The following is a 57,671-nucleotide window of genomic DNA, read 5'->3' as shown; positions in this document are numbered from 1 at the left end:
TTTTTATACTCATCTTTAATTTCTTGCATTGTCATTTTAAGTTGTTTGTTATGGTTGTAACTTTGAAATGGTGCATCAATGGCGGCAATAACAATTAAAGTGCACGAAAGGCCTAAAAACATCCACCCTAAAATCTCTAAGGCATGAATAATATTACCCGGCGCACTTTCTAAACTTAAATGCAGTATTTCATCAAAATAAGTATTAATTAAAAACACTGCAAAACTTGCTACTAAACCAAATTTTAAAAGTGACTTTACAAGCTCAATAGCCGCTTGTGGGCCAAACATCCGCTTAAAGCCTTTCATTGGCGACATTTTACTTGCTTTAGGTGCAGCAGCTTCCCAGCTAAAGTTAAAACCACCGAGTAACGTATTACCAATAAATGCAGCCAAAACGATAATTAACACAAACATAGCCATAGGAAACATCAACGCGTCTGCAACCTCTCCCCACACGGCAAACATTTTAGTGGTATCAAAGGCTTCGTTGCGGTTTAAGCTAAGGGTTCGGCCCATTACATTGTATAAACCTTTACCAATTTCAGGACCATACATCAAAAGCGATATAGCCGAAAAAATAAGTACAAACATGGTACCTAACTCTTTTGAGCGTGCTATTTGGCCTTTCTTTTTAGATTCTTCAAGCTTTTTGGATGTGGGTTCTTCTGTTTTTTCTTGTCCTGAGTCTTCAGACATGACTTTCTCCTAAGGTGAGCAACCAACTAAAGTACACATTAGCTCAACCATTTTTAACCATTGAAACTCAAACTGAGTAACAAAGTTACCTAGTGTTGCCCAAATAATAATAAGTCCCGCTACCAAGGTAAACGGAAAACCAATAGAGAAAATATTTAATTGCGGCGCTGCACGCGTCATAATCCCAAACGACATATTAATAACGAGCATTGCGGTAAGCGGTGCAAGTGAGAGTACCAGTGCTGTAGTAAACATCCAGCCGCCCCAAGTCACTATGTCCCAGTAATGATCTACAGACCACCATGTGCCATCAATGGGTAGCACTTGAAAGCTATGCACCACCATTTGAATCATCATTAAATGACCGTTAAAAGCAAAAAATAACAAGGTGGCCAAAATAAGGAAAAACTGGCCAACCGCTGGGACGCTTGCGCCATTAGAGGGGTCAATAACCGAAGCAAAACCTAAACCGGTTTGCATCGCAAGTATTTGCCCTGCTAAAACAAAGGTATTTAATAAAAGTATAGATGCAAAACCAATAGCAACACCAATCAGCATTTGTTGAATAACGACTAAAATCATCTCAAACGAAAATAAATTAGTGAATGTAGCTGGCGGCAGAACAGGAACAACAAGAAAAGTTACGACAACTGATAAACCCATTTTTATACGCGTAGGGACATTTTTAGCCCCTAAACCAGCCATAATCATAATCATTGAGCTAATGCGTACCAGGGGCAGCAAAAAATCGCTCAACCATTGAATAACGACAGCAAAGGGGTATTCCACGTTTAACCTGCAATTTCAGGAATAAGTAATACTAGGCGAGTAAAAAAATCCATCAGTTCTTGAGTAAGCCAGTGCCCACCTACAATTAGCGCACTAATGGTAATTAATAAACGAGGTAAAAAGCTCAACGTTTGTTCATTGATTGATGTTGCCGCCTGAAACACAGCAACCACTAAACCAATAATTAGGCCTGGGACAACGATTGCAGACACCAATTTAATAACTAAAAACAGCGCGTCACTTAGAATATCAACAAAAATTTCCGGTTCCATGTTGTACTCCTATTGTTGGGTCATGTTAATGCTTTGCATACTAAGTCCCTAAACCAAAGCTTTTAGCTAGAGTCCCCATCACTAAGCTCCAACCATCAACAAGTACAAACAGCATAATTTTAAACGGTAAGGACACTATCATGGGGGAAAGCATCATCATACCCATCGCCATTAATACCGAAGCGACCACTAAATCAACAATTAAAAATGGGATAAAAAACATAAACCCAATTATAAATGCCGTTTGCAGTTCGCTGGTTACAAAGGCCGGTATTAACACTATTAATGGCGTATCTTGTGGCGAATTTAGCTGATCGTAACCAGCAATTTTAGCGAACGTTTCTAAATCTTTTAAACGCACCTGTGAAAGCATAAATGCTTTCATTGGCTCTTTAGCAAGCTCTAAAGCCTCTACTGATGTAACCTGCTCATTTAAGTAAGGCTCTATAGCTCGCTCGTTTACCTGCTGATAAATAGGCGCCATTATAAAAATACTTAAAAAAAGTGACATACCTAATAACACTTGATTTGACGGTGTTTGCTGTAAGCCAATTGCTTGGCGCAAAATGGCGAGTACAACAATAATTCGTGTAAAAGAGGTCATCATAATTATGGCGGCCGGTATAAAACTCAGCGCCGTCATAATTGCTAAAACTTGTAACGTTACTGAGTAATCTTGTGTGCCATCAGCGTTTGTTGTAATGGTAAGGGCATCAATTCCTTCTGCACTTACATTTGGTACAAACACCATGGCAAAAATAATAAGCAGCCACTTTGTCATAGGTTTAATTCTTTTTATTTTGGTTTGATTGCGGGTTTAAAAGTTTACCAAATCGTTTAGCGAGTTCAGGCAGTTCTTTTTCACTTAATGGGGTTTCTAACTTGTGTAAATAATTAATACTGTGGGGAGTTACACCAAGTAAATGCTGAGCATTATCTATCTCAACAACCATTAAACGCTCGCGAGAACCTAAAGGTAGACTTCTAACTACTTTAAACTCATCACTATTTGCTAAATTAGGGTTAAGCTTTTTAACAAAAAATGCCAGTACAATAATCAGTACTAGCACCATTACAAGCGACAGCACCATAGAGAGTATATCCCCAGTGGGTGTTGCCACATCTGCTTTTGAAAAAACGGTAGTCGTTAAAGCAACTAATAAGCTCATCGTAATTTTTTGATCCGCTCTACTTGGCTTATCACGTCAGTTAAGCGAATACCAAATTTGTCGTTTACTACAACTACTTCGCCATGAGCGATTAAAGTACCATTAACTAGCACGTCTAGCGGCTCACCCGCAACACGGTCAAGCTCAACAACAGAGCCTTGATTAAGTTGCAGTAAGTTACGAATGTTGATTTTAGAGCGCCCTACTTCCATTGAAATAGTAACGGGGATATCTAAAATAGTGTCGAGTTTTCGTTTTTCATCACCACTCATTTCATGTTTTGAATCACTTAACTCATCAAGCTCTGCAACATGTGCTTCGCCACTATCATCTGGGCCTTCGGCTTCTGCTAATGCTGCTGCCCATTCATCCATTGTGTCTTGATCATCGCTCATACTTTTAACCTTTTAATCAATTACCAGTCTAAGTCTACACCGTCAGAGAGGTGTAAATCATCTTCTAGTTCTGCTAATTCTGCATCTGAGTCAATTTTCTTGCCGCCTTTGGTAAATACATGCAGCTCAGATTTAACTGAATCAGGTCGTTTAATTTTTTCACTAATTTGAAGCGCAACATTATCGCGAGAGCGACCCATCTTGGCTCTAAATGTAGGGAGTTCCTCAACAAATACGGTTATATGCTCAGGCATTTCAACCGGAATAATATCACCTGCTTTTAATTCCATAATTTGCTTTAAGGTCAAATCAACTTCAAGTAACTGAGTCGACATATCAACCTCAACATCCATTATTTCATCGCGAAGTGCTTTGCTCCAACGTAAGTCGGTATCCTCTGTATCAGATTGAACACCCGCATCTAAAAGCTCTCGGATTGGCTCAAGCATCGAATACGGAAGTGCAATATGAAAATCGCCGCCACCGCCATCAAGCTCAATATGAAAAGAGCTAATAACCACAACCTCTGTTGGACTTACAATATTCGCCATAGCTGGGTTTACTTCTGAATCGAGATATTCAAACGATACATCCATAACCGGTGCCCATGCTTCTTTATAATCTTCAAAGATTATTTTAAGGAGCATTTGTACAATCCGGCGCTCTGTTGGGGTAAATTCTCGGCCCTCTATTTTCGCATGATAACGCCCGTCACCACCAAAAAAGTTATCTACCAAAATAAACACAAGTCGTGCTTCCATGGTAATCAGGCCAGTGCCTTTTAAAGGCCTAAAACGGACCATATTTAAACTGGTTGGAACAAATAAAGTATGAATATACTCGCCAAACTTAATCATTTGCACGCCGTTAATAGACACCTCTGCGGTGCGACGCATCATATTAAATAGGCTAATTCGCATATGACGAGCAAAGCGTTCGTTAACAATTTCCAGCGTCGGCATACGACCACGTACGATCCGATCTTGCGAAGAAAAATCGTACTGAAGCGTACTTCCCCCGCCATCTTCACCTTCGTGTATATCTTCCTCTTCAACGTCATCAACGCCATGTAATAGCGCATCAATTTCGTCTTGGGATAATAAATCGCTCACGCTAACCCCTTATTGCATCACAAAGCCGGTAAACAATACCCGCTCAATTACTTTACTGCCTTCAACATCCATTAAGGCTTTTTGTACCTTTTCAAGTGCAGAAAAACGAAGTGTTTCTTTACCAGAGCTCGTACTTAATTCATCAGCTGTTGTAGTAGAAAACACGCTTAATAGCGTCCCTTCTATTAGTGGAATATGTTTTTTGGCTGTTTCTTCATTTACTTCGCCACGTACTAATAATTGTACTTTAATTTGTACAATTCTATCGCGACTTGAGCCAGGCACGTTAAATACAAATGGGCGTGGCATAGCAACATATAAAGCACTACCAACTTCTGCTGATGAACCAGAAGCTGCAGGAGCAGCATCAGTCGACATCGCAGTCTCTTCATCTAAGGTTTCAACTGGCGCATCCGAACCTGACATAAAAAAGTAACCCGCAGCACCACCTGCAATAAGTAGTACAGCTACTATGATTATTATTAGTTTCTTTTTACTTTTACCGGTTTCTTCGATTTCTAAACTTGCTTCTTCAGCCATCATGATTCCTTTAATCGCAAAGGTACTTGCTTGTTTTAACTATTATAATAGCAGTACTTAGGCATAGTAATCTATTGATGATGAAGTTTGTTGTCGAGAACTTTGTGCAGTGTTATTTGCTTGCTCGTCATTTTCATCATTAACTGACTTATTATTAGCCAAATTACCTTGGGCTCCACTCTCACTTTGCTCAGCTGTTTCACCACCTGATTGCCCATAAGAAATAGTGCTTTCACCAAGCTCTAGCCCTTGTTGCGCTAACATTTCACGTAAGCGCGGCATTGATTGTTCAAGCGCTTCTTTGGCTTGCTGGTTTTGTACAACAAAGTTTATATGTGCTTGTTCTGCATCGCTACGAATACGTATTTGCATGCTGCCCATTTCTGGAGGATCGAGGCGAATTTCTGCTTCTTTATTATTAATGCTCAACATTGAGCTAACGCGCTCTTGCAGTAATTTAGCTGCATCACTTTTAACAATATTAATTGCCTGCATTACACCTGGATCAATACTTACTTGCTTAACTTGTGATGTACTTTGTAATTGTTGAGTTTGAATTATTTGGGTATCAAGTAAGCTCTGCTCGTAACTTAATGAGTCGTATTGGCTTAATGTGCTCGTTTGCTGAGTATTTAAAGCGGCTGTAATTTGCGTAAATACTTGTGCTACGCGTCCAGGAGTTTGTTCTGCCGTTATTTTTCTAAGCCCATCTTTTTGTAACTCTTCAAATGATTTTAATAAATCATCACGCTTAGCTGAGGTTGCTACGGCTTTATTAATATCCGCGCCTTCGTTTGTAGATGCCTTTAAGCTTAACTTTTGTGGATCATATACTGTATTAGGAGTCTCTGAGGCCACAAACGTTTTTGAGTCTGATTTAGCGGTATCAGCAAGCCCAATTTCAATAGAAGCTTTTAACTCATTAACTGTTTGCTTAAGCACTGACAACTGCTCGCCTTTAGGCTGCTCTGTTTTAATATATGCGTTTAATTGCGTTAATAAACTTTGTTTTTCAGTTGTATTAAGTGAATTTATTTCTGCGCTAAAAGAGTGTTTTGTTACCGTGCTTTGCGCTTTTTCGTTATCAGTAATAAATTGTGCAAGCATTTGCTTAAGATTTGAAGTGTTACTAGTTGCGCTATTTGTTGAATCAGCGTTCTCTAATACCTTAACTTGCGCGTTAAGTTGTGAGCGCTGCTCAGACGTTAAACTAGCAATAACGCTATTAGCTTTAATTAAGCTCGCATCTTTAGTCATTAACGTATCTATTGCTGCATTATTATCACCTTCAGTTGTGGCTAAAGGAGACTGAGTAACGCTCGCTTTGTCGGCGGGTGTTGGCAAAACTGTATAATTTTTATCAGCAGACTTATTTTGTCCTAGCTGCTCTTTAGAACTCATTAATGCAAATTCAGGTTTTTCTACTGTAGAGCCAGGGCTGTCATCTGGCTTTTTATTTATAGAATTTAATGGCCCTTCAATAGCTTCAGCAACACCACTTTTCCGATGCTTGCCTTCATTTAATGGTAAAGAGTTCAAAGGTAGTGAGCTTAAGTTATCGCTTTTTGAATCAATTAATTTAGCCGTTTTAGAGTCTACATTAGTGGCAATTGGATTTTGCACTACACTCGCTGTATTCGCTTCTTCAGTCGTTACTTCATCACTTGTATTAGCAGATAAAATTACTGAGGTGGTTTCTAACTCTGCATCTTCTGATTCTATACTTTTAGTTGCATCGAACGGCTTATTAATCGAGGTGCTCATTGCTTGTGCTGAATTAATTTGATCAAGCATCTCAACAGATAAAAAAGTAACTTCGTCTGTTGTTATTTCATCTAGCTTTACGCTCAGATTTTCATTTTCTTCTGGCTGTTTATGCTTAGGTATGGCAATCGAGTTTTCGGCATCGGGATTTTTATTGCCCTTAAGCAAAGGCCCCATAGAGTTATGCGCTTCGTTTAGCTGGCTTAAAAATTCCTCGCCTAAATTTCCTTCGCCATTAGCTAAGCTATTGTCTTTAAAAGCTAACAGTGAATCTTTTTCAGAAGAAACTAAAAACGAAATGTTATTCATCGCCATAAATCACCTAATACCATTACGGCAATATGCCACCGCATACCGCCAAAAGTTAAATACCACTAAGTAACAAAGCAATTAACGTGCCTGAATTACAAAGCTTTCCGACGTTGAAAAAACTGATTAGCTGAAAACTCATCTAACATTTTTTGCTCGTTTTTAGCCATTAATGCATTTGCTTTGAGTTTTTGATTCTCGATTAATTTGGCAACTGCTTTAGCTTTAATTTGCTGCTTAAGCCATAGCGTTTTACGTTGAGTAACAACTTGCTTAGCGGTATTTACTGTACTTGCTTGTTGGCGAATTGCCTCTTCAATTTTAGCTATAAAAGCATGGTACTGACCAAACCCTGCACTAGATAAACCCGACTTACCTTTTAGGTGTAACTGTTGAGAATATTCAAGTCTAAAGTTATTTAAACCTTGCAGCTTTTGTTGATTTGCTTGCAAATTTTGATTGGCTTGTAAGTAACTCATGCGCAAATTTTCTTCTTTATCATTTTCAATTTTGAGCAATAAATCGAGTTTATTTTTAGCCATTATGCTTGTCCTAGTAACTGAGCAAGACCTTGCAGACCATCATCGTAACTAATGACATCTCGCATACCTTGTTGTAAAAATGCATTTACTCTTGGCATCATATTTATGGCTTGGTCGAGCATTTGATCGGTCCCTTTTTGATAAGCACCTAAAGTAATCATATCTTTGTTTTGTTGATACATTGAATAAACTTGCTTAAGTACACGGGCTTGTTGCATGTGTGGTTCAGAAACGACTTGAGGCATAACACGCGAAATCGATTTTTCTATATCTATAGCGGGATAGTGCCCGCTGTCGGCTAAATCACGCGATAATACAATGTGGCCATCTAAAATAGCTCGCGCTGCATCAGCAATAGGGTCTTGCATATCATCGCCTTCACTCAACACAGTAAAAAAGGCGGTAATTGAACCTTGCCCTTCACCGCCATTACCAGCACGTTCCACCAGCGCAGGTAATTTAGCAAACACCGAAGGCGGATAACCCTTTGTCGCAGGCGGCTCGCCTACAGCAAGTGCAATTTCACGTTGCGCCATTGCATAACGCGTTACCGAATCGAGTAACAATAATACGTTTAAACCCTGATCTCTAAAATACTCTGCAATAGTTACAGCGCTCTCACAGCCTTTTAAACGCATAAGCGGTGATGAATCAGCGGGCGCTGCGACAACAACTGAACGTTTGCGCCCCTCTACACCGAGTATTTCTTCAATAAATTCTTTTACTTCGCGACCACGCTCCCCCACTAAGCCAACAACAATTACATCGGCTTCGCTACCTCGGGTCATCATACCGAGAAGTACTGATTTACCCACACCAGAGCCTGCAAACAAGCCCATGCGCTGGCCTTGCCCTACTGTAATAACCGAGTTAATAGCACGCACACCTACATCCATAGGCTTAGTGATTGGTCTTCTTGAAAGCGGGTTTATAGTATTTTGTGCAAACTTTAAATGATGCTCAGCATTAATTTTACCAAGGCCATCTAGCGGTCGCCCTAAGCCATCAACCACGCGCCCTAGTAAACTCATCCCTACAGGTAAACCTAAGTTATTAACTTGAGGAATTACACGCGCACCAGGAAGTACACCAGAGATATGATCATTAGGCATTAAGTACAAAGTTTGATCGTTAAAACCGACTATTTCGGCGTCTACAAAGCCGTTCATAGTTTCTATTTTACATTGGCTACCAACGGGAGCACTTAAACCTCTAGCCTCAAGGGTAAGGCCAACAACACGCGTTAAAATACCTGCCACAGCAGGCGCTGGGGTTTTAATATGTTGTTGATATTGAGATAAGCGTTCGCTTAAAGGTGCACGTTGAGTTGACATAACACGCCAATAAAATAGTTAGATACCACTATTATGCAAAAAACTATCCAACGTTTCTTTGACACGTGTTTTAAGGGTCATATCGAGTGATGATTGCGCTGTTTTAACTTCACAGCCACCGCGCTCAAGAGTGGGCTCTGCCATTAATTGCCAGTTATTATCAATAATGGTTTGTTCACCGTAACTCTCTTTTATGAGCTCTAAATCTTCGGGGTTTAAATGAATTCGTACTTTTTCTTGCTCGGCATTAAGAGAATCTATACTTTGCTTTAACGTATGTAAAATCACATCAGGCGATGTTTTTACTTCTTGATAAATAACAGCTTCCGCTAACATACTAGCAAGTTGTACTAATTGCTTTTCAGCTTGTTCATCTACTTTATCTAGCGGTGCAGTAAGTCCCTCTAAAATAGTTTTTAAACTTGTTAACTGCTCTTCAATTAATGGTTTTACGTCATCAAGGCCTTTTGTTTTACCTTGCTCTAAGCCTTCTTTGTAGCCTGCCTCTTTGCCTTCGCCAACGCCTTTTTCAAAACCGTCTATGTAGCCTTGCTCATGTCCTTGCTTGAGGCCTTCTTCGTAGGCGTCTTGCCTAATGCGTTCAAGCTCAACCATAGTAAGCGCAGGCAATTCTGGTTCTTGTGGCTCATCAATTGGCATTTCTTCAGCTAATTCTTTTTTATACAGATCACTAAGCGGTGTGCCGTAAGCCGTAGAGCGATTGCCAAAGCTGCTCTCATCTGGTGCTACATCTGGAATAGCCCAGTTTTTCAATAATTCATCTGCTTCATCAGCCCGAAGTGTGCGCCCTTTGAGTTTGCTCATGGCTTACAAGAACTCCTCGCCACCGCCGCCGCCCAGCTGAATTTCACCTGAGTCAGATAAACGACGCGCTGTTGATAAAATCTCTTTTTGCGCCGCTTCTACTTCACTTATACGAACAGGTGCCATAGCTTCTAAATCATCAGCAAGCATTTCGGCTGCACGCTTAGACATATTGCCCAGTATTTTATCTTTAAGGGCATCGTCGGTGCCTTTAATTGCTTTCATTAATACGTCTTGTTGTACTTCTCGTAGGATTGCTTGAATACCACGGTCTTCAACATCCATTAAGTTTTCAAACACAAACATTAAGTCTTGAATTTGCTGCGACATCTCTTCGTCATGCTCACGAATAGAGTCCATTAACTGCCCTTCTACATTGGTATCTAGGTAGTTCATTATATCTGCAGCTGCTTTTAAGCCACCCATTTTAGCGGCTTGTGCACCTGCTTGGCCGGCAAATTGTTTTTCCATAATTTCGTTTAGCTCTTGCAGTGCTGCTGGCTGAACTTCTTCAAGGTTTGCAATACGCATTGTTAGATCTAAACGCACTTTTTCAGGGAACTGAGCAATAATCTCAGCTGACTGTTCTGGCTCTAAATACGATAATACAATGGTTTGAATTTGCGGATGCTCATTACGAATAATATTTGCTACCTGCTTAGAGTCCATCCATTTTAATGAATCCAAGCCTTTAGCACCTGAGCCCATAACAATTTGGTCAATAAGGCTAGCGGCTTTGTCTTCACCAAGTGCTGCTGTAAGCGCTTTTTTAATAAAGTCTTCTGACTGAAAACCAATGGTACTAAAGCTTTGAATTTGTTCTATAAACAAGTTGTGTACAGCGCTAATTTTAGCTTGCGATAAATCCTGTAGCCCAGCCATCGCCATACCCACTTTTTGTACCTGTTTAGGTTCTAAGTGTTTAAGGATTTGCGCGGCATCTTCTTCTGATAAACTCAAAAGTAATATAGCAGCTTTATCTACCCCATCTAGCTTATCAACATCAAAGGCTGGCGGGAGTTGTTTTTGTTCTTGATCAGTCATCTTCTGTTAACCACGCTTTCACTACTTGTGATGATAGTTCTGGTTCGTTAGCTACAAGGGCACGAATTGCTTTGAGTAAATCTTCGTCGCCATGTAAATCCGGTAACTGCAGTGTACCATCACTTGAGAAACCAACCGAAGCAGAATCAAAGTCTTTATTTAGCATATCAAGTGTATTGTCGCCAATATCTACGCCTGAACTTAATGCATCTTCGTCGTATTCTTCTAGTGTATCGTCTGGGTAAATTAAGCGCTTAAGCATTGGTTTTACTACTGCCATTATCAATACAATGATAACTAAGGCTCCTAGTACAAGGCGGGCTATTTTCATAAACCAGTCTTGTTCCCACAGTGGCACTTCTATTGCTAAATTTGTTGCTTCACGTACAAACGGCACTGTTACTACTTCAAGTGCATCACCACGTTGCATATCAAAACCTACACCACCTTGTAATAAGCGACGAATATTTGACAATGCCTCTACCGAGCGCGGGGCCATAGTTGTTTCGCCGTTTTCTCCCACTTTAGGGACATAGTCAACAGCAACTGACACACTTATTCTGCGTATTACACCACTTTGCTGGCGCTTGTGAGAAATAGTTGTATCGAGTTCATAATTACGTGTTGCTTCTTTGTGGCTACGTGTTGGTGACGTAGCTGTGCCTGCGCCGCCTTGTCCTGCAACTTCAGGGATGTTTGAGTTTAGCGGTGGTTGATTTGTAAGCGCACCAGGAATACCAACAGCTAAACCACCAATGTTATTTTCTTCAAATGTGGTTTCGCTTCTAACCGCTGGTAGGTCTGGGTTATAACGCTTTTGAGTTTCCTCAACTGAGCTAAAGTCCATGCTCAAATCAACTTGAGCTGTATAGTTTGCAAGCCCAACAACCGGTATTAAAATACTGTCTATTTTTTCAAGATACTCTTGTTCGCGCTTACGTTCTAAATCGTATTCTTTACGAGAGCGTGCTGCTAATGAGCTTTGCGAACCTGAATTTAATAATCGACCATTTTGGTCAGTAACCGTAACACGTGCAGGCTCTAAGCCTTGTACTGCTGAAGCAATCATATCAACAACAGAGTCTACTTCTTCACGGTCAAGTGAGCGGCCACGCTTAAGTGTTAATACAACAGTAGCGGATGGTTTTTTCTCTCTGCGGGCAAATACGTTTTCTTTAGGGATGGCTAACAATACTTTGGCGCGAGTAATGTTATTTAGCTCTTCAATGGTGCGTGCTAATTGCTGTTCACGACCATGTTTTAAGCGTTCACGCTCCAAGCGTTGGCTTACACCAAAGCCCATATCTTGCATAATTATGTCAGAGCCAGATGCAGGGCCTTGCTCTAACCCTTCGCGGGTCATTAGCAATTTAATGTTTTGGTATTCGCTTTCATCAACCGATACAACATTGCCATCTAGTTGGTATTCAATTTTTTGCGCATCTAAAAAGTCTAATGTTTGAATAAGCTCTTCTGTTTGCATTTTGCCTAACGGGCGCATATCTGGCTGACGAGCCCAAATAATAATAAAAATCGCGATAGCTAAACAAATAGCCAATGCTATAACCAATGTTACTTGGCGCAATACATCAACACCATTTAAAGCACTTAAGTAGCCTGACTTTTGTTCTTGTTGATCATCACCACCACTTTGGTCAATACCGCCACCAGCAAGTGCTAGGTCTGTAGATTGGTTAGATTGCGCCACAATAATTCTCCACTACCTAATTAAACAGGCATGTTCATGATTTCTTTATAAGCTTCAACAAGTTTATTACGAACCTGTACTGTAGCCTCAAAAGCAACTGACGATTTTTGAGAAGCAATCATCGCCTCAGCAAGGGATACACTTCGATCCCCCATCTCAACTGCTGTTACTTTTTGCGCGGCATCTTGTTGTAATCCGTGCACTGAATTTATTGCATCACTTAGCATGTCGCCAAATTGTGCTGTAGAAGTAGACTGCACCTGAGTTGGCAGTTTATTAGTTTGATTATTACGGCCGGCTTCTAAAGCCATTGATTGCATTTCTTGAAATACAGCACTGTTTTGAATTTTCATAATTTATCTCTGACACGCAGTGAACTCTTACAAGTAATAAAGCACAAAGCATGCCAAATAATTAAGCATTAAAATACAATGGGTTACCTTTAATTTGTATTAGTCAGAGTTTTGACAACCCTAAGCTCGCAGCGCAAACTTAGGGTTTATAGGAGGTTATGCAGGAAGTGAAATACCTAAATCGCGCATTTGCGCTAGTTTATAACGTAAAGTTCGTGGGCTTATACCCAACGTTTCAGCAACGTCTTTACGCTTACCTTGGCAACGTGCAAGGGTTTCTAAAATAATACGATGCTCTTTGTCTTTAAGCTCATCTTTATAGCTACCGGTATCTGCCGCTAGCAAACCTTGATTAGGCTCATCCTCAGCATGCAATTTTTCATCATAATATGCAGAGCTTAACGTGCTTTTATCAACACCTTTATCTGCATGAGCTAATTCTGTTGGCGATACGGTTTGCGCCGGTGCCAATGAAGGCTCCATAACAAAGTTATTAGATACTAAGTTTTCGATAAAAATAGCATGCTCGTTTATTGTATCGCCACTTCGCAGTATAAGTGCACGCTGTATAACGTTATCAAGTTCGCGCACATTACCAGGCCACGCGTGAGCCAGTAACTTTTGCTCGGCAGCTTTATCTAAATACGCCATAGGCTCCTTGCTTTTACTTATATGGCGCTCAATTAAATGCTTAGCCAATACAATAATATCGCCAGGGCGTTGGCACAATGGACGCCACATAAGTGGAAAAACATTAAGCCTGTAATATAAATCTTCTCTAAACTGATTTTCAGACACGGCTTCTTTTAAATCACGATTACTGGTTGCCAAAATACGTACATCGAGCTGAATTGTTTTACGCCCCCCTAAACGCTCTACTTCACGTTCTTGCAGTACGCGTAAAAGTTTAGCTTGTAGTCCTAAGTCCATTTCAGTAATTTCATCAAGTAAAATAGTACCGCCTTGTGCTTGCTCAAACTTACCCGGACATGCTTGAATCGCCCCCGTAAAAGCCCCTTTTTCGTAACCAAATAACGTGGCTTCGAGCATATTTTCAGGAATAGCCGCGCAGTTAATCGCTACAAATGGCTCATTACATCGGCTCGACTTATCATGAATATAACGCGCAAGTACTTCCTTACCCGAACCACTTGGGCCAAGTACCATTACACTTGCATCAGAGCGTGCTACTTTACTTGCAAGCTCCAATAATTGAATACTAGTTGGATCAGCAACAACGGGGCCGTCGGTTTCTTTTGCTTTTTCAGGCAAATAACGGCTCACCATATTTAACAGCACTTCAGGTGCAAATGGTTTTGCCATGTAGTCAATTGCACCTAGGCGCATGGCCTCTACCGCATCGTCAATTGTGGCATACGCCGTCATCATCAATACAGGTAAATCAGGGTGGTTTAATTTAATACTGCGTAGTAAATCAAGTCCACTCATTGCGCCCATTTGCACGTCGCTTACAACAAGCGAAAATTGATCTTTTTTAAGCAGTAACATTGCTTGCTCAGCACTGCTCGCTGCAACACATTCAATACCCGACATTTCAAGGGTATCTATTAAGGCTTCACGAAGCCCTGCGTCATCTTCGACAACTAAAATAGTGTTACTCATAATGACCCCTCTAATTTAGATGTTGCCTTAATAGGCAGTAACAAGCTAAAGCAGGCACCACCATGCGTATTATTAGTCACATCAACACGGCCTTGGTGCGCACTAGCCACCGAACTCACTACAGCAAGCCCTAAACCTGTGCCCTGACTTTTTGTAGTAAAAAATGGTTCAAAAATTTTATCGCTTTGGCTTAAATCAACACCTGGGCCATTGTCGCTCACACTAATACGAACCATATCTAAATCTTTTAAATCTCTTTGTGCGCTAATTTTTACTTTTGCGCCGCCGCCAATAACTTGAATACTATTGTGCACTAGATTTTGAATAGCACTGGCCAATGCCGTTTTATTACCAACTATTTGTATATCGGGTTCTGGTAAGCTTACATCCAGTTCACTTTCATTAAGTGCGACCATCGCATCAGCACCTGCTTTAACTTCGGTTAAAAGCTGCTGCATTGAAACTTGCTCAACAACTTGCTGATCGCCACTTTTAGCAAATAACAGCATGTCGTTTACTTGAGTTTCTAAATCTTTTAAACGCGACATTAACTTTGTTTGAAAGTTATCGCGAGATGCTTCGGGTAAGCGCTTAGACCCTAAATTAGCTGCGTACAGCATAGCGGCTGAAAGCGGCGTACGTACTTGATGCGCTAATGATGCAACCATTTTACCCAGCGCGCTTAATCGCTGCATATGTGCAACACGTTTTTGTAAGCGGCGAGTTTCGGTTAAATCCGTCATTAAAATAAGTTGCCCAGGCTCTGGTGCTAAAGCGGTAATATCAAGTTTTATTAAACGCCCATCTTTTAAAGACACTTCGTGACCATCATCTTGATGCGGCCTAAAAGAGCGCTGAATAACATTAAACCAGCGTTCACCTTCAAGTGGCTCGCCAAGCATATCAATCGCTATTTGATTCGCTTTTGCAATCAACCCTTTGCCATCGAGTACAACCACGCCTGCTGGCATGGTATCAACCAAATGCGAAAGCCAACTTGCTTGCTTGCGCAGATCGCTTAATTCACCAATGTACTCCTCTTGAAGTAAACATGGGTTATACTGATTTGCAGAAAAAAACTGTGGTTTTAGCACGCTTGCAAGAGCCATAATCAAATCTCATTTAAATAATACATGAGATTAAATGCACAAAACGTACCAAAAATTAACACCTAACAATCAAGAGCTTACAATAAATTTTCCTGTCGTAAAAATGACACTCATTTTGAAATCAGTAATAACTGCTGGGGAAAAGCGAAAAAAATCTAACAAAGCTTTAGTATCAATGGCTTTTTTTGCAATTTTAAAACTGGTTTTAAGTCAATATGTGAAGAGGTAAGTCTAAATATGTTCCGTTATAAAACTCGACTGCTGTTAAACTGGATTAATTGATGCCCCTCTAACTTATCAATAATGGGCATTAAGTGAACTAAATCGATTCCTATCTTTTCTGCAATATCTAGCATATCCACATCACCAGTGGCTTCACTTAAAATGGTTAAAATACTGTTTAGCTCTTGGCGAGAGTCTAATGCATTATCACTTGAACCTTGAGTATGCTGGTAGGAGTTCATCGTTGGATAAAGCCCCCTTTTTCCTAATTGTGGCTCCCCATAAGGGCATAAATTAATCACTTTAGTACCATACTCAGCTTTAACTAATAGCTTTTCTATTTCATCAATTGAGCGAATAAGAGAGTCAATAGACATATACTCTTTTGTATCTAAAGAATTATGATAACCTTCATATTCACCATAACTATTACGACTTGCTTGGCCCATAGGTAAATTAAATCCTGGTGCGCAAAACTGCCTTTCATCTGAACCACTTAAGGGCGTAAAATCAATAAAGTCCCACTCCTCGTTTGAGGCGCCACTTACTAACTTATCGAATAAACTGTCATTTCGTTTACTTTTTTTGTAACGTAGTTTTGATTTTGGTCCACCTAAACAGGTCAAAATTAAACCGGCTTCTAAGTTTTCTTTTAAAGCATCGCCATATTTATATAAATAACACAATGAACCGATGGTTTCTGGGTTCAGTAAGAAACGGTATGTAAAACGTCTTTTTGGCCAGTGTTTTATACGATTATATAATCCCAATAAAACCAAAGGTCCACTGAGTTCATTATTTGCCATAGATGGATGACATAAGTAACTGGTTAAAAGTATTTCTTTTTTACTCTGACCTGCTAACGAACATTGTCCAAATGGGACACCTCCTTCGTCATCAAAGGAACTTTCAATACGCACTTTATATTTACCTTGCGGCAAGCTTTTCAATATATTATGCGCCAAACAAAAACCCCAAGTTCGTTTGTAATAGCTGGTTACATAGGGGATTGCATCAGGTAAGTGAGGGATGGAATATAAATGAGGTCTTAAATCAGCAAAGTCAATTTCTCTATCTACTGGCTCAGAATAATTTATAACATGTAAATTATTAACCTCAGTATCACAGATTAAGTTACCGTTAGGGCCCCACAAGCGAGCGCGTTTAAAGAGCCAAGATGCCGGTGTGACCCAATCAAATACAGTAGTCCCAGATTTTACTTGTTCAATAGTTAGTGGCATTAAATTTTTAAAGTAATTTAACGAAGACTCGATACCCAACCCGGTAATTGATCTGCAGATAGGAAATAGATCATCAAAAGCCCGGTTTAATAATTTATATTCTGCGTCTTTCTCTGCTTTTTCTATTTGATATTCATGCACAAATACCACTTCCTTTTACATAAAATAATTTAACAAAACTATAAATTATTTTATGTCTGAATTATAGTATTGATAGAGTTAATTAAAGAAAGTAACACAATGAAACAACGCTGCTCTTGGCTTGATGAAACCAAACCAGACTATGTAACATACCACGATGAAGAATGGGGAGTACCTGTGTGTGACGATCAAACTCTGTTTGAATTTATTACCTTAGAGTCAGCACAAGCAGGGCTGAGCTGGTATACCATTTTAAAAAAAAGAGCTGGGTACCGTGAGGCATTTTATCAGTTTGATGTTAACCAAGTCGCATCGATGGATGAGCACGATATCGATCGCCTAATGCACTTCGTGGGGATAGTTCGCAACCGCTTAAAAATTGCTGCCACCATCAATAATGCTAAACGGTTTTTAGAGATACAAAAAGAGTTCGGTAGTTTTTCAAATTATCAATGGCAGTTTGTTGGCGGTCAGCCTGTTATAAGTAATTTAAATAATAAACAAGGCTCCCCTGCAATTACAGAGGCATCGACTGCGTTTGCAAAAGATCTGAAAAAACGTGGTTTTAAATTTTTAGGCCCAACCACCGTCTATGCATATATGCAGGCGTGTGGCATGGTAAACGATCACAATAATGACTGCTTTAGAAAGGCAGAAATAATTAACACCTACATTAAAAAATAACACTAAAAAACAACTATCAAATATTTAGCCTTTTGATAAGTTATATTTTTTCATTTTTTCTACTAATGTTGTTCTACGTACCCCAAGTACTTCTGCTGCGCGAGCAACAACGTAATCAAATCGCTCCAACGCTTGGGTTATTAAATTAATTTCAAGCTCAGCTAAATACTCTTTTAGCTTAATACCGTCATCGGGTAAGATACTCGCATCTGTAGCCCTAGAGTCTATCTCAGGCTCATCATAATCACTAAAATCGGTGCTAAAAATATCATTAAATGCATCGCGCTCTAGTAATTCCTCTGGATATTGAGGTTCATATGCATCAACTTCAATATAACGGTATTTATCGGGTAAATCGGGAACATCGACCACTTTATCTGGAAACATAATCACCATACGCTCAACTAGGTTAGCCAGTTCACGAATATTGCCAGGCCAAGTGTGTGCTTTTAAACTTTCAACCGCTCGTTCTGTAAATTTAGCAACCGTTCCACTTTGCTCATTAACTCGACGCATTAATTCTTTTAACAATAATGGAATATCATCAGCACGTGCACTAAGTGACGGATTTTCGATAGGGAATACATTCAACCGATAGTATAAATCTTCCCTAAAACTCCCCTCTTCAATCATGTGCTCTAAATTTCGATGCGTTGCCGCAATAACCCTTACATTCGCTTGTATTGCTTTATTGCCACCTACACGCTCATAAATGCGTTCTTGTAATACACGTAACAGCTTAACTTGCATTTGCAACGGCATATCACCAATTTCATCTAAAAATAAGGTGCCTTCTTGGGCTAATTCAAAGCGCCCTTTACGTGCAGAAATTGCCCCCGTAAAAGCCCCCTTTTCATGGCCAAATAATTCACTTTCGAGTAATTCAGCAGGGATAGCGCCACAGTTTACCGGTACAAATGGACCTTTATTTCGTTTAGACAATAAATGAACATTTCGAGCAACCACCTCTTTACCCGTCCCCGACTCACCTAAAATTAACACATTGGCATCGGTTTTAGAAACTTGCTCAATTAAAAATCGAACGCCTTTAACCGCCTCAGTCTCACCGACTAATCCATCAAAGACTTTATGTGGCTTAGTGTGCTTGTGCTCATGGGGTAGCATTCTTTGATATTGTTGGCAATCATGTAATAGCTGCGTGGTTACTTCATGATTAAATGGCTCACAAATCAAACCCACCACATTAGCAACCGCTAGCAACGGTTTGAGTGTTTCACCAATTAATAAAAAAGGGATAGTAGGATTTTGTTTTATGACTTCTTCGTGATCAAGTTGCTGAAGTGCGCCTAAAATTACAATACATTCTTGAGCTTGCTTTTTAACACACTCATCAATTAATTGAGTTTCATTAATTTGTAATGTTGTTTCGCCTATAAAATTTAACGCCGCGCACAATCCAAATGAGCGATTATTATTATTATCTAAAATCAGAACCATGAGCAGCTAGCCAAAATGTAATAAATGTAATTGTTTAGTTAAATTGTAAGCGACTGTTCCCAAGATGCAAGTAATAGTGGCATTTTTTTGACATTCACGCCAAAAAACAGACACTCCCATTATTTTGGATTAAAACTAAAATACTAATTTAAAACAATAGCTCAAAATATTTTTTATAAAACAAAAATCAAACAGATTATAAAATAACTTACCACTCCTATTGTTACTTGACTGATTTAAGATCTAAAAAGCGGTATTTAGTACTATAATGCTAACTTTATCTAAATTACTTGGCATCTTGCTTGCTAACATACTAAATTAATAGGTAAAGTAGCGAATTATGAAACTACTCCAAATGGTTTTACTTTTTAGCCAATGAAAACAACTCAGGAAACTTTATGTTTAATAATAAGACCATTCTAATCACCGGTGGTACCGGTTCATTTGGTAAAAAATATGTCAAAACCTTGCTTGATAGATATAACCCTAAAAAGATAATCATTTATTCAAGAGACGAACTTAAGCAATTCGAAATGCAGCAAGAATTCGAGCAACCTTGTATGCGCTACTTCATCGGTGATGTACGTGATAAGGATAGACTTAAACGAGCAATGCGTGGTGTGAACTATGTTATTCATGCCGCGGCACTTAAGCAAGTGCCGGCTGCTGAATACAACCCGATGGAATGTATTAAAACAAATATCAATGGCGCTGAAAACGTGATTGACGCGGCCCTTGATAATGATGTTGAAAAAGTCATTGCTTTATCTACCGATAAAGCAGCAAATCCGATTAATTTATACGGCGCTACAAAGCTCGCATCAGATAAACTCTTTGTTGCAGCAAACAATATAGCAGGAGGAAATCAAACAACTTTTTCTGTTGTTCGTTACGGTAATGTAGTGTGCTCACGCGGCTCTGTCGTCCCTTTATTTGAAAAATTTATTGCTGAAGGTCGCGATCACATTCCGATTACTCATAAAGAGATGACGCGCTTTTGGATAAGTCTACAACAGGGTGTCGATTTTGTTCTGACTAACTTTGAGCGCATGTTAGGAGGAGAAATTTTCGTACCCAAGATTCCATCTATTCGCATTACCGATTTAGCTAAAGCTATGGCACCCAATTTACCAATAAAAATAGTAGGTATTCGCCCAGGAGAAAAGTTGCACGAAGTTATGTGTCCTGCTGATTTATGTTTTGATACCTACGAGTATAATGATCATTTTGTAATTGCTCCGGGTATCAAATTTAGCAGTCGCAGTAATGACTTTACTATAAATGCAATTGGCGAAAAAGGTACACAAGTAGCCCAAGGTTTTGAATATAATTCGCTCGATAATGTACATTACATAAGCCAAAAGCAAATAAAAGACTTTAATGACAAGGCTGTCGTGTGAACTCCTATGGTAAACAAACAATAGGGCAAACTGATATTGATGCAGTTGTAAATTGTTTAACCTCAGACTATTTAACACAAGGTCCTAAAGTAGCTGAATTTGAACAAGCAATTTGCCATTATACACAAGCCAATCATGCTGTAGCCGTAAATAGTGCCACCTCAGCCTTGCACATCGCATGTTTAGCATTAAATTTAACCGTTCACGATATTGCTTGGACTGTATCAAATACCTTTGTTGCTTCGGCTAATTGCGCAAAAATGTGTGGGGCCAGTATTGATTTTGTTGATATTAATCCTGATACAGGAAATATATCTATTGAGGCATTGACTGAAAAATTAGTCTATGCCAAGCAAATACAACAATTGCCAAAACTTATAGTAGTGGTGCACTTTGCAGGCCAACCTTGTGATCTTGAAGCAATTTATATCTTAGGTCAGCATTATGGTTTTGCCATTATTGAAGATGCCTCACATGCACTTGGCGCTAGCTATAAGAATAGGAAAATAGGATCATGTCATTTTTCAGATATTACTATATTTAGTTTTCATCCAGTAAAAATGATCACCACAGCAGAAGGTGGTATGGCCTTAACTAATAATGCCAAGCTGGCCAAAAAACTTACTTTACTTAGCTCACATGGTATAGAACCATCACCAAAGACTGATACACCATGGCATTATACTCAGCAATGTCTTGGTTTTAATTATCGCCTTTCCGATATCCATGCAGCATTGGGCTGTAGCCAAATCCAATATTTAGATGAATGGGTACAAACACGAAATAAACTTGCCCGCTACTACGATAAAAAATTCACGGGCTCACTTATAACACCACTCAAACAAAGCTTAGATAGTGTAAACAGTTATCATCTTTACGTGGTATTACTTCCACAAGGTACACAACGAGATCTATATCTGTACTTAAAGAGTAAAAATATAGGAGTGCAAATTCATTATATTCCTGTGCATACTCAGCCATATTATAACGATCCCATAAGAAAATTAAAAAACACTGAGCAATACTATAGTTGTTGTATTACATTACCACTTTACCCACGTCTTAGTAGAACTGAACAAGATACTATTGTCTCTGAAATATTTAACTTTTATAGTGGGTTAAAGTCACTATGAATATAGCTGTAATACCCGCCCGTGGCGGGAGTAAACGGATCCCCAAAAAAAACATTAAACTTTTTAATGGTAAGCCTATTATTGCTTATTCAATTGAAGCAGCGCTTACAAGCGAGTGCTTTGATACTGTGATTGTTTCAACTGATGACAATGAAATAGCTGAAATTGCAACGAAATATGGGGCACAAGTACCTTTTATGCGCCCTGATGAAATTAGCGATGACCATGCCACTACACTCGATGTTATGAAGCACGCTATAGATTGGTGTAATAAAAATCATTGGCAAGTCAAAAAATTGTGCTGTATTTACGCTACGGCCCCTTTTATTTTACCCGAAGATATTCGCCAAGGACTCAGTATTTTAGAGCAAGAACAAGCCAGTTATGTGTTCAGTGCCACCAGCTTTGCTTTTCCGATCCAGCGTGCATTTTCAATCGACAAAAAAAATAATATTAATATGTTTTTGCCGGAAAATCTAAATGTGCGCTCACAAGATCTCCCGACAATATATCATGATGCTGGGCAATTTTATTGGGGCACCGCACACTCCTTTCAAACAAAGCAGCCGGTATTTAGCGTACATTCTAAAATTGTCCGCTTGCCTCGTAAGCGTGTACAAGACATAGATACACTTGAAGATTGGGAAATAGCCGAAGCCTTATTTAAAGTGATAGGGTAATACAATGAAGGTCTTTATTCGTACAGACGCATCAGTTTATATTGGTACAGGTCATGTTATGCGCTGTTTAGTTTTAGCGCGAGCACTACAACAACATCACTTTAGCGTTACCTTTGTGTGTCGTCCACAGAACGGGGATCTTATTAAGTACATAAAAAGACAGGGAATACATGTTCAATCTTTACCTCAGGTTGCTGTTGTCACGCCACAACACAGCGCAGATTATGCAGCTTGGCTACAGCGTAGTTGGCAACACGATGCGATTGATTTTATCGCAGCGGTTAAGCACGCAGATGTTGTCATTACTGATCACTATGCTATTGATTATCAATGGCAAAAATATGTGAAAGAGCAACTTGGCTGTACTCTGCTAGCGATTGATGATCTAAATAGAATACATTTTAGTGACTTAATTATCGATCAAAATCTTTGGCCTGATTTGCCTCAGCGCTACTCCGATTGCTCACAAAAAAAATTACTTGGCCCGCAATATGCCTTATTAGATAAACCCTTTTCAGATTTAATAAATAAGAATATTAAGAAAAAGAATCAAGTACTTGCATTTTTTGGCGGCAATGACTTAAGCAAAGAGTGTATAAAGTTATTTCACGCAGCTTGTACATACAACAGCCTACCTTTTCAGTTAAAAATTGTCACAGGTCAAACCAACCAAGCTTACCAACAGCTGATAAACTTACCCAGTCCACCACATGTGAGTGTCGTTAAATTTATTGATAAGTTTGCCCTAGAATTAAAGCAAACAAATTATGTGATAGGCGCCTCAGGGGTCAGCAACTGGGAAAGGTTTTGTTTAAATATTCCAGCCACAATAGTTTCGGTGGCTGAAAACCAGTTGAAACTTTCACAGTACTTAGCGCAACTTGAAGTGGTGCGATACCTAGGTGAGAGTCAATATACCGATATACAAACGTATGTTAATGAATTGCAGTTTTTAATCTCATGTTGGCCCGGAATCCGCTTTAATTCATCACTCAATATTGATGGCCATGGTACAGAACGTATCGTATCAGAGCTTAAGGAGCAGCTTAAAAATGAATAAAAAATGTGTTTTACAACCACTTATTGATGAGCATTTCCAGGACATCTTACTGTGGCGCAATGCCCCTGAGGTAAGAAAAAATATGTATACTAGCCGCATTATTAGCAAAGACGAACATCAAGTTTGGTTTAACACACTTAAAACCGATCAATCAAAAGCCTATTTTGTTGCCATTATTGATCAAATTAAATCTGGGGTGATTGGTTTTACAGCAATCGATGAAACCAAAGCACATGCCAGTTGGGCTTTTTATACCTCACCACAGGCAAAACCTGGCAGTGGCTCAATAATGGAGTTTAATGCCTTAAACTACGCTTTCGATACGTTAAAGCTGCAGCAGCTCAACTGTGAAGTATTGGGTTTTAATACCAAGGTGATTAAAATGCATGGCAAATTTGGTTTTCATATTGAACACACCGATAAGCATGCTTTTTTCGATGGTAAAACACATCACGATATTGTAAAACTCAGCCTTTGCAAGTCGAGATGGCAGATTATAAAACCCGAAATTAAAAATAAAATACGCAGATTCCTATGACTGAAAACACAACAGAAATAGCCATTGCCGGTACAAAAATAGGGCCCAACCAGCGACCTTATATTATTGCCGAACTGTCGGCTAATCATAATGGCGATCTTAATAGAGCAATGCAAATTTTAGAAATGGCCAAACGCAGTGGTGCAAATGCAATAAAGCTGCAGACTTACACACAAGATACAATCACTATTGAATGCAATAAGCCAGAATTTAAAATACAAGGTGGGCTTTGGGATCAACGTACTCTTTATGATTTATATACCCAAGCCCATATGCCTTGGCATTGGCATAAACCCTTATTTGAAAAAGCCAAACAACTCGGGCTCACTATATTTAGCTCACCGTTTGATACAACTGCAGTCGATTTATTAGAAGAGTTGGGAGCCCCAGCATATAAAATAGCCTCATTTGAGGCCATAGATTTACCATTAATTGAATATGTTGCTAAAACAGGGAAACCTATGATTATCTCAACTGGTATGGCCAGTTACAATGAGATAAAACAAGCTATAGCGACAGCACAAAACGCTGGCTGTCGTGAACTTGTGATCTTGCATTGTGTCAGTAGCTATCCAGCCCAACCTTGTGATTATAATTTAAAGACATTGCACAATATTGCTGAAGAGTTTAATGTTCTGACAGGGCTATCTGATCACACTATAGATAACACAACAGCAATTGCCGCCGTAGCCTTAGGCGCTTGTATGATTGAAAAACACGTCACATTAGATCGCAATGGCCAAGGCCCAGACGATAGTTTTTCTCTTGAAGAGCCCGAACTTACCTCGCTTTGCCATAATAGCTATGTAGCCTGGCAAGCACTTGGCAATATAAACTATCAAAGGTCGCAAGCAGAACGAGACAATATCGTGTTCCGTCGCTCACTTTACGTTGTTGCTGACATTCAAGCCGGTGAAGTAATAACTGAAAATAATGTAAGAAGCATCCGACCTGGCTATGGCTTAGCACCAAAACACTACCCGCAAGTGCTTTCGCAACGAGCCAAAAAATTTATTGCAAAAGGTACTGCATTACAATGGGATATGATACAGAGCGATAAATAAAGTCGGTGTTCTTGTATGCTTAAACAGTGGGCTGACGCCAATTTATTTCAAAATATAATTGAGCCTGCCCGCCTATACTGTGCTTAAAATAGCCTCGCTTCGGTGAATTTGCCCCATTAAAATCTATCTGTTTATAACCCAGTTTAGAAGCATGATCCATAATCTTAAAATAAAGAAATGTGCCAGCATATTGACTGGCTCCAATCCCCACTACCGGTAAATGCACCAGTTGATTATAATCATAAAATAATAACCCCGCAGCCACAGCTATATTATTCTCATTTTTAACTACGCCAATATTTCCCATGCCATTATTTAATATAAGCGCTGCAAAATCAGCTGTAGCTTGTTTGATTTTTGGTGCTAAAGTGATTGCTTGTTTCTCTAAGGTTTCGCTGTATAAATCAATCAGCTCACCAACCTCGCCCTCGATACTAAATGATAACCTCTCTCGAGATATGGCATATTTTTCTTCTCTGCGGCGCGATCCTCGAGCTGCAGCACGAATAGCAGCACAGGAATTCAGCTCTGCACACGCTGTATAACGGGGAGCAATAACCGCTCTGCCTTTTTCTGGCTCATGATAATTAAACCAATCTATCCCTCTTACGTCTTGTAACGAAGGGTGTAAACTCAATTTAAACTCGCTATAACGCAAAGATAATGCCTGCATGACAAATTCGCTGATCGCTAATTCACACTCAGTCCGACGATTCGCTTTACTATTAAATATATCTTGGTGGTACATTAAGCCGATATAATAAGAGTGAATAGGTAGGTTCTGGCCTGCCTTATTGTGGATAATAATAGGTACCCCTGCTACCACTCTTGTTTTACTTACCACAAACCAATATTCAACGTCACAGCCCAGCGCAGCAATAACTTCTGGTAAAGCGTAACGCGTTCCTTGCATAGAATGCGCAACAAATTCGTTCCACTGCTCAGCACTTTGGCACGCGATTAGATTTAAATTAGTGATCAATAGTCTAAAACTCCAATTTCATGTAAATCATGCATAATCGATGAACGTGTAAGTAAATTGGGATTTATTATAACGAGCTCATTACCATACTTATCTTGTACTTGCTTAAACAAGCGCTCAAGCTCTTGCTCGTAACCTAGCCTCAATGCACGATATGTACTAGGAATTTTAAACGCTTTAAATTCAGTTGCACCTGTAATCCCCATTTCACGTAATTCGTGTTGTACAGTTTCGAAATGTTGCTCTGGATTTAGCCAAATAGCAGAACCAACGGGGGTGGGCACCTCTATACATAATACCGGTTTATGATTTTGCGTATCACTAGCGAAATCGCTAAAATAGGTAACTCTGGCAATCGAATCTGCGCTGTAATTCATAGTGTAAAAAGGCAATGCCAAGTGCTGTGCTAATTCAACATAGTAAAAAACCTGCGACACTGGTTTTATAAAGGATGCAATGGTATTTTTTCCCAACAATAATTGCTGCGAAGATTCAATGGTGGCGGTTAAGTAAACTTTTTCGGTATACAGTTGCATACTCGATTGAGCTGTTTTAATGGTGCATAAGTAGCCGTTATGCTGTTTAGTTATTGCTACACATTCACTGTTTAACCAACACTTAACGCCAAGCGCTTTGAGCTTATGATTAAAAGCATCTTTAAACGCCCCCATGCTTTGCCCTTTAGGGTAAAGATTAAAGGTATCATGAGCAATAAACTTTTTCTCTGCTGCCAATAAGTTATCTAATGCAGGTAATTGCTTTAACCTTACACTTAAAGCTTCATCAAGTAACAGCTTACGGCCATAAAAGGTTATAAAGTTTCGATTTAGCGCTGACAGCTCTTGTGCACCTTGTAACAAAAATTTTTTACACCATTGTGTGATATAACCAACGCTGTGCTCATCAAATTCATCGGCTAATGCGCCGCCTTTATTTGGTTGCTCAATTAAAACACTTTGATTAAGCGTTTCATAAAGCAGCATAGCTTTAGCCGGTTCGGCTAATGTACGGTAATCAGGAATAGCAAAGTTTTTTGTAGTTTGATTATTCCAGTAACTGGCATAAGAAAATTCGAGCTCAGTTAATGGCGCATCGGGAGGCATAATGTCATCTAATAATCTTTTTTGCGCTTGACTCATTCCATCAAGAAACTGAGGACCTTTATCAAGTGCTGCGCCTTTGTACTTTATTGGTGACATAAATCCACCGAGTTCATTAGCCGACTCAACAATTGCAACTGATTTACCACTTTTTAACAACCCAAATGCAGTCATCATCCCTTTAAAACCACCGCCTACGACAATAGCATCAACCGTACTTACTTTTGCGCAATTATTTTCCATATTTCCATACACCCGTTATTATCAATTAGCTCTTGATCTGTTTCTCGTTTCAAACTGTTGAGCTTATAACGAGAAAAAACATCACGAATTTGCGCTTCATTATAAAAATTGGCTGATAACAAATCCTCAAATACCCCATCTTTAAAGTCGAGCCAAATATCTTGTTGCGCATCGTAACGACCAAAATCTTTATGAGTATGGCCCATTGAAAACAGACAACTTAAAATAATTGCACCATCATTTAATTGATCAAACAAACGATTATAAATTGTTCTCACATGAAAACCTGAGGTGTGTGTTGTACTGAGCCTATCAATTACTAAATCAATTTTAATATCGAGTGGTAACTTAAAGTCTTCAAAATCAACTTGGTACGTCGAAATTAAATCGTTAAATCCTTTTTCTTTCGCCCGTTGTTCCACCACCTTTAAAGCTGCGGTTGAGTAATCTACAGCTATAACCTCAGCACCGTTTTCAGCACAAAAAACACTATGGTTTCCCCCGCCACAACCTAAATCGAGTACCGTGATTGGCTTATTTTTAAAATGCGATCTGAATTGAAAAAAGTGCGAAACAATAAAGTCATAGGGGTATAGATTTAGCTGTAAACCTTGTTGATATATTTTTTGCCAATTATCTTTACTCATTTAATCACCTAATTAATATTAAATAACACAGGTACACCTGATTAACACTAAGCCCAATAATATTCTTAAATCTTAGCCGGTTTATTGTAGTTTTCGGCAAACTCTATATAGATATCATTTAAATGATTATGAAAAGCATCTATACAAATGTTGATGAATTCTGCACGGGAATCTAAATCACTATAGTAATACGTATTTGCCATAATATATGTTTGAAAGTATCTAAAAGTGCCTTGAATCAACCAGTACACATCTTCATTATTATTATGAATGTTAATTAACAGCTGGTTCTGTTGATAAAAAGCATCGGCAAGCTGCTCTCTCGTCTCAAAATAAAATGAAGTAATCTTAATTAATTGCTCTAATATATGCTTTGATTTATGTTTTAATTCAAAGCTTGCGGCATTAATATTTTTCTCAGATAAGCCTTCTAAAGATGAAGCCGAATCTAATAGCTGTTTAATTTTTTTATGTTTATCTACAAATGTATTTTTAATTTTTATATCTGAAATTTTTTTTGGCTCAGTGAACTTTATATACGCACCATCTGTTGTATTATATACTTTTAGTTTAGGTTGATGTTTTAATAATAATTCCATATTAAATTTTGACATATCAAAAATTGAAGTAGAATAAACTTCTTCTCTAAAATTTCCTTTTACACGCATTTCACCTTGCATCATATCTTTTGTTTGCTCTTTGTATTTAAAATCTTTGTCGTAATAAATACTATCTTTTGCATGATGCGTATCAGTAGAAACAAAACCAAAGTCTGTACCAATCAAATACATTGTTTTAAAGTCAAGTTCAGCAGCAATAGCTAAAGCCGTATTCGATACCGTTGGATTAGTAAACATAGGGCATGCATACTGCTTTTTTCTATCTAAAGACTTAATTAATCCCCCGCCGGCATCGTTGAGTTTATTAAGTAAAAAAGCAGATTTAAAGCGTTTCAATATCTGATCAAAAACAGTATTAACAGCGATAATATTTAAATCACTTAACTTAATATTAACTTCCTTTGTTCGCTCAACAACTTCAACCCAATCTAATAACCGGGCAACTCGTTCCATTTCAACATGTATATCGGGTTTAATATTATTCACCAGCAGGGCTTTTAATGCCGTTCCGCACGATATAATAATGATATTCTTTTGATTTTCTCTTAAAAAATCAATCGCTAAATCTAATGACGGTCCATTGGCCGCAATAAATACAGGCGCATTTTTTAATTTATTTTTAAAACTACCTGCTTTTTTTATCACAGGGAATTGTGCAGATAAATTAGCTATTGTATGAGAAACGCCGATGATTTCATCTTCAAAAAATCCCCAGCCCCCATGCCAGCGGTGTCCGACCTCTTTGATTTTATTTATTGCTTTATTTATTGAATCACTGTCATAGTGCTTAAAATAATGAATCACACTGGTATTAAAAAAGCCCTGCATAGAAAGTATAGAACCAATCTCATTAACAACATTATGCTCGGTTCCACCTATTTGAATTCTAAACACCCCGCCATTATTCAAGCATTTATTAAACAGCGGACGTAACTCTATACAATGTAGCAATGCATAAAAAGTACTAGGAGTTTGTTCATATAAAAAAACATTCGATACATTTTTTTTATTTAAGAATTCTTCAATATGAAAACCTAAACCAGCCCCTAAAAAACATACAAAATCTAGTCTATTTTCGTTTGCAGGATTACTTAGCTTGCTCATACCTTGTTCTAATCGTGCATTACGAATAGATTTAAGTAGGGCGGCATGCTTAAACACAATATTTTCATCATCTGAGTGTTTTATTTTAAAGTGAGAATAAACAGGACTTTTTAAATACTTACTAACTTGTTTTTTTGCAAATTCACGAGGGTTGTCGGTGTAAGAGAATTGACCATTGCTGTATAAGTTTTCATTCCCTTCATCGTCAAAAACTACTCCCGTATCAGTCGGTTGGTAATCTCTAAACTTATTAAAGATCTGCGGCATTTTTTCTTTTAGTAATTCTAAGTTTGCTAACAAAGTTGCTTTGAGCATCATTTTTTTTAATTCACTTTCTGCTGTATTCAAAATACACTCCAGTTTTTCATTTGATTTGTTGAGCTTTTATCAAATTTTATCACTAAACTAAAAATTTGATATGGCTGTAAACTGACAGTTTATTGTCTATTTGAAGCATTATGCTTTATTTTAAATAAATGTTTAATACCTTAAGAATAGGTCTGATATAATAGTCTCTATATAACCTCAGGCAATTTATGCGCCAACTTTTATTTGACGATGTTTATAATTATATTTAAGTTACTTATATGCCTATTACTAAACACTACCAAAGTACTTGGCATTATTTTTGCTTTATTCGGGTATTGCATCACACAATTTTAGTAATATAAATTTTAGGATTCCCCCATGGCTCACATCTCAGTAAAAAAATACGGTCAAGTTCGTGCTAGTAGCATTGCCGAAATGGCCCCTTACGAACAAATAAACCTTATATTCAGTAATATCATCGGTCGCTTAGCAGCAACAAAAGGGTTTATTGAGCGCAAGGAAATACAAAAAAAAGGTGAAAATATTTCAGCCTGTGTTTTATTATTTGGCGCACTGCAAGACGCACTTAATTTAGAAGTAGAGCAAGACCCTAGTATTTCTAACAATTTATTGGCACTTTACGATTACTGCCAACGCCGTTTAACGCAAGCGAACATAAACAACGATATTGAAGCAATTGTGGAAGTATCAAGTATTGTTAAAGAAATTAAAGAAGGTTGGGATAACATCCCGCTAGATCAACGCAGCCCTGCGGTTTAATTTCAATTATGGACTCGCCAACATCTTCAGAGCAACTAACAAACAGCTCTGAGCTCATACAAACGTTGCTTAGTAAAATTGAAGCCTTAGTAAATGATGATAATGCAGATGAAGCTCAGCCTCTTTTAGACACTTTAAATGTTGAACTAAAGCAATGGTGCGAAAGCAGCGACGGCCCAAGCGCAAAGCAATTAGAATTAATTCAGCTTAGTATAAATACTATTTTAGTAAAAGCGAATGGTGCAAAAAACGAATCATCTAAAGCTATTATTAAACATAAAAAATCAGGTAAGGCGATTAAAGCTTATAAAGCAAGTAGCTAAAATCTACTCAAATAGAAAACACAAAAAAACCGTTTTAAATAACGGTTTTTTGTGTTTTCTTAATTTAGTTATTAATTTAATATCATACTTAATCTACTAAGAGTTATCTCGTACTACGCCTGGCATATTCTCTAATTGAGCTTGAACATAACTGCTGGTGTTATTAAGGCTCGCCACTAATAAATCCATCGCATTATATTGAGCATATAAGCGAGACGATAGCGACTCCATTTTACTGGCAAGGTCCAAGCGATCATCATCTAAATTATCTAGCTGATTCGTTTTACTATCAATCCGGTTTTGTATAATGCCGTCAGAGTCTGTATAAAAGCTCATTAGCTCATCAAACGACTGTGCGAAGCCATTATCGTCATCGCCTACAAAAAATTGCTGCACTAAATCTACGTTTGCATCTATTTGCTCATCTAGTGTTTCTGTATTTAGCGTTAAAACACCGTAGCGGTCTGTTTCGACACCTAATTGCGAAAGTGATAATGAGTTGCTATTACCTAAATCCACGGAATCGGTAATCTGTTCTCGTAATTTAGACATTACACCACGTAGTAACGAGTCACCAGCCATAACACCTGCACCATCAGCTGAAGTACCTAGATTATTACTTAACTCTAAAAGCTCATTGTAGCTTGATATAAAACTATTTAAGCCTGCTTGTATATTATTATTGTTTTCAGTAACTACTATATCGCTGATATCGTCATCAACACCATGTGCTTTTTTAGCTGTTATTGTAATACCGTCAATTACATCAGAAAACTCATTGGATGAACTACTAACCGTAAGGGAGCCATCTATAGTAATTGAAGCATCTGTTGCAGCAATAATTTCAGATGAATTTTGAACTCCAGCAGAATCGAAAGCAAGACGAGATAAGCCGTTTGTATCAGTATTGTCACCATCAATATCTGTTACTTCTACTTTAATTTCATTTGCAAGGCCGCTATTTTTGGCAGCAAGTACTAAATGTTGGCCGGTATCGTCAGTTATTATTGTTGCGTTGATGCTATCGTTATCATTACTATCATTAATTGCATCTCTAATTTCACTTAATGTTGCAGAATCCGATACTTCAATATCAAAGCTATTATCGCCCGAGCTAAGAGTTATGGTGCCCTCCCCTACAGCTGTGTCCGCATCAAGTGCCACTGAGAGTATTTTATGCTTTGTAGCAAGGTTGTTAACCTCTACGGAATAACCCCCAGGTTGTGCATCTTCATTAGCACTTAATTGTACAAAGCTATCACTACCAGATGAACTACGCTTTTGATAATTGTCTGCGTCACCTAATACTTCCATAGCGGTTTGAACCTGCTGTAACGCAGACTTTAAAGCGCCCACAGCAGAAATATCCGTTGTTAAATTAGCTTCTTTAGTATTTAAACGAGCTTCAGCAGGAGCTTGCTCAGCATTAACTAATGCATCCACAATATCTGATACAGCTAAACCAGAGCCTAAACCATTGAACGAAATAGACATACTTACCTCTTAAATACTCAAAAATAAACTAACTTAGTATTAGTAATTAGAACTACTCATTAAACTGTTTGATCAATTAAAATACCAGCTGATTCAGATAATTTAGATACTAAGCTCAATACTTCCTCAGAAGGATATTGTTTAATAACTTCGCCACTGTTTTTATCAAGCACTTTAATTACATCGCGGCCTGAATCTTCATCAACTTTAAATTGCAAACTTCGGTTCATTTCGCCCATAAAGTCCTGCAATTGTTGCGCCATTTGTTCTAGCTGTTCGCGCTCTAACGGCTGAGCTTTTTCATCTTGGTTATTATTGTTATATTGATTTTGCTGTAACTTTTGTTGATTTTGTGCATCCACCTGCTTTACATCATCAACCGCTCGCTCAGTTAAAGAGTGAGCAGCTTGTCCTGTTTGCTTATTATTACCAGCAATGGGAACCGCTGATGTAGTAACCTCTGCGTTTGAAGTAATTGTATTCATAACAGATTCCTATTTTTCACTTAATTAAACCAACAATAGCTTAGTTTAAATTTTTAAACCACAAAAGGAGGTAGCTAAAGCCACCTCCTTTTTTACAACTAATACTGACTTTATGTACTAGCTAGCTACCCATTAAGCTATAGCGTTTAACTTATTAACCTAATAGGCTAAGTGCTGTTTGTGGTAACTGATTCGCTTGCGACAAGATTGATGTACCCGCTTGTTGCAAGATTTGGTTTTTCGTCATTTCTGCAGTTTCAGTTGCAAAGTCAGTATCTTGAATACGGCTACGTGAAGCAGACACATTTTCAGAGATGTTAGACAAGTTGCTAATGGTGTGGTCAAAACGGTTTTGAACCGCACCTAAACCAGCTCGCTGAGAGTCTATACTTGCAATCGCATTATCAATAATCGCTAATGCATCCTGAGACCCGCGCTGACTTGTAATGTCGACATCCTCAACGTTTACAAGTGAACTTACTACTTCTGTGTTAGCTGCCGCAGACATACTAGCATCGTCAGCTTCAACGCTAAATACTTCAGCAGAGTTTAACTGTACAGTACCTGTTACTATAGAGCTATCACCTGCAGCCAAAACACTGGTACTTGTAGTATCATCGCCATCGTAAGATTGACCAGTAAGGGTTATACCAACAGTTGTACCTGTTCCACTTTCTGCTAAATCTGTTAATTCAATGTCTGCACCGGTATTATTTGATATTGTAAGTTCACCATTTTCTACAGTAGCTGTTACACCGTGCTCATCGGTTTTAGCATTAATGGCCTCTGCCATAGCTTGCTTATCACCTTCTTCTGTACCAGTGCCAACATATGAAATAGTTGATTCATCACCGGCATCTAGACCAGCTCCATCTAATTTAAAACTAATAGTCTCGTCTAACTCACCTGGTGTACCTATATCAACAGTTGCCTCAGTTCTTGCTTGAGCGGATACACCCGTTGCACTATTATAGCTATTAATAGAATTCGCAATGTCTTCTGCTGTTGCAGCAGCTGCAATAGTTACAGTTGCCTCTTCACGGCCTGAAATAGTGTAATCACCTCCAACCACTCCATTTGTAGTCGCTGTAGTAGATAATGTTGCAGCTTCGCCTAAACCAACTGTATCACCTTGAAGGTTTACTTGATTAGTCCCTATTTTATTAGCTGCCACGCTAGACAATGACACATTAATTGTTTCGTTTGAGTTAGAACCAATTTGGAATGATTTAGAACCAAAGCTACCATCTAAAAGCTGTTGACCACCGAATGATGTTGTATCGGCAATTCGCGTAAGCTCTGTCTGTAATGCTGCCACTTCTTTTTGAAGAGACTCACGGTCTTCAGTTGAATTAGAACCGTTAGCAGATTGTAGTGCTAGTTCACGCATACGTTGTAAAATGCTTGTAGACTCGCTCATTGCACCTTCAGCGGTTTGTGCCATTGAGATACCGTCGTTAGCGTTACGCTGTGCTACTGCTAAACCATTTACTTGTGAAGTTAAACGGTTTGAAATTTGTAGGCCTGCCGCATCGTCTTTTGCGCTGTTAATACGCATTCCCGATGATAAACGCTCCATTGATGTTGCAAGGTCAGAGCCTGATGTAGATAGGTTACGCTGAGCGTTTAATGAAGATACATTTGTATTTACTGAAATCATAATAAAACTCCTGATTACTTTCGTAATGTGACTGTTTAGATTTAACCAAGAGCTGTCACAATTGTATGTTCAAGCTCTGTACTGGTTAAGTTAACGGCAGGAAAAAATTTATCTTTAGCGTTATTTTGATTTATTTTTTGAATTATTTATTAAATACACTTAAGCTATTGATTTAAATCAAATAAAAAAGTTTTTTTCATATAACAAAGCTTTTTATCCACGTAAAACATATTACTCATTATCAAATAAACTAAAAAGCACACCTATAAAGATGTGCTTTTAATCAGCAGTTTGCTAATACTGTTCTTTACTAACCACCTAATAAGCTAATAGCTGCCTGTGGAACCTGGTTTGCTTGCGAAAGTATTGACGTACCCGCCTGCTGCAGTATTTGATTTTTAGTCATTTCTGCTGTTTCTGTTGCAAAGTCGGTATCTTGAATACGACTACGTGAAGCCGACACGTTTTCTGAAATATTAGCCAGGTTACTAATTGTATGATTAAATCTATTTTGCACCGCACCTAAGCCGGCTCGTTGAGAGTCTATGCTGGCTATCGCGTTATCAATAATTGATAATGCTTCTTGTGAGCCTTGCTGATCTGATACATCAATAGACTCAACATTAGCAAGGGTACTAAATTCTTCTGTTATAGTTGCTGCTAACGTATCTACAGAGCCTTTGGCACTAAATACTTCGGCAGAATTAAGCTGCACAGTACCAGAAACAAGTACACTGTTGCCAGCAGTTACCGCAATCGTAGTATCATTAAGATCTCCATCATACGATACCCCAGTTACATCTAAACTAATACTACTGGTAGTATTATCACTCTCAGTAACGTTTTCAAGTACTAAATCGTCACCGGTGTTGTTCGAAATACTCAGCACACCATTTTCTATCGTGGCTGTTACATTGTGTTCATCGGTTTTTGCATTAATGGCTTCAGCCATTGCTTGTTTGTCATTCTCAGAAGACCCAGTACCAACAAAAGATACTTTTTCGCCGTTTAATTCAAAACTGATCGACTCCCCATCATCCACTGATGTGGTAGCTGATGTAAAATCAATCTGCGCTTCTGAACGCGCTTGCGCGGTGACCCCTGTTGAACTTGTGTAGCTATTGATTGAGCTTGCAATCTCTTCTGCTGTTGCTCCTGCACCAACAGCTACAGAGGCATCTTCACGCCCTGAAATAGTATAGCTACCCACTCCAACACCACTATTTGTTCCAGCAGTAGTTCCAGCAATCGCCTCCCCCAAGCCTACAGTAGCACCTTGAAGGTTTACTTGATTTGAGCCAATTTTATCGGCTGCCACACTCGAAAGGGATACGTTAATTGTTTCGTTTGCATTAGCACCTACCTGAAATGCTTTACTGCCGTAACTGCCATCAAGTAACTGTTGACCACCAAACGAGGTAGTATCTGCGATACGTGTTAGCTCAACTTGAAGTGCTGATACTTCTTTTTGCAGTGCTTCACGGTCTTCAGTTGAGTTGGAACCATTTGCAGCTTGCAGGGCAAGTTCACGCATACGCTGAAGTATGTTAGTTGACTCACTCATTGCACCTTCAGCGGTTTGCGCCATTGAGATACCATCGTTGGCATTACGCTGAGCAACTGATAAACCATTAATTTGTGAGGTTAAGCGGTTTGAAATTTGTAGGCCTGCCGCATCATCTTTTGCGCTATTAATACGCATACCTGATGACAAACGCTCCATTGACGTTGCTAGGCCTTCGCCAGATTTTGTTAAGTTACGTTGTGCGTTTAATGACGACACATTAGTATTTACTGTTAATGCCATTTTACCATCTCCTAGGTTTAAACAGAGTGTGGTTCAACACGATTTAACAGGAACCACTGTTCGATAATTTCTTACAATAAGAAAAGCATTTACTGTGCCAACTTTAATTTATTTTTAAGCGATTGTTTTTTATAGACAAAAATAGGTTCTGCTGAATTGTAAATAATTAGTGAAGTTATTTAGAAGGGGGTGACATTTTTTTGCCGCGATTTTGTAGCCAATTTTTGCCGCAAAGTATTGCCGCTTTAAAGTAGGTAAAGCGGCAAGGTATTTCTGCTTATAATCTGCTTATAACTTGCTTATAAGTAATCGAATAATGAAAGGTTAGTTAAACGGCCAAAAGTAGCTTGCGATGCTTGCAGTGCCGTTTCTTGTTTAGTCAGTTCGCTAATAGCTTCTGCCATATCAACTTCAACTAAGTTAGAGCGATTACTTTTATTTTGAATATCGAGTGCTAAGTTTGAATCGCTTACTCTTTCAAGCGCGTTCATACGCCCACCTAAACTTGCTTGGGTAAACACGACTTGCTCGCTGGCGTTTTGTAATTGCACTAAGCCATCAGCAAGTACTTGCTGAAAGTCATCACCTTCAAGTGTGCCATCGTTAAGGCCGGTAATAAGTGCTTGTAGTGTATTGAGTACGTTTTCTTTGCCTGGTTTTTCAAGGCTAAAATCGAGTTGACCTGGTGCTGTGCCTTCAAATTCAATTTTCATACCTGCAAAGTCGATAGGCTCATCAGTAACTTCACCTGTTACTGCGGGGGTTAATGCTGCGCCGTCTCGGTATATTTCGTAGGTTTGTGGATCTGTTGCTGTAGCACCTGGGCTTACTAATACACTATATGTATTTGCAGTTGCTAGAGCTGTTGGGTCTGCGTTGTAATTTGCTTGATGAAACTTGTCAAACTCAGCTTGCCCGTCAACATACACTGTACCAGCCGTTACGTTATTAGCAGGTACTAGTGTAGGAATTGAAGCAACATTTGATTCTACATTTAATCGCGCGTTAGTTTTTTCAAACGTATCAAAGCCGTTATCACTCGCTTTAATTGATACACCTTCAGCTATAGTTATTTGGTGCTGGCCTTGGTCGCCATTATAGGTGTACATACCCGCTGCAGAATCAAACTGATAAGGCTGCGTGCTGTCTTGGTATCCTGAAAATATAAATTTACCGTCTTCTGATCGGGTGTTCATTAAGTTAGCTAACGTTTGTTGAATGCCACTAAGTTCTGATGCAAACGTCTTTAAATCATCTTTAGTATAAACACCATTACCCGCCTGAATAGTGAGCTCTTGCGCTTGTTGAATATTACTATTTATACTTTGTAATACGCTTTCTTCAGTTTCTAGGCGGCCATTTAGCTGATCGATATTTTTAGTGTATTGCTCATTCGTTTGTATTTTATTTGAATACAACATAGCTTGCGAAATAGCAGCTGGTGCTTCTGAGGTGGTTAAATACTTTTCACCTGTTGTTACTCGCTCTTGAGCATTTGCAACACCTTGTTGGTTGTCGAGTATTTTATTTATGTTGTTTTGGTACATTAAATTATTTGATAAACGCATAATTACCTCGCCGCATTTAATAAGGTGTCAAAAATTTCTTGAGCTGCTGCTAAAACTTGTGCTGATGCTGAATATGATTGTTGAAAACGCAGTAAATTTGCGGCCTCTTCATCTAGGTTTACTCCAGATAACGACTCGTACCATGCCTCAGATTGCTGTGCTAGAGCATCAAATGCAGCCCCACTTGTGATTGCTTGGCCGGTTATAACACCTATATCACTCACTAATCCTGAATAAGCTTGGTTGAACGTTTTATGGTTGTCGGCCGTTGCTGTTGTTTCTACGTTTAAGCGTACTAACTCACCATTTTGTAAATCAGCTAATTTTAAGCCATTACGGTTATCATCAAAGCCGCCTTCATTAAACTCAAGTGTAAAGGTGTCGCCTGTTGCTGGTGTACCTTCTATATCAAAATCGAATCCGTAGGTATCAAATGGAGCGCCCGCTTGCGATAACATTCCTTTTGCAGGAGGCGTAATAGTAAAAGTACTCGTTCCGCTATTATCCGTAATTTGATATTCGTTAGCATTACCTGTTTTAACAAGCGTTATTTCGCCATTCGTTAAGCCTGGTGCTGTAGTAAAACCACCGGAGGTAACACTTGTTACTTCTCCCGCTGAAATAGTAGCGGTGCCTATATTATTTAAATCGTTAGCAGTACGGATTGGCGATGCTAGTGCTAAATCTTCTGCGCGCCCTGTTGCAAGTGTAATACTTGAAGCAGCATCTGAATTAAGCTTTATTTGAAATTGATCACCCTCAACACCTGCCCCAGATACATTTACTTGAAGACCAAATGATTCGCCTGAGGTAATAGTCGATGAATCAATAACACCTGACGATATATCAGCAAGTGAAGGCTGCCCCAGCGGATCCCCTTTGTTATCTATAGGCTGAATACTTACTTCATTAGCATTGCCTGTATAGGTAATAATAAAATCACTGGCAGGGAGTTCACTGCCCTTACCTGGCTCTACCGTTGCAGTCATACCGGCAGTACCTGTGTTAGCTTGATACGCATAAGCGCCAACGGTAGGAATATTAAAAATATTACCACCTAGCTGACCTGTTGCATCCATACCCAATTTGTTTTGTTCGTTAAATGCATCAGCTATCGCTAAGCCCATTTGGCCAATTTGGTTTTGCGCAGGGACTAATATGTCATCTCTAAAAGCAAGTAAGCCGCCAATTTTGCCTTTAAGCTTACTTACATCAACTTCAAGCGGCACTGCTTTGCCACCATTAACGTCAAGCGTGAATTCTTTAAAGTTAGGATCAGGATCCCCTGTCATCGAAAATAAGTTAAATGCGCCATTTTGCATAACCACCGCTTCGCCTGTGCCCATAAAAACGAGTTTTTCGCCATTTGGACCATCAAGCGTTTCTATGTCTATTAGCTCTGATAAGTCGCGTATTGCTTTATCGCGTTCGTTATAGGTAGAGCTCGCATCTGCGGCGTTATTAGTGCCATTAACTGCTGCAATATTTTGATTTAGCGTGCTAATACTTTGAATTAGTGAGTTTGCTTCATCTGAAAATATTTCGAGCTGCTCGTTTACTATACTTTTTTGATCAAGCACGATGCCCGAAAGTCTATCCATTTGATCAATTAAGCTTTGCGCATCTGTCATTACTAATGAGCGGGCAACGGTAGACGACGGCTGATTTAGCGCTTCTTGCACGTTATTAAATAAAGAGTTAATTCCGGTCGAAAGGTTGTTCGACTCTTCAGAAAAAATAGTATCAACCCGATTAGCCTCAGTAACAAATTGATCAAAAAACGATTTATTAGAGGTGTCACGATTTAGCTGTGACTGAGCAAACTCGTTTAGTAATCGGTATGTTTCGCCTCGCCCTACTTGGTTATCAACCATAGTGGTAAATTCAGTACGCTCACGTACGTAGCCTACGGTATTTACATTGGCAATATTTTTACTTGTCGTTTGCAATAGCTCCGAGCTTGCTCTAACCCCAGAACTGGCAATGTTCAATAAATTAAACGACATGTTACTCTACTCCTTGGCGGATCACGTTTGCCGCAATGTCTTTTAGCTGACTGCTATTGAGCACTTTTTTTATTTTGCTGGCATAATTTGGATCGGTTGCATAACCTGCTTTTTGTAATGAATCTAAAAAGTCATTTGGTTTTGCTGTATTTTGTAATGCTTCTTTGTAGCGTGGGTTTTGCGTTAAAAAATCAACGAAGTCGTTCACGCTATCTTTAATTGAATCGTAGGCTCTAAAGCTGGCTTGTTTTTTAACGGGTGTGCCTTGCTCAAACTCAAGCGTTACTTTGCTTGCTTTATCGCCTTCCCAGCTTTTATCCGACTTAATATTAAATAAGTTATTTGAGCTGCCACCGTCACTTTTATTAATAATGTGTTTACCCCAACCGGTTTCAAGTGCCGCTTGAGCAACCATTACCGCTGGGTTTAAACCTATTTTTTGCGCTGCAGTTTTAGCGTGTTCCCACACTGAACTTATAAACTCTTCTGCATTTTTAAATGTTGGGCTATCGGTTTTAGACTCTGCAGTATCGACTTTAGGCTCAGCAATATCGGCTTTAGTACTCTTAACGATAAGATCGGGTTGCTTATTTTTTTGCTCATGAGGAAGAGCTGATCCGACTTGCGTATCGCTGAAAATATCGTTGGTTGTTCTAAGCACCGAGCCTGGCATAAAGTTTTTAGACTCAGGCGATAACTGCTGAACAATTAAATCGGCAAGGCCTAACGAGCCATTTGATGAAAGCTCTGTAGAAAGTTGCTGATCGTGCATTTCTTCAAAAAACTTTACGCCACTTGAATTAAATGGGCTGTCTTTGTCTTCAAATGCTTCGTTAGCTTTGCGCATTCCTTTGAGCAACATTTGCGTAAAAATAGCTTCAAATTGTGCGGCCGCTTTTTTGAGCGCAGCTTTAGAAGCATCAGTTGATGCATCGCCACTCGTTAAGGCTTCTTTACGAAGTGAATCTAAGTTGCCTAAATCAAAAAAGTTTTGTTTATCGAGGTGATTAGTTTCCATCGGCTTTTTGACACAAAATGAATAATGCAGTTAAAAATGCAAAAATTGAGCCACTACCGATAAAACAAGGAAGATAAAAATAATAAACTTAAGTTGCTGTAAATAAAAAGCCCTATATCTTGTTTCAAAAATATAGGGCTTAAGTAATACGTTATTTATTGGCTTGAGTTATTTATATAACAACTAACTGTCCGTTAATTGCGCCGGCTTCTTTTAGTGCTTCTAAAATAGCCATTAGATCACCAGGCGCTGCGCCTACTTCGTTAATTGCGCGAACTAAATCATCAAGGCTTACACCTGGATTAAATACAAAGGCGCGCGAGTCATCTTGATTTACATCAATAATGCTCTGCTGCGTGACAACTGTATCACCGTTTGCTAGCGGGTTTGGTTGTGACACGTTTTGTTGTTCTGCAATTGTTACTGTTAAGCCACCGTGAGTTATAGCGGCAGGCTGAAGCTTAACGTTTTTACCAATGACAATTGTACCAGTGCGCGAGTTAACTATAATTTTAGCGGCCATATCAGCTGGCTTAAATTCTAAGTTTTCGAGTGTCGATAAGTACGATACACGTTGGGATGCATCGCGTGGAGCTATAACACGAATAGAAACAGAATCAATTGCCTGTGCGCTATTTGGGCCAACTAAGTCATTAATTGTTTTTTCTAGGCGTTTTGCCGTTGTAAAGTCTGGGCGGTTTAAATTAAAAGTAATGTAATCGCCTTGCATAAATGGGCTTTCCACGGCGCGCTCAACTGTAGCGCCATTTGGTATACGACCAACTGTAGGGGTGTTAATTACAACTCTACTACCATCAAGGCCTTGTGCGCCTAAGCCACCGACAATTAAACTACCTTGTGCAATTGCGTACACGTTACCGTCTACACCCTTTAAAAAAGTTTGTAGTAAAGTACCGCCACGTAAGCTGCCTGCACTACCAATAGAAGAAACCGTAATATCAATTGCTTGCCCAGGCTTTCTAAATGCAGGTAGTTCTGCATGCACCGCCACAGCGGCAACATTTTTAATTTTAGGGCTTTGAGTTGAGGGTAGCGTAATACCAAAGCTGTTTAACATGCCTCTAAAACTTTGTTGTGTGTATGAGTTTTGCTCGCCAGTGCCTGGCAAACCAACTACTAAGCCATAACCGACTAATTGGTTAGAGCGTACGCCTTCAACCATAGACACATCTTTTATGCGCTCAGCACTGGCAGTAAACTGCCAACCTAATAACACAACTAAACATAAAGCTTTAAGGCTATTCATGTTGTTACCCTCTAAAATGGAAACAGCGAACTGCTAAAGAAACGTGTAAGCCAACCAGGACTTTGCGCCTCTTGCGTTTGCCCTTTACCTGAGTATTGAATACGTGCATTAGCAATACGATTTGATTCAACCGTATTATCGGCGCTTACGTCTTGAGGGCGTACTAGCCCTTCTAAACGAATAAACTCTTCGCCGGTATTAAGCGTTAGCCATTTTTCGCCGCGTATAACTAAATTACCGTTAGGTAAAACGCGCATTACATTAACCGAAATATCGCCCACTAAGCTGTTTGACTGGTTTGATTTTGAATCACCCGTAAACGACGAATCACTACCAATACCAAACTGGATACTATCGCCACCTATATTTACAGGTAGACCACCTAAGCCAATCACTGGGTCTAAGCTTGCGTCAGTTTCTTTGTCTGTTTCTGTTTTAGCGGCTTTTGTTGCTTGAGTAGACTCTTGCAATTTAACCGTAATTATATCGCCAGTACGTAGCGCTTTTTTATCAGAATATAAGTCGTTTGATGTATGAGTATTAAACAGTGAACCTGTGGCTACCAGCGGCTCTAAGATAGGCTCGGGGTACATAGGTGCGTAGTAAGGGTCGTCCTGCACTACCTCACTATTTTGCGTAGACATACAGCCACTTAAAAATAATGTGCCCGCTGCAAATAAAATAATATTACGCATAATTCCCCCTATTCTATTAAAGCTGTTGATTGATGTAACTCATCATTTCGTCAACGGCCGAAATTACTTTTGAGTTCATTTCGTAAATACGCTGAGTTTCGATTAGATTTACTAGCTCTTCAGTTACATTTACGTTTGAAGTTTCAAGAGAGCCTTGAATAATGCTACCTAACCCTTCAACACCCGGGTTACCTTGTACCGGTGCACCACTTACAGCGGTTTCGGTATAAAGGTTTTGACCAATTGGCTCAAGGCCCGATGGATTAATAAAGTCACTAATTGTTAGCTGACCAATTACAACGTTATCGGCTTGACCTGCAACACGTACAGATACTTCGCCGTCTTGCGAAACTGTAATTGATTGCGCGTCATCAGGTACATTCATTTCTGGCTGAATAACGTAACCAGCGCCCGATGTTACAATTCGTCCATCGCCATCAGTAGTAAACTGACCATTGCGCGAGTAAGCAATATTGCCATCTGGTTGCAGTACTTCAAAAAAGCCTTCGCCAGAAATCATCCAATCTAGTGAGTTTTCGGTGGTCAACATGTTGCCTTGCGTAAACTCTTTTTGGTTAGCTACAACTTTAGCACCCGCACCTAACATTAAGCCCGACGGCATTTCGGTATCTTGCGATGAACGACCACCTGGTTGATTAATATTTTGATAAAGTAAATCTTCAAATATAGCGCGGCTTTTTTTGTAACCTACGGTACTGGCATTCGCTAAATTATTTGAGATAACCGATATATCGGTTTGTTGAGCGTCTAGCCCCGTTTTACTGATCCACAATGCTGGATTCATAATCGTGTCCTCACTTTAAAGTTAAACTATGCGTAATAACTGATCTTGACGCTCGTCAATTTCTTCAGCTGTTTTCATTAATTTCACTTGTAATTCAAATTGGCGCTGGTGGCTTATCATGTCGACCATTTCGTGAACCGGATTCACATTCGACATTTCAAGCGAACCACTTAAAACTTTTACATTGGCAGAGGTATCTACTGTTACATTTGCTTTTGGTCTAAATAAACCGTCGTTACCTTTTTCGAGCTGTGAGCTATTTGCTTCAACAACTCTAAGCGTGTCGATTTCTTCTAAAAAGTTAGCAGGAGCGCCTTGTGGTCGAACTTGAATAGCGCCATCTTGGCTAAACTCTATTTTTTCGACTGGGACGGGTAAAATAACAGGTCCCCCTTCGCCAATAACTTGACGACCATGGCTGGTTACGAGCATACCTTGAGCTGTAATGTTTAACGTACCCACTTTTGTGTAAGCTTCATTACCGGAGGCATCTTGCACAGCAAGCCATGCGTTATCGCTCATTGCGATATCTAAGTCTCGCCCGGTTTGAACAATGCCACCCGATACCATGTTTGAACCCGGACGCTCTTGCATTGAAAATACACGTGTAGGCAAACCTTCGCCAAACGCTTGCATAGAACGCGCCTGGGCAAAGTCAGCTTTAAAACCCGTTGTATTTGCATTTGCCAAATTATTGGCTTTTAAAGCAAGCCCTTGTAGGCTTTGCTTAGCGCCAGAGGCCGCAATGTAGACCATTTTGTCCATAGTATCGACTCACATAAAAAATCTCTGAACTTACAAATGCAAAATAGATGCCAGATTAAATTTGACGCAACATTGAGAGGTATTTAGAAGGGCTTGCAAATAGGACTTATAAAAAAGGCTGCAAAAATGCAGCCTCATATATTTAATAGGGTTTAGCTTATCGAATCTGCAAAATACTTTGCTGAATAGTTGAGTTAACTTCAAGCGCACGTGAGTTTGCTTGGTAATTACGCTGTGCAGTAATTAAGTCTACAAGCTCGTTTGTAAGGTTAGTATTTGATTGCTCAAGCGCTGATGAGTTAATTCCACCAAACGTACCCGAACCAGCTTCACCCGCTACAGGTTCACCTGAATCAATACTTTGCTTCCAGCTTGTATCACCCACTTGTGATAACCCTTGTGAATTTGGAAAACGTACCATAGCCACTTGCCCTAGGAATGTTGAGTCACCGTTACTGTAAGAAGCGACAATTTTACCGTCTGTTCCTATATCAATTCCGGCTAAACGACCTACTGTTGAGCCATCTTGATCGAGTGCTTTTACTTCAAAACCACTTGAATACTGAGTTGGGATACGTCCTGCTGTGTTATTTTCATCGCGCCAGTTAAGCTCAATACCAGTACCTGGGAAAGTTGCACCATTGTCTAGTAATGTTGATAAACCAGCACCAGAACCCGCTGGTAGTAGTATTTCATCAAAAGTAGTTGTATTTGTATTTGCCACACCACCTGTTGTTGATGGCAAACCACTTGAGTTAAAACCTAGGGTGGTCAGTGGTGTATAAGGTGTCGTTGTTTGTTCTCCACCAGTTGTGGCATCAACTACTTTGCCATCGAGTGTTGCGTATACTTCCCAACTGTTATCTGTACCACCTGCTGCGGCATCATCTTCTTTAGCAAAAAAGTATTGTAAAATGTGAGGTTCACCTAGTGAATCATATACCGTTGTTGACGTAGATGAGTTATAAGTACCACTAGATGTAGGGTCAAAATCTAGACCTGTTGGATCCGCCGTTGCATCTAAGTTAAACGACAAAAATACATTTTCGGTTGCGCGAGGAGAACCAGACGAATCAGGGATTTGAATTGGATCAGTTGTGCTCAAACTTACCGACGTTGTATCACCTGTAGATGAGTCAACAGGGAATGCTTGTAAAAAGTTACCTTTTGCGTCAACCATAAAGTTATCTTGGTTAAGCTTAAATGCACCTGCACGTGTATATGTTAAATCTTGCGAAGATAAATCGTCAGTCATCGCAAAATAACCTTCACCAGTGATTGCTAAATCAAGTGAGTTATTTGTAAATTGTAGTGAGCCTTGATGAAACTGCTGCGCAACCATGGTTGTTTGCACACCGTCACCATTTTTAGTCTTACCAGAGCTAAATACTGACGATGCATAAACATCGGCAAACTCAGCGCGTGACTCTTTAAAACCTGTGGTATTAACGTTTGCAATGTTATTTGCAGTTACGTCTAAATCTTTTTGTGCGGCAGCTAAGCCAGTTAATGCAATATTGAAGCTCATAATTCACCTCTAACCTGTTAATATTTAGCCTGCTGACAGGCGAAGTATAATTAAAATTTATTACGCGATTTCTGCGACGTCTGTCAGCCTAACCGCACCTTCTTTAGTGTTAATAATAATGCCACTTGAGCCATTAATATTAACGCTTTCAATGTTCTTGAACGTAGCAATGGGTAAGCTTGAAAATTCACCGTCAGTACTTCCTTCGGCGGTTACTGAATATTCACCTTCAGGTAAACGCTCACCAGCTTCATTTTTGCCATCCCACGCAAAACGTACCGCACCTGCTGGCTGAGAACCCATATCAATAGTTCTTACTAGCTGACCTGATGCATCAGTAACTTTAATTTTTAAGTTATCAACGGCTTCTTCTGCCACTGCAGAGCCTCTGGCATCACCTGTTTCATTTAAATCCAGGGTGTTTGACTCTAGTAAAGCTTGTTTGCCTACAAGTGTAGATGCTTGCAGTGCTGAATTAGATGTCATTGAAGAGGCTAAAGATTCAAAATTAGTATTTAAATCTGTAATCCCTTGCGCCATCGTAAAGCTAGTCATTTGAGCAATCATTTGGTCATTATCCGCAGGGTTACTGGGATCCTGATACGATAATTGCTGAGTTAACAAAGAGAAAAAGTCTTCTTGTGTTAACGCATCACTCTCATTATCACTGGTAGCAACTTGTTGCTCTTGCCAGCGTATAGAGTCTAAATAGGATGAAGATGTACTAATATCGTTACTCATAACCTACCCTCGGTTACCGCTGCCCTAGCAACAGTGTTTTACTTAGCATTTGCTTAGCTGCATCAGCAACTTGCACGTTTGTTTGGTAAGAACGAGAGGCAGAAATCATATTTGCCATCTCCTCTACAACATTAACGTTGGGTTTATAGATATAGCCATTTTCATCCGCACTTGGATGGTTTGGGTTATATTCAATTTGTAATGGTGCATCGCTTTCAACAATGCCCAAAACTTTAACACCAACTGCGGAGCCCTGCTGGTTACTTACTGATGCTGAAGCCTTTGTTAGCTCAGCCGCAAATACAGGTTGGCGCGCTCGGTACGTTTTGTCTTGAGATGAACTAATGGTGTTAGCATTAGAAATATTACTAGCTGTAGTATTTAAGCGAACGTTTTGTGCGCTCATACCCGAACCTGCAATATCGAAAACATTATATAAACTCATAATTTTTATCCTTGACTACCGAGAGCTTTATTCAGGCCTTTAAATTTGCCGCTTAAAAATTGCAAGCTGGCCTGATACTCCATAGCATTCTGTGTATACAAGTTTCGTTCCACTTGTATATCAACCGAGTTACCATCACCTGTATCTGATTGATTTGGCAAACGAAATGATTCTGAACTGCCCATACTATGAGTACCTCCACCAATGTGTTTATCATTAGTTCTTACCATAGTATTGCCGCTTTGCTGGGTTGACCTTGCCGCTTTTAATGCAGAGGCAAAATCAATATCTTTTGCTTTATAGCCAGGCGTATCAGCGTTAGCTATATTAGTTGCAATTAATTCAGCTCGCTGTGAACGGATCAACATGGCTTGCGGATGCACACCTAATGCTTTATCAAAACTGATAGCCATAACCTTCTCCAAAAAATTGACTTACCCATTAATAAAGCAAAAAATAAGCCATTAATATTAGGGCTTGCTATATTTTTATAAGGCTATGTATCTAAATAGAAAAACGACGCTAGGTGCGTCGTTTTAGGGAAGGAAGTTAGCTTAATTACTTCTTTTGGTAAATAATACCGGGGTTGCACCTAACCATATCAAACTCAGTACTTAGGCCAGTTAGGGACTCTGACGCGCCTAAAAATAGGTAACCGTTTGGATTTAACGCTTGTGCAAACTGGTTAATAATTTTAGCTTTTATTTCAGGCGCAAAATAAATTAGTACATTTCGGCAAAAAATAATATCAAACTTGCCCATTAACGCGTAAGAATCAAGCAGATTTAAATGCCTAAAACTAACTTGTTTTTTTATTGTATCGTTTACTTGTGCCATACCGTTACCGCTGTCTTTAAAAAACTTTTTACGACGCTCTGCAGATAACCCTCTGGCGAGTGCCAGCGCGTCATACTCTGCATTTTTACACATATCAAGCATGGTATTAGATATGTCGGTACCAATAATTTGTGCCCCCATACGAAGCATACCTGGTTGCTTAGCACTAAATTCAGCAACCGACATAGCTATTGAATAAGGTTCTTGGCCTGACGAACTGGCAGCAGACCAAATTTTTAAAGGTCTTCTTAAATCTTTAAATTCAGGGAAAAGCTTGTTTTGGAGCAACTCAAATGGGTATTGATCTCTAAACCACAAAGTTTCGTTGGTGGTCATTGCATCAACAACAGCGGCTCTTAATTGCCGCTCGTGAGGCCCGAGAGTTTTACTAACCAATTCCGATAAAGATCCCACATTAAATCGAGTCATTAACGGAGCAAGTCGGCTTTTAACTAAATACTGTTTATTTTCACCTAAAACAATGCCGCATTGCTGCTCTAAAAACGAACGAAACTGGTCGTATTCACTTTGCTGCAAATCTTTATTATTCAAGTTAGTAGCACCTATTTTTGTTAATCACAATGAACCCACTTTTTAACCGCTGTTGCTAATTCATCTGGGTTAAATTTAGCAATAAAGTCATCTGCCCCTACTTTTTCAATCATCGCTTGGTTAAAAACACCACTCAAAGAGGTATGCAAAATAACATGCAAAGGTGCAAGTTTGGGATCTGCTTTTATTTCAGCTGTTAAGGTATAGCCGTCCATTTCAGGCATTTCAACGTCTGAGATAAGTAATGCTACTCGCTCTGTAATATCATTTTTACAATCAAGCTCTGCTATTTCTTTAAGCCTAATTAAAGCTTCCTTACCATTTTTAGCAAGCTCTGTTTGAACACCTAGCGGCTCTAAGGCTCGTTTAACTTGATTACGGGCAACAGCAGAGTCATCTGCAATAAATACGATACGTTCGCCTAAATCTCTTTGAATATCGCCACTTTGTGCAACTTCAGCACTTACTTCTGTGTTTACTGGACAAATTTCGTTGAGAATTTTTTCTACATCGAGAATCTCGACTAATTCATTTTCGATTTCGGTCACTGCCGTTAAATATGAATAACGTCCGGCGCCTGATGGCGGTGGCATTATTTTTTCCCAATTCATATTTACAATACGTTCAACTCCGCCCACTAAAAACCCTTGCACAGAGCGATTGTATTCAGCAATGATTATAAAGCTGTCTTTAATGTTGTCGATTGGGCGCCCACCTACAGCCATTGATAAATCAATAACCGAAATGGTTTGACCACGAATATGTGCAACACCACGAATATACGGATTAGATTTTGGCATGCTTGTTAGTGGAGGGCATTGCAGCACTTCTCTCACTTTAAATACATTAATACCAAAACGCTGACGCCCTCTGAGCTTAAATAAAAGTAATTCTAGGCGGTTCTGCCCAACCAACTGTGTGCGTTGGTTTACTGAGTCTAAAATGCCTGCCATTCAAATCTCCTAAAGAAAACAAATAATACGGAACGATAATTGCTTTCTATTTATAAAGCTACATAACATCGCGGGTGCGTCTACTTTTTGACGCAAAATATTTATACCCTGTTTGAAACCATAAGCATAGTCGAAACATTATGAGTTTGTTAAAAAAAATCAGAAGATACAGTGTTTTTTATTTTGTTACTAGCTTGTGCTTTGCATTCCCTTTGCACGCTAAAGTGTTTAGTAAAGATTTATTACAAGACATGGCCGTCACTTACATAGGTAAGCAGATTGGTACATTACAAAATACTAATACTCAATTAAGTGCTCTGCCTTTAGATAGTCGCATCCCTGATCGTGTCTGTAATACTGAGCTTGAATTATCAACATCCGATGAGCCACCATTTAACCGCCAAGTAACCTTACAAGCCAAGTGCAATGATGCGCAAACGTGGACTCAATACGTTCATGTAAGAGTTGTTGAAATGGCTCCAGTTGTTGTTGCCACTGCTAATTTAACTCGTGGTGAAGTAATAACTAAATCGCATTTAAGTATTGAAATGAAACCAACTCACTTTGTACGAATTCAGTACTTAGATGATCCCACAATGCTAATAGGTAGTAGAAGTAAACGAAATATTAGAAGTGGTATGCCAGTATTACTAAACCAAATTTGCATGGTGTGTAAAGGTGACTCTGTTAATATTTACGCAAACCTGAGGGGCCTTAGAATTAAAACCACAGGTATTGCTTTAGAAGACGGTACTTTGGGCGAACAGATACAAATAAAAAACAAAAAATCAGGTAAAGTTTTAAATGCGCGAGTAGATGGTGTAGAGTCTGTTCAAGTGAATATTTAATTTAGATTTATACTAAAGTATCCCACGTATATGCCGATAACATGGCATAAGTTGGGTAATATACGGGTTTATTATTATGGTTAATCAAGTTAATGGCAGTAATCAACAAGCTAATGCGCTTACAAATGCAAAGCAGCAACAAGTTGATTTAAAAAAAGATAACGCAAATACACAAGCTGCTCAGGCCCCTTCGCCTAAAGCTGCTAGTGATTCTGTAAGTTTAACGCCGCAGGCACAGCAATTAAAAACGCTTCAAGATAAAGCGCAGCAATCGCCTGGCTTTGACAGCGATAAAGTTGCTGAGCTAAAAAAAGCAATAACTGAAGGTAAATACCAAGTGGATAGTGAAAAGCTTGCTAAAAACTTAGCTGATTTTGAGTTTAACGTGTATGGCTGATCATAATAGTTTAATTAGCGTAAAGCTGAACCAACAAGTAAATTGTTTAGACTCTTTACATACGCTATTAAACGATGAGCTTACTGCTATTGCCTCACGACGTGGTGCTGGTTTAAAAGAAATTGCCCAACAAAAAATGTCTTTTTTAACTAAGCTTACGCAGCTCGATAAAGAGTTGAATAAACTTTTTGCTGCAAATGATGAAAATGCCCCTGAAGTGACTGAACGAGTAGCGCAAGTTAAAGCGCAGTTAGCGCAGTGCCAAAAACAAAATAAAGTAAACTCACATGCTGCTCGCCAAGCACACTTAAGTGTAAAACAATTAAAAGATATTTTAATTGGCGCCCCAACCAGTATGACTTACGACCAAGGCGGTAGTGTAGTTAATACCGACAGCAAGCTGGTTCGTAACCTAAAAGCTTAACTGCTTTTATCTATCCTAATTTATTAAAAAAGCCCTTATTGAAGTCTCAATAAGGGCTTTTTTAGGTTTACTACTTAGCACAAAATAATAACCACACTTTTGATTAAGTGAGTTTTAGAAACCCACTTCAGTTATTTAACTGAAGTGGGTTACTGATTTAAATATCTGTTTGATTATTACCATTTTCAATTAAGTGTTTAATCATTTCCTCTGATTGATTTTGAACATCAACTGCTGGCGCTGCCTCATCAACACTTCCTCCACTTTGTGCAGGGCTATAAGCAATTGCAGAGCCTTCATCGTCAATCAAGGTATTAAGAGCAACGAGTTGCTCGGTGTCTTCGTCAATAATTACATCATTGATATTAAGGGGCTCTGTAGAGCTCATTGACACCGTTTGCTCTGTACTCGATAAAGCACTTACATTACTTAAATTAACCGTTTCTCCTAAAGCATCGCTGGTTACTGCTTCATTTGGCATAGTAGCGCCTAATGCAGCTTCTTCGCTAAACGGCTCAGCGGCTCCTTCTAAGCCAAATGTTGTATCGGTGGCACTTGCACTGCTTCCTGCGCTAGCAAGTTGTGGGTCGTTTCCTTGGTCAATAATATTGTCATTAATATCCTTAATTAAATAATTACCGGCTTCATCAACTGTGATAAAGCGATAATCAGACCAAGAACCTAAATCAAGAACTGATAATAATGAACTCCAATTTCCATTCTCATCAGGTTGAATTTCCATAGCGCTTTTTAGCACATTTAAGTTTAGGTTTAACACCTCAAGGCCAAGTAAATTTGCTCCTACAACATATACACTATTTCCTTCTTCTACTGTGCCTTCTGCGGTTAAACCTATTCCTAGTACGCCCGAGTAATAGTTAGACACTTCGAAGTCTACCGGCGTTGAGTCAATCACTAACCCAGATAAGCTTCCACTTGAAGTAACATTTCCAGATTCATCAGTAGCGGTAGCCGTTACAGTGTATGCTCCATCGAGTAAAGCATTGTCTGGTGATACGCTCCATACACCTGTCTCACCCGCTGTTGTATCCTTGGTTACCACAGTACCGCTTTCATCTATAAAGCTTACGGTAATATCTTCATTTGCTCCTGCGGTACCGGTGATCTTAGGTGTGCTATCGGCTGTTAATTCTAAACCAGAGTTAATTACTATGCCTGAATCAACTATGCTGCTTATAGATTGCTCGCCGATATTACCTGCATTATCAAGTACGCTTACATCAACACTGTAGCTCCCTTCACTAAGAGGCTGCGAAGCTGTAACACTCCACGACCCATCTGTGTTTACTGTTGTTGAAACATTGTGTGTTTCACCTAGTGCGTCAGTAAACATCACCATAACTGCAGCTCCCGCAAAACTTCCGGTTACCGAGCCCGTAATAGTCGGTGTGGTATCTTGGCCTACTGCAATAGGGTCTATAAATACAATAGGTGCTGTGTAATCAGTACTTGAAACCATGGTATCGCTTGATGAGTTTCCTGCAGCATCACTCACTGTTGCAGTAGCACTAAAACCGCCTTCACTAAGCGGCGTAACAGCTGTGACTGACCAAGTTCCGTTACCTGCCACTTGCGCAGTTAATGTTTGCGAATCACTATTAGCATCAGTAAGTACTACGCTTATGGTTGTACCTGCCGGAGCATCACTTGTACCTGAGATGGTTGGCAGTGAGTTATTCGTAACTGCAAGTTCATTAATTTCAATTGTAGGCGGAGTTAAGTCAACTATGCCATTAAGACTTGTAGAGCTTGTAAGGTTTAAGTTTTCGACTGTTGCATCAACCGTAAATGCACCTTCAGCTAATGGAGTGGTCGGTATTAATGTCCATACACCAGAAATAGCTTGAGTGTTATAGGTTGTTGCATTACCACTGCTATCTGTAATAACAACTTCTACATTACCGTTTATTACATCGGTAGTACCACTAATAGTAGGGGTTGTATCGCTTGTATCTATTATTGGGTTAATTAATAGACTCGGTAAAGTGGTGCTCACAACGCCCGTTTGCGTCACCGTTGCTATATTGCCTGCGTTATCAATACTAATAGCCTCAACGGTTAAATCGCCCTCAGCAAGTAAAGGTGCAACAACAAGCCACGTGCCATCTCCTAATACTGTTGTAGTAACTTCATAAAGTGTGTTTGTGGAGTCGGTAATATTAACCGTGATTAAGCTACCGGTTTCTTCGTCACTGGTGCCAGTAATAGTAGGCGTTAATGTATTAAGTACACCAAAGGCGTCTATTTCTAACGATGGCGGGATGGTATCAATCGTCACTTGCTCAGTAGCAGACTGGCCTAGATTACCCGCAGCATCAGTAATACTTGCGAATACACTATATATACCATCAGGTAGGCTAGTGGTTACTAATGACCACGTGCCATCGCTACCAACAAGGGCATCAAATACTGTTGCGTTGCCGTTACTATCTATCACAGTTACATCAATGTCTGTGCCTTGAGCTTCTTCAGAAGTACCAGAAATAGTTAGAATGTCAGTATTGCTGATGCTCAACGGTAAAATATCTACCACAGGCACTAACGTATCAACAACAAACTCGAGCGTTTGTGTTACTACATTGCCGGCATCATCAGTGATACTCACGTTGGCAACATGCTGCCCTTCAGTCAGCGCATCAACCTCCAGTGAAAATAGCCCTGCTGCATTCACTGTTGTTGTTAATACTGAGCCTCCGTCCAGCTGAATCTCTACCACTCCATTAATTAAATCACTGGTCCCTTGAATAATTGGAGTAGAATCTGACGTTGTACCAATCACTTGCAAATTAAGCGTTGGCGAGATGGTATCTACTACACTGCTTAGCAGCTGTGTAGCTGTGATCCCGACTTCACTTAATACATTTACAGTTACAGTAAACACGCCCTCAGCAAGTGATTGAGGAACCTGTACAGCCCATGAATTATCTGCCTGCACTATGGCAACCAAATCTTGTGCTATGTTATCGCTATCTACCACTCTCACTAGCACTTCTGTGCCTGGGGCTTGGTCGGTCGTACCGCTAATTATTGGTAAATCTCCCTCGCCAGTTACAAAGTCAACCACCGCATTAAGTAACGGCGTTGAAGCATCTACATCTGCAGTTGTAATAGTGGTGGTGTTACCCGCTTCATCAGTTGCAGAGGCTTCAACAACCGATAAGCCAATAATATTAACCGCTAGGCCTAATAACACCCAATCGCCATTGGCATCAGTTGTTACATCGTATGTTAAGTTAGCCAAATCACCTGCTAATTCTAAATTAACAGTGACTGTTTTACCTTCACCTAAATCAGAAGTACCAGATAAAGATACAAGCTGCCCTAACACGAACGAAGGCACAATAGTAAGCTCTGGCCCTACTGTATCTACTTCGCCACCCGTTTTACTATCAACAGAGGTATTTCCTGCGCTATCAGTAATCGTTGCCGAAACACTGTAAACACCTTCTGCTAATACGTTGTCTGCAGCGGCTTGCCAGTCTCCATTAGCATCCGTTTGAACGGTAATTTGATGCGATGCGCCAGCTGAGTCAGTAAAGGTAACAATAACGTTTGTATTTGCTTCGTTAGATGTGCCTGTAATTAATGGAGTGCTATCTTGAGTCAGTATTAATGAACTTTGATTAATACTAATCTCAGGAGCAATTGTATCAATGGTTGCTGTATTTGTTGCGTCCCCGGTATTACCAGCGCTGTCAGTAACAAATGCTTCAACTGAATAATCTCCTTGTGAAAGAGAACTACTTGCCTCTACAGACCATATACCACCCGTTTGAACAGTTGTATTTACAGTATGCTTATTCCCGAGTGCATCGGTAAATACCACAGCAACTGCATCCCCCACATTAGCACCTGTCACGCTCCCTGAAGTACTTGGAGTTAGATCGGTACTTCCAACAATATCGTTAATAGTCACAACAGGCGCTGTTATATCAACTCCCCCTGTAGTACTTGTGTTTACAGGATTACCTGCAGTATCTGTTGTTGAAGCTAAAACCGTGTAAGTGCCCTCGCTCAACTCTGTACTTGCAGCGACTGACCATGTGCCATTTGCACCAACAGTAGCATTAACCGTTTGCTCTGCACCTAAGCTATCTGTAATTAAAATAGCGACTATGGCGCCTTGTGGAGCTGTAGTTGTGCCTGAAATTGTTGGCGTTGTATCATTTGAAATTGTAAGCGGTGTAATATTAAGTGCTGGTGGAGTTAAATCGATAACACCGCTACCTGTTGTATTACTCGTTAAGCCTCCTTCAGTTACACTTGCCGAAACAGTAAATTCACCTTCAGGTAGAATATCTGTCGCATCAACACTCCAGATCCCACCTACCACAGTTGTAGTTACAGTATGTGAAACGTTATTAACGTCAGTTATGACAACCGTGATTTCTGTGTTATCTGCCGCACTACTTGTGCCTGATATTGCTGGTGTTTGATCGTTTGTATCAACAATTGTATTAATATTAATTGTAGGCGCATTGGTATTTAACGTTGCGGTACTATTTGCAACTGATTCATTCCCTGCGGCATCAGTAACACTTGCAGAAACTGTAACTTCACCATCAGTCAGTGCATCTGTAATATCTACAGTCCAAGCACCACCTGCACCAACAACAGTTGTGTAAGTCTCGGTACTATCTGCATCGGTCACAGTTACTGTAATACTCGTGTTTTCAGGTTCATTGGATGTGCCTGAAATAGTTGGCGTGCTGTCATTAATTGTACCTAATGCGTTTATAGTAATACTTGGTGCTTGAGTATCAATAAAGCTCGAGCCTGTATCCACACCTTGATTGCCAGCATCATCGGTAATACTTACCTCTACATCATAATTACCATCAGGCAAGCTTGGCGCCGTAACTTGCCAATCGCCGTTAGCATCAACTATTGCGGTTAAAGTATGTATATCACCGTTGCTATCTGTAATAACTATATCGACCACCGTATCCTGTGGTTCAGTTGTAGTGCCACTTATAATTGGTGTCTCAGTGTTAAATACAGTTATATCATTAAGTACAATAACAGGTACTTGGGTATCAATTGTTAAATTAATTGTCGTGTTGCTGATATTATTAGCGTCATCGGTAACACTTACTTGAGCCGTATAATCACCATCAACAAGTGCTACGGGGACATCTACTTGCCAATTGCCATCAGTACCCACAGTTGCTGTTAGTGTTTGACCACCAATAATAATGCTTACATCAGCACCAATCTCATTACTCGTGCCTGAAATTGTAGGGGTTGTATCTATTGTCGCGTTAACTTCGTTCACAATTAATGTAGGAGCAACGCTATCTATTTCACCTTGAGCCTGCTGCGTTGTTAAATTACCAACACTGTCTCTAACCTCTGCAACAACAGTGTATTGACCTTGCGCTAGCTCTGCTGGTACATCTGCTGACCAGTCGCCACCGGCTTGAACTGTCGCAGTAAACGCTTGACTTTCTCCTTCACTATCAGTCACGGTTATATTAATTACAGTGCCTTGCCCCATATCGGTGGTGCCGCTAATTACTGGCGTACTGTCATTAGATAAGGCATCGACACTAACTGTTAGGTCTGGTGCCACGTTATCAAAATCAAGTGTATTGATTGTTCTGACATTACCAGCGGCATCCGTTGCACTGGCAGTCACATAGGCAAGGTTTAGTAAAGGTACTGTTATGTTTGCAAGCCCCCAGGTACCATCAGGATTTGTCGTTGCTGTATAAGTTGCGCCAACTAACCCACCAACTAGGTACTCTGTAATAGTGATTACAGAGCCTCCTGGTAAATCAGAATCCCCCGAAAGAGAAACTAAATTACCTAATAAAAACGATGGAATAATTTCAAGTTCAGGAGCAGTTACATCCACTTCGCCACTGTCAGTGCCGGTACCTGTGTTGCCTGCGGCATCGGTGATGCTGGCGCTGACGCTATAATTCCCTTCGGCTAATGTGCCTGTTGGTGTCGCACTCCAGTTACCATTGGCATCGGTTTGTACATCAATGCTTTGAGTGGCATTTGCTGCATCTGTAAACGTCACCGTGATGGTGCT

At 39.5% G+C, this 57,671-nt stretch carries 53 protein-coding genes and 1 pseudogene (1 of these 54 running past the window's edge); 12 read left to right on the top strand and 42 right to left on the bottom strand.

What is annotated here, in order from left to right; translation table 11 throughout:
• From flhB to H5118_RS10345, 18 genes are all read right to left on the bottom strand, one after another.
• A protein-coding gene (flhB, locus tag H5118_RS10430; protein ID WP_024596365.1) for a flagellar biosynthesis protein FlhB crosses the window boundary here: on the bottom strand, window positions 1-698 show its 5' portion. Its footprint begins 433 nt before the window's first position; the window shows 698 of its 1,131 coding nt (coding positions 1-698); its start codon is at window positions 696-698; the stop codon falls past the left edge of the window.
• 9 nt (window positions 699-707) lie between these two features.
• Complete coding sequence (gene fliR / locus H5118_RS10425; RefSeq protein ID WP_024596364.1) at window positions 708-1,487, bottom strand: flagellar biosynthetic protein FliR; 780 nt, start codon at window positions 1,485-1,487, stop codon at window positions 708-710.
• Between the two features lie 2 nt (window positions 1,488-1,489).
• Window positions 1,490-1,759 (bottom strand): flagellar biosynthesis protein FliQ, encoded by a 270-nt coding sequence (gene fliQ, locus H5118_RS10420; RefSeq protein ID WP_002959325.1) that lies wholly within the window; start codon window positions 1,757-1,759, stop codon window positions 1,490-1,492.
• A 40-nt stretch (window positions 1,760-1,799) separates the two neighbouring features.
• Complete coding sequence (gene fliP / locus H5118_RS10415) at window positions 1,800-2,540, bottom strand: flagellar type III secretion system pore protein FliP (protein ID WP_002959327.1); 741 nt, start codon at window positions 2,538-2,540, stop codon at window positions 1,800-1,802.
• A 4-nt stretch (window positions 2,541-2,544) separates the two neighbouring features.
• Entirely contained in the window at window positions 2,545-2,928 is a 384-nt protein-coding gene (gene fliO / locus H5118_RS10410; protein WP_002959331.1) for a flagellar biosynthetic protein FliO, read from the bottom strand.
• On the bottom strand, window positions 2,925-3,323 hold the full coding sequence (gene fliN / locus H5118_RS10405; protein ID WP_002959332.1) for a flagellar motor switch protein FliN: 399 nt from the start codon (window positions 3,321-3,323) through the stop codon (window positions 2,925-2,927). Before fliN ends, fliO begins: the two co-directional genes overlap by 4 nt.
• Window positions 3,324-3,343: 20 nt before the next feature.
• The gene (gene fliM / locus H5118_RS10400; protein ID WP_002959334.1) at window positions 3,344-4,435 is read right to left on the bottom strand and encodes a flagellar motor switch protein FliM; all 1,092 of its coding nucleotides are present in this window, start codon (window positions 4,433-4,435) and stop codon (window positions 3,344-3,346) included.
• A 9-nt stretch (window positions 4,436-4,444) separates the two neighbouring features.
• Window positions 4,445-4,975 carry a flagellar basal body-associated protein FliL gene (fliL, locus tag H5118_RS10395; protein WP_002959335.1) on the bottom strand — a complete coding sequence of 177 codons (531 nt, stop codon included), beginning with the start codon at window positions 4,973-4,975 and terminating at the stop codon, window positions 4,445-4,447.
• Window positions 4,976-5,032: 57 nt separating this feature from the next.
• Window positions 5,033-7,054 (bottom strand): flagellar hook-length control protein FliK, encoded by a 2,022-nt coding sequence (locus H5118_RS10390; protein WP_182748760.1) that lies wholly within the window; start codon window positions 7,052-7,054, stop codon window positions 5,033-5,035.
• 89 nt (window positions 7,055-7,143) lie between these two features.
• The gene (gene fliJ, locus H5118_RS10385; protein WP_002959337.1) at window positions 7,144-7,590 is read right to left on the bottom strand and encodes a flagellar export protein FliJ; all 447 of its coding nucleotides are present in this window, start codon (window positions 7,588-7,590) and stop codon (window positions 7,144-7,146) included.
• Complete coding sequence (gene fliI / locus H5118_RS10380) at window positions 7,590-8,924, bottom strand: flagellar protein export ATPase FliI (RefSeq protein WP_182748758.1); 1,335 nt, start codon at window positions 8,922-8,924, stop codon at window positions 7,590-7,592. The genes fliJ and fliI overlap by 1 nt, the downstream gene beginning before the upstream one ends.
• Window positions 8,925-8,942: 18 nt before the next feature.
• Window positions 8,943-9,749 (bottom strand): flagellar assembly protein FliH, encoded by an 807-nt coding sequence (gene fliH / locus H5118_RS10375; RefSeq protein WP_002959339.1) that lies wholly within the window; start codon window positions 9,747-9,749, stop codon window positions 8,943-8,945.
• A gap of 3 nt (window positions 9,750-9,752) precedes the next feature.
• Window positions 9,753-10,793: a flagellar motor switch protein FliG gene (fliG, locus tag H5118_RS10370; RefSeq protein WP_007581881.1), complete on the bottom strand. Its 1,041-nt coding sequence runs from the start codon at window positions 10,791-10,793 to the stop codon at window positions 9,753-9,755.
• Window positions 10,786-12,501, bottom strand: a complete 1,716-nt coding sequence (gene fliF, locus H5118_RS10365) for a flagellar basal-body MS-ring/collar protein FliF (RefSeq protein ID WP_039484629.1) — start codon at window positions 12,499-12,501, stop codon at window positions 10,786-10,788. The genes fliG and fliF overlap by 8 nt, the downstream gene beginning before the upstream one ends.
• Before the next feature lie 20 nt (window positions 12,502-12,521).
• Window positions 12,522-12,854 (bottom strand): flagellar hook-basal body complex protein FliE, encoded by a 333-nt coding sequence (gene fliE, locus H5118_RS10360; protein WP_039484631.1) that lies wholly within the window; start codon window positions 12,852-12,854, stop codon window positions 12,522-12,524.
• Between the two features lie 156 nt (window positions 12,855-13,010).
• The gene (locus H5118_RS10355; RefSeq protein ID WP_182695477.1) at window positions 13,011-14,477 is read right to left on the bottom strand and encodes a sigma-54 dependent transcriptional regulator; all 1,467 of its coding nucleotides are present in this window, start codon (window positions 14,475-14,477) and stop codon (window positions 13,011-13,013) included.
• The gene (locus H5118_RS10350) at window positions 14,474-15,586 is read right to left on the bottom strand and encodes a PAS domain-containing sensor histidine kinase (RefSeq protein ID WP_008168789.1); all 1,113 of its coding nucleotides are present in this window, start codon (window positions 15,584-15,586) and stop codon (window positions 14,474-14,476) included. The genes H5118_RS10355 and H5118_RS10350 overlap by 4 nt, the downstream gene beginning before the upstream one ends.
• A gap of 245 nt (window positions 15,587-15,831) precedes the next feature.
• On the bottom strand, window positions 15,832-17,190 hold the full coding sequence (locus tag H5118_RS10345) for a DUF4910 domain-containing protein (protein ID WP_182748756.1): 1,359 nt from the start codon (window positions 17,188-17,190) through the stop codon (window positions 15,832-15,834).
• A 99-nt stretch (window positions 17,191-17,289) separates the two neighbouring features.
• Between H5118_RS10345 and H5118_RS10340 the strand changes: the two genes are divergently transcribed.
• The gene (locus tag H5118_RS10340; protein ID WP_182748754.1) at window positions 17,290-17,874 is read left to right on the top strand and encodes a DNA-3-methyladenine glycosylase I; all 585 of its coding nucleotides are present in this window, start codon (window positions 17,290-17,292) and stop codon (window positions 17,872-17,874) included.
• Window positions 17,875-17,898: 24 nt separating this feature from the next.
• Here H5118_RS10340 and H5118_RS10335 read toward each other — a convergent pair whose 3' ends face one another.
• Entirely contained in the window at window positions 17,899-19,332 is a 1,434-nt protein-coding gene (locus H5118_RS10335) for a sigma-54-dependent Fis family transcriptional regulator (RefSeq protein WP_182748752.1), read from the bottom strand.
• Between the two features lie 398 nt (window positions 19,333-19,730).
• Here H5118_RS10335 and pseB point away from each other — a divergent pair, with 398 nt between their 5' ends.
• From pseB to pseI, 6 genes are read left to right on the top strand one after another with little or no spacing between them, the layout of a single operon-like run.
• Window positions 19,731-20,732 carry a UDP-N-acetylglucosamine 4,6-dehydratase (inverting) gene (gene pseB, locus H5118_RS10330; RefSeq protein ID WP_182748750.1) on the top strand — a complete coding sequence of 334 codons (1,002 nt, stop codon included), beginning with the start codon at window positions 19,731-19,733 and terminating at the stop codon, window positions 20,730-20,732.
• Window positions 20,729-21,865 carry a UDP-4-amino-4,6-dideoxy-N-acetyl-beta-L-altrosamine transaminase gene (pseC, locus tag H5118_RS10325; protein ID WP_182748748.1) on the top strand — a complete coding sequence of 379 codons (1,137 nt, stop codon included), beginning with the start codon at window positions 20,729-20,731 and terminating at the stop codon, window positions 21,863-21,865. The genes pseB and pseC overlap by 4 nt, the downstream gene beginning before the upstream one ends.
• Window positions 21,862-22,545: a pseudaminic acid cytidylyltransferase gene (gene pseF, locus H5118_RS10320; RefSeq protein ID WP_182748746.1), complete on the top strand. Its 684-nt coding sequence runs from the start codon at window positions 21,862-21,864 to the stop codon at window positions 22,543-22,545. Before pseC ends, pseF begins: the two co-directional genes overlap by 4 nt.
• Window positions 22,546-22,549: 4 nt before the next feature.
• Window positions 22,550-23,605 (top strand): UDP-2,4-diacetamido-2,4,6-trideoxy-beta-L-altropyranose hydrolase, encoded by a 1,056-nt coding sequence (pseG, locus tag H5118_RS10315; RefSeq protein WP_182748744.1) that lies wholly within the window; start codon window positions 22,550-22,552, stop codon window positions 23,603-23,605.
• Window positions 23,598-24,143: a UDP-4-amino-4,6-dideoxy-N-acetyl-beta-L-altrosamine N-acetyltransferase gene (pseH, locus tag H5118_RS10310; RefSeq protein ID WP_182748742.1), complete on the top strand. Its 546-nt coding sequence runs from the start codon at window positions 23,598-23,600 to the stop codon at window positions 24,141-24,143. Before pseG ends, pseH begins: the two co-directional genes overlap by 8 nt.
• Complete coding sequence (gene pseI, locus H5118_RS10305) at window positions 24,140-25,207, top strand: pseudaminic acid synthase (protein WP_182748740.1); 1,068 nt, start codon at window positions 24,140-24,142, stop codon at window positions 25,205-25,207. The genes pseH and pseI overlap by 4 nt, the downstream gene beginning before the upstream one ends.
• A gap of 19 nt (window positions 25,208-25,226) precedes the next feature.
• Here the strand turns inward: pseI and H5118_RS10300 are convergent, their stop codons facing one another.
• From H5118_RS10300 to H5118_RS10285, 4 genes are all read right to left on the bottom strand, one after another.
• On the bottom strand, window positions 25,227-26,189 hold the full coding sequence (locus tag H5118_RS10300) for a GNAT family N-acetyltransferase (RefSeq protein ID WP_182748738.1): 963 nt from the start codon (window positions 26,187-26,189) through the stop codon (window positions 25,227-25,229).
• Entirely contained in the window at window positions 26,186-27,532 is a 1,347-nt protein-coding gene (locus H5118_RS10295) for an NAD(P)-binding protein (RefSeq protein WP_182748737.1), read from the bottom strand. The genes H5118_RS10300 and H5118_RS10295 overlap by 4 nt, the downstream gene beginning before the upstream one ends.
• The gene (locus H5118_RS10290; RefSeq protein ID WP_182748735.1) at window positions 27,508-28,179 is read right to left on the bottom strand and encodes a class I SAM-dependent methyltransferase; all 672 of its coding nucleotides are present in this window, start codon (window positions 28,177-28,179) and stop codon (window positions 27,508-27,510) included. Before H5118_RS10290 ends, H5118_RS10295 begins: the two co-directional genes overlap by 25 nt.
• 65 nt (window positions 28,180-28,244) lie before the next feature.
• Window positions 28,245-30,251 carry a 6-hydroxymethylpterin diphosphokinase MptE-like protein gene (locus tag H5118_RS10285; RefSeq protein WP_182748733.1) on the bottom strand — a complete coding sequence of 669 codons (2,007 nt, stop codon included), beginning with the start codon at window positions 30,249-30,251 and terminating at the stop codon, window positions 28,245-28,247.
• Between the two features lie 339 nt (window positions 30,252-30,590).
• Here H5118_RS10285 and fliS point away from each other — a divergent pair, with 339 nt between their 5' ends.
• The gene (fliS, locus tag H5118_RS10280) at window positions 30,591-30,992 is read left to right on the top strand and encodes a flagellar export chaperone FliS (RefSeq protein WP_182748731.1); all 402 of its coding nucleotides are present in this window, start codon (window positions 30,591-30,593) and stop codon (window positions 30,990-30,992) included.
• 8 nt (window positions 30,993-31,000) lie between these two features.
• Window positions 31,001-31,315 carry a hypothetical protein gene (locus H5118_RS10275; RefSeq protein ID WP_182748729.1) on the top strand — a complete coding sequence of 105 codons (315 nt, stop codon included), beginning with the start codon at window positions 31,001-31,003 and terminating at the stop codon, window positions 31,313-31,315.
• 96 nt (window positions 31,316-31,411) lie between these two features.
• Here the strand turns inward: H5118_RS10275 and fliD are convergent, their stop codons facing one another.
• From fliD to H5118_RS10190, 18 genes and pseudogenes are all read right to left on the bottom strand, one after another.
• Window positions 31,412-32,809 (bottom strand): flagellar filament capping protein FliD, encoded by a 1,398-nt coding sequence (gene fliD, locus H5118_RS10270; RefSeq protein ID WP_182748727.1) that lies wholly within the window; start codon window positions 32,807-32,809, stop codon window positions 31,412-31,414.
• 59 nt (window positions 32,810-32,868) lie between these two features.
• Entirely contained in the window at window positions 32,869-33,294 is a 426-nt protein-coding gene (locus H5118_RS10265) for a flagellar protein FlaG (protein WP_182748726.1), read from the bottom strand.
• A gap of 154 nt (window positions 33,295-33,448) precedes the next feature.
• Complete coding sequence (locus H5118_RS20920; RefSeq protein ID WP_409074711.1) at window positions 33,449-33,802, bottom strand: flagellin; 354 nt, start codon at window positions 33,800-33,802, stop codon at window positions 33,449-33,451.
• Window positions 33,803-34,594: 792 nt separating this feature from the next.
• A pseudogene (locus H5118_RS20915) lies at window positions 34,595-34,954 on the bottom strand (flagellin); the annotation flags it as partial.
• A gap of 310 nt (window positions 34,955-35,264) precedes the next feature.
• The gene (locus H5118_RS10255) at window positions 35,265-36,761 is read right to left on the bottom strand and encodes a flagellin (RefSeq protein ID WP_182748724.1); all 1,497 of its coding nucleotides are present in this window, start codon (window positions 36,759-36,761) and stop codon (window positions 35,265-35,267) included.
• Between the two features lie 299 nt (window positions 36,762-37,060).
• A complete protein-coding gene (flgL, locus tag H5118_RS10250; protein ID WP_182748722.1) occupies window positions 37,061-38,329 on the bottom strand; it encodes a flagellar hook-associated protein FlgL in 1,269 nt (422 codons plus the stop codon).
• Between the two features lie 2 nt (window positions 38,330-38,331).
• On the bottom strand, window positions 38,332-40,335 hold the full coding sequence (flgK, locus tag H5118_RS10245) for a flagellar hook-associated protein FlgK (RefSeq protein WP_182748720.1): 2,004 nt from the start codon (window positions 40,333-40,335) through the stop codon (window positions 38,332-38,334).
• 1 nt (window position 40,336) lies between these two features.
• Window positions 40,337-41,353, bottom strand: a complete 1,017-nt coding sequence (gene flgJ, locus H5118_RS10240; RefSeq protein ID WP_182694101.1) for a flagellar assembly peptidoglycan hydrolase FlgJ — start codon at window positions 41,351-41,353, stop codon at window positions 40,337-40,339.
• A 172-nt stretch (window positions 41,354-41,525) separates the two neighbouring features.
• A complete protein-coding gene (locus H5118_RS10235; RefSeq protein ID WP_182693935.1) occupies window positions 41,526-42,620 on the bottom strand; it encodes a flagellar basal body P-ring protein FlgI in 1,095 nt (364 codons plus the stop codon).
• A gap of 11 nt (window positions 42,621-42,631) precedes the next feature.
• Complete coding sequence (gene flgH, locus H5118_RS10230; RefSeq protein WP_002959418.1) at window positions 42,632-43,315, bottom strand: flagellar basal body L-ring protein FlgH; 684 nt, start codon at window positions 43,313-43,315, stop codon at window positions 42,632-42,634.
• 16 nt (window positions 43,316-43,331) lie between these two features.
• The gene (gene flgG / locus H5118_RS10225) at window positions 43,332-44,120 is read right to left on the bottom strand and encodes a flagellar basal-body rod protein FlgG (RefSeq protein WP_002959420.1); all 789 of its coding nucleotides are present in this window, start codon (window positions 44,118-44,120) and stop codon (window positions 43,332-43,334) included.
• A gap of 21 nt (window positions 44,121-44,141) precedes the next feature.
• Window positions 44,142-44,885 carry a flagellar basal-body rod protein FlgF gene (flgF, locus tag H5118_RS10220; RefSeq protein ID WP_182693934.1) on the bottom strand — a complete coding sequence of 248 codons (744 nt, stop codon included), beginning with the start codon at window positions 44,883-44,885 and terminating at the stop codon, window positions 44,142-44,144.
• A gap of 157 nt (window positions 44,886-45,042) precedes the next feature.
• Window positions 45,043-46,413, bottom strand: coding sequence for a flagellar hook protein FlgE (gene flgE, locus H5118_RS10215; RefSeq protein WP_165723550.1), 1,371 nt, complete (start codon window positions 46,411-46,413; stop codon window positions 45,043-45,045).
• 60 nt (window positions 46,414-46,473) lie between these two features.
• Window positions 46,474-47,154 carry a flagellar hook assembly protein FlgD gene (locus H5118_RS10210; RefSeq protein WP_002959427.1) on the bottom strand — a complete coding sequence of 227 codons (681 nt, stop codon included), beginning with the start codon at window positions 47,152-47,154 and terminating at the stop codon, window positions 46,474-46,476.
• 13 nt (window positions 47,155-47,167) lie between these two features.
• Entirely contained in the window at window positions 47,168-47,599 is a 432-nt protein-coding gene (gene flgC / locus H5118_RS10205) for a flagellar basal body rod protein FlgC (protein ID WP_002959429.1), read from the bottom strand.
• Window positions 47,600-47,604: 5 nt separating this feature from the next.
• Window positions 47,605-48,012 (bottom strand): flagellar basal body rod protein FlgB, encoded by a 408-nt coding sequence (flgB, locus tag H5118_RS10200; RefSeq protein WP_002959431.1) that lies wholly within the window; start codon window positions 48,010-48,012, stop codon window positions 47,605-47,607.
• A 145-nt stretch (window positions 48,013-48,157) separates the two neighbouring features.
• Window positions 48,158-48,988 carry a protein-glutamate O-methyltransferase CheR gene (locus H5118_RS10195; protein ID WP_182748718.1) on the bottom strand — a complete coding sequence of 277 codons (831 nt, stop codon included), beginning with the start codon at window positions 48,986-48,988 and terminating at the stop codon, window positions 48,158-48,160.
• 20 nt (window positions 48,989-49,008) lie between these two features.
• On the bottom strand, window positions 49,009-49,941 hold the full coding sequence (locus H5118_RS10190) for a chemotaxis protein CheV (protein ID WP_002959434.1): 933 nt from the start codon (window positions 49,939-49,941) through the stop codon (window positions 49,009-49,011).
• A 140-nt stretch (window positions 49,942-50,081) separates the two neighbouring features.
• Here H5118_RS10190 and flgA point away from each other — a divergent pair, with 140 nt between their 5' ends.
• From flgA to flgN, 3 genes are all read left to right on the top strand, one after another.
• Window positions 50,082-50,789 (top strand): flagellar basal body P-ring formation chaperone FlgA, encoded by a 708-nt coding sequence (gene flgA / locus H5118_RS10185; protein ID WP_182748716.1) that lies wholly within the window; start codon window positions 50,082-50,084, stop codon window positions 50,787-50,789.
• Window positions 50,790-50,865: 76 nt separating this feature from the next.
• On the top strand, window positions 50,866-51,186 hold the full coding sequence (gene flgM / locus H5118_RS10180) for a flagellar biosynthesis anti-sigma factor FlgM (RefSeq protein ID WP_002959436.1): 321 nt from the start codon (window positions 50,866-50,868) through the stop codon (window positions 51,184-51,186).
• Entirely contained in the window at window positions 51,179-51,610 is a 432-nt protein-coding gene (gene flgN / locus H5118_RS10175; protein WP_182748714.1) for a flagellar protein FlgN, read from the top strand. The genes flgM and flgN overlap by 8 nt, the downstream gene beginning before the upstream one ends.
• A gap of 157 nt (window positions 51,611-51,767) precedes the next feature.
• On the opposite strand, the gene H5118_RS10170 is transcribed toward flgN, so the two are convergent.
• Window positions 51,768-57,659, bottom strand: coding sequence for an Ig-like domain-containing protein (locus H5118_RS10170; protein ID WP_310736096.1), 5,892 nt, complete (start codon window positions 57,657-57,659; stop codon window positions 51,768-51,770).
• Between the last annotated feature and the right edge of the window lie 12 nt (window positions 57,660-57,671).

The organism is Pseudoalteromonas sp. SR41-1, assembly GCF_014164015.1.
Taxonomy (GTDB): Bacteria; Pseudomonadota; Gammaproteobacteria; order Enterobacterales; family Alteromonadaceae; genus Pseudoalteromonas; species Pseudoalteromonas distincta.
The sequence above is the reverse complement of the archived record's forward strand: the minus strand, read 5'-3'. Positions and strand labels throughout refer to the sequence as shown.

Coding starts and splice junctions, on each gene's coding strand:
- fliQ (WP_002959325.1), bottom strand. CDS start 1,759: ATGGAACCGGAAATTTTTGTTGATATTCTAAGTGACGCGCTGTTTTTA.
- fliP (WP_002959327.1), bottom strand. CDS start 2,540: ATGACAAAGTGGCTGCTTATTATTTTTGCCATGGTGTTTGTACCAAAT.
- fliO (WP_002959331.1), bottom strand. CDS start 2,928: ATGAGCTTATTAGTTGCTTTAACGACTACCGTTTTTTCAAAAGCAGAT.
- fliN (WP_002959332.1), bottom strand. CDS start 3,323: ATGAGCGATGATCAAGACACAATGGATGAATGGGCAGCAGCATTAGCA.
- fliL (WP_002959335.1), bottom strand. CDS start 4,975: ATGGCTGAAGAAGCAAGTTTAGAAATCGAAGAAACCGGTAAAAGTAAA.
- H5118_RS10390 (WP_182748760.1), bottom strand. CDS start 7,054: ATGGCGATGAATAACATTTCGTTTTTAGTTTCTTCTGAAAAAGATTCA.
- fliJ (WP_002959337.1), bottom strand. CDS start 7,590: ATGGCTAAAAATAAACTCGATTTATTGCTCAAAATTGAAAATGATAAA.
- fliI (WP_182748758.1), bottom strand. CDS start 8,924: ATGTCAACTCAACGTGCACCTTTAAGCGAACGCTTATCTCAATATCAA.
- fliH (WP_002959339.1), bottom strand. CDS start 9,749: ATGAGCAAACTCAAAGGGCGCACACTTCGGGCTGATGAAGCAGATGAA.
- fliG (WP_007581881.1), bottom strand. CDS start 10,793: ATGACTGATCAAGAACAAAAACAACTCCCGCCAGCCTTTGATGTTGAT.
- fliE (WP_039484631.1), bottom strand. CDS start 12,854: ATGAAAATTCAAAACAGTGCTGTATTTCAAGAAATGCAATCAATGGCT.
- H5118_RS10355 (WP_182695477.1), bottom strand. CDS start 14,477: ATGAGTAACACTATTTTAGTTGTCGAAGATGACGCAGGGCTTCGTGAA.
- H5118_RS10350 (WP_008168789.1), bottom strand. CDS start 15,586: ATGGCTCTTGCAAGCGTGCTAAAACCACAGTTTTTTTCTGCAAATCAG.
- H5118_RS10340 (WP_182748754.1), top strand. CDS start 17,290: ATGAAACAACGCTGCTCTTGGCTTGATGAAACCAAACCAGACTATGTA.
- H5118_RS10335 (WP_182748752.1), bottom strand. CDS start 19,332: ATGGTTCTGATTTTAGATAATAATAATAATCGCTCATTTGGATTGTGC.
- pseB (WP_182748750.1), top strand. CDS start 19,731: ATGTTTAATAATAAGACCATTCTAATCACCGGTGGTACCGGTTCATTT.
- pseF (WP_182748746.1), top strand. CDS start 21,862: ATGAATATAGCTGTAATACCCGCCCGTGGCGGGAGTAAACGGATCCCC.
- pseG (WP_182748744.1), top strand. CDS start 22,550: ATGAAGGTCTTTATTCGTACAGACGCATCAGTTTATATTGGTACAGGT.
- pseH (WP_182748742.1), top strand. CDS start 23,598: ATGAATAAAAAATGTGTTTTACAACCACTTATTGATGAGCATTTCCAG.
- pseI (WP_182748740.1), top strand. CDS start 24,140: ATGACTGAAAACACAACAGAAATAGCCATTGCCGGTACAAAAATAGGG.
- H5118_RS10295 (WP_182748737.1), bottom strand. CDS start 27,532: ATGGAAAATAATTGCGCAAAAGTAAGTACGGTTGATGCTATTGTCGTA.
- H5118_RS10290 (WP_182748735.1), bottom strand. CDS start 28,179: ATGAGTAAAGATAATTGGCAAAAAATATATCAACAAGGTTTACAGCTA.
- fliS (WP_182748731.1), top strand. CDS start 30,591: ATGGCTCACATCTCAGTAAAAAAATACGGTCAAGTTCGTGCTAGTAGC.
- H5118_RS10275 (WP_182748729.1), top strand. CDS start 31,001: ATGGACTCGCCAACATCTTCAGAGCAACTAACAAACAGCTCTGAGCTC.
- fliD (WP_182748727.1), bottom strand. CDS start 32,809: ATGTCTATTTCGTTCAATGGTTTAGGCTCTGGTTTAGCTGTATCAGAT.
- H5118_RS10265 (WP_182748726.1), bottom strand. CDS start 33,294: ATGAATACAATTACTTCAAACGCAGAGGTTACTACATCAGCGGTTCCC.
- H5118_RS20920 (WP_409074711.1), bottom strand. CDS start 33,802: ATGTCTGCGGCAGCTAACACAGAAGTAGTAAGTTCACTTGTAAACGTT.
- H5118_RS10255 (WP_182748724.1), bottom strand. CDS start 36,761: ATGGCATTAACAGTAAATACTAATGTGTCGTCATTAAACGCACAACGT.
- flgL (WP_182748722.1), bottom strand. CDS start 38,329: ATGCGTTTATCAAATAATTTAATGTACCAAAACAACATAAATAAAATA.
- flgK (WP_182748720.1), bottom strand. CDS start 40,335: ATGTCGTTTAATTTATTGAACATTGCCAGTTCTGGGGTTAGAGCAAGC.
- flgJ (WP_182694101.1), bottom strand. CDS start 41,353: ATGGAAACTAATCACCTCGATAAACAAAACTTTTTTGATTTAGGCAAC.
- H5118_RS10235 (WP_182693935.1), bottom strand. CDS start 42,620: ATGAATAGCCTTAAAGCTTTATGTTTAGTTGTGTTATTAGGTTGGCAG.
- flgH (WP_002959418.1), bottom strand. CDS start 43,315: ATGCGTAATATTATTTTATTTGCAGCGGGCACATTATTTTTAAGTGGC.
- flgG (WP_002959420.1), bottom strand. CDS start 44,120: ATGAATCCAGCATTGTGGATCAGTAAAACGGGGCTAGACGCTCAACAA.
- flgF (WP_182693934.1), bottom strand. CDS start 44,885: ATGGACAAAATGGTCTACATTGCGGCCTCTGGCGCTAAGCAAAGCCTA.
- flgE (WP_165723550.1), bottom strand. CDS start 46,413: ATGAGCTTCAATATTGCATTAACTGGCTTAGCTGCCGCACAAAAAGAT.
- H5118_RS10210 (WP_002959427.1), bottom strand. CDS start 47,154: ATGAGTAACGATATTAGTACATCTTCATCCTATTTAGACTCTATACGC.
- flgC (WP_002959429.1), bottom strand. CDS start 47,599: ATGAGTTTATATAATGTTTTCGATATTGCAGGTTCGGGTATGAGCGCA.
- flgB (WP_002959431.1), bottom strand. CDS start 48,012: ATGGCTATCAGTTTTGATAAAGCATTAGGTGTGCATCCGCAAGCCATG.
- H5118_RS10190 (WP_002959434.1), bottom strand. CDS start 49,941: ATGGCAGGCATTTTAGACTCAGTAAACCAACGCACACAGTTGGTTGGG.
- flgA (WP_182748716.1), top strand. CDS start 50,082: ATGAGTTTGTTAAAAAAAATCAGAAGATACAGTGTTTTTTATTTTGTT.
- flgM (WP_002959436.1), top strand. CDS start 50,866: ATGGTTAATCAAGTTAATGGCAGTAATCAACAAGCTAATGCGCTTACA.
- flgN (WP_182748714.1), top strand. CDS start 51,179: ATGGCTGATCATAATAGTTTAATTAGCGTAAAGCTGAACCAACAAGTA.